The 57,671-nt window shown below is 47.4% G+C and carries 40 protein-coding genes and 2 pseudogenes (2 of these 42 only partly in view); 11 read left to right on the plus strand and 31 right to left on the minus strand.

Features of this window, described 5'->3' with window-relative positions:
• The 7 genes from KJW29_RS23475 to KJW29_RS23505 form a co-directional block, all read right to left on the minus strand.
• Positions 1-139 carry the 5' portion of a glycoside hydrolase family 78 protein gene (locus KJW29_RS23475; RefSeq protein ID WP_214626443.1) on the minus strand. The gene continues 2,528 nt to the left of window position 1, outside the view, so only the first 139 of its 2,667 coding nucleotides appear in the window; its start codon is at positions 137-139; its stop codon lies off the left edge, out of view.
• Positions 140-173: 34 nt separating this feature from the next.
• Positions 174-1,016: a carbohydrate ABC transporter permease gene (locus KJW29_RS23480; protein WP_214626444.1), complete on the minus strand. Its 843-nt coding sequence runs from the start codon at positions 1,014-1,016 to the stop codon at positions 174-176.
• A complete protein-coding gene (locus KJW29_RS23485; protein ID WP_214626445.1) occupies positions 1,016-1,897 on the minus strand; it encodes a carbohydrate ABC transporter permease in 882 nt (293 codons plus the stop codon). The genes KJW29_RS23480 and KJW29_RS23485 overlap by 1 nt, the downstream gene beginning before the upstream one ends.
• Positions 1,898-1,963: 66 nt before the next feature.
• Positions 1,964-3,277 (minus strand): ABC transporter substrate-binding protein, encoded by a 1,314-nt coding sequence (locus KJW29_RS23490; protein WP_214626446.1) that lies wholly within the window; start codon positions 3,275-3,277, stop codon positions 1,964-1,966.
• A gap of 131 nt (positions 3,278-3,408) precedes the next feature.
• The gene (locus tag KJW29_RS23495; RefSeq protein WP_214626447.1) at positions 3,409-4,950 is read right to left on the minus strand and encodes a response regulator; all 1,542 of its coding nucleotides are present in this window, start codon (positions 4,948-4,950) and stop codon (positions 3,409-3,411) included.
• Positions 4,947-6,662: a sensor histidine kinase gene (locus KJW29_RS23500; protein ID WP_214626448.1), complete on the minus strand. Its 1,716-nt coding sequence runs from the start codon at positions 6,660-6,662 to the stop codon at positions 4,947-4,949. Before KJW29_RS23500 ends, KJW29_RS23495 begins: the two co-directional genes overlap by 4 nt.
• 190 nt (positions 6,663-6,852) lie before the next feature.
• Positions 6,853-10,005, minus strand: a complete 3,153-nt coding sequence (locus KJW29_RS23505) for an apiosidase-like domain-containing protein (RefSeq protein ID WP_343222636.1) — start codon at positions 10,003-10,005, stop codon at positions 6,853-6,855.
• A 134-nt stretch (positions 10,006-10,139) separates the two neighbouring features.
• On the opposite strand from KJW29_RS23505, the gene KJW29_RS23510 reads away from it, so the two are divergent.
• Positions 10,140-11,075 (plus strand): AraC family transcriptional regulator, encoded by a 936-nt coding sequence (locus KJW29_RS23510; RefSeq protein ID WP_214626450.1) that lies wholly within the window; start codon positions 10,140-10,142, stop codon positions 11,073-11,075.
• 103 nt (positions 11,076-11,178) lie between these two features.
• Positions 11,179-12,318: a glycosyltransferase WbsX family protein gene (locus tag KJW29_RS23515; RefSeq protein ID WP_214626451.1), complete on the plus strand. Its 1,140-nt coding sequence runs from the start codon at positions 11,179-11,181 to the stop codon at positions 12,316-12,318.
• A 42-nt stretch (positions 12,319-12,360) separates the two neighbouring features.
• On the opposite strand, the gene KJW29_RS23520 is transcribed toward KJW29_RS23515, so the two are convergent.
• The 5 genes from KJW29_RS23520 to KJW29_RS23540 all read right to left on the minus strand — a co-directional run bounded on the left by KJW29_RS23520 (position 12,361) and on the right by KJW29_RS23540 (position 19,261).
• Positions 12,361-13,926, minus strand: coding sequence for a response regulator transcription factor (locus KJW29_RS23520; protein WP_214626452.1), 1,566 nt, complete (start codon positions 13,924-13,926; stop codon positions 12,361-12,363).
• Positions 13,923-15,590, minus strand: a complete 1,668-nt coding sequence (locus tag KJW29_RS23525) for a sensor histidine kinase (RefSeq protein ID WP_214626453.1) — start codon at positions 15,588-15,590, stop codon at positions 13,923-13,925. The genes KJW29_RS23520 and KJW29_RS23525 overlap by 4 nt, the downstream gene beginning before the upstream one ends.
• Positions 15,591-15,833: 243 nt before the next feature.
• The gene (locus KJW29_RS23530; protein WP_214626454.1) at positions 15,834-16,721 is read right to left on the minus strand and encodes a carbohydrate ABC transporter permease; all 888 of its coding nucleotides are present in this window, start codon (positions 16,719-16,721) and stop codon (positions 15,834-15,836) included.
• 16 nt (positions 16,722-16,737) lie between these two features.
• Positions 16,738-17,673, minus strand: a complete 936-nt coding sequence (locus KJW29_RS23535) for an ABC transporter permease (protein WP_246608350.1) — start codon at positions 17,671-17,673, stop codon at positions 16,738-16,740.
• A 37-nt stretch (positions 17,674-17,710) separates the two neighbouring features.
• A complete protein-coding gene (locus tag KJW29_RS23540; RefSeq protein WP_214626455.1) occupies positions 17,711-19,261 on the minus strand; it encodes an ABC transporter substrate-binding protein in 1,551 nt (516 codons plus the stop codon).
• Between the two features lie 207 nt (positions 19,262-19,468).
• Between KJW29_RS23540 and KJW29_RS23545 the strand changes: the two genes are divergently transcribed.
• A complete protein-coding gene (locus KJW29_RS23545; protein ID WP_214626456.1) occupies positions 19,469-20,221 on the plus strand; it encodes a sugar phosphate isomerase/epimerase family protein in 753 nt (250 codons plus the stop codon).
• Positions 20,222-20,331: 110 nt separating this feature from the next.
• On the opposite strand, the gene KJW29_RS23550 is transcribed toward KJW29_RS23545, so the two are convergent.
• The 8 genes from KJW29_RS23550 to KJW29_RS23585 all read right to left on the minus strand — a co-directional run bounded on the left by KJW29_RS23550 (position 20,332) and on the right by KJW29_RS23585 (position 33,555).
• Positions 20,332-21,582: a Gfo/Idh/MocA family protein gene (locus tag KJW29_RS23550; protein ID WP_214626457.1), complete on the minus strand. Its 1,251-nt coding sequence runs from the start codon at positions 21,580-21,582 to the stop codon at positions 20,332-20,334.
• On the minus strand, positions 21,579-22,313 hold the full coding sequence (locus tag KJW29_RS23555) for a 6-phosphogluconolactonase (protein ID WP_214626458.1): 735 nt from the start codon (positions 22,311-22,313) through the stop codon (positions 21,579-21,581). The genes KJW29_RS23550 and KJW29_RS23555 overlap by 4 nt, the downstream gene beginning before the upstream one ends.
• A 38-nt stretch (positions 22,314-22,351) precedes the next feature.
• On the minus strand, positions 22,352-23,548 hold the full coding sequence (locus KJW29_RS23560; RefSeq protein ID WP_214626459.1) for a Gfo/Idh/MocA family protein: 1,197 nt from the start codon (positions 23,546-23,548) through the stop codon (positions 22,352-22,354).
• A 30-nt stretch (positions 23,549-23,578) separates the two neighbouring features.
• Positions 23,579-27,682, minus strand: a complete 4,104-nt coding sequence (locus tag KJW29_RS23565; RefSeq protein WP_214626460.1) for a carbohydrate binding domain-containing protein — start codon at positions 27,680-27,682, stop codon at positions 23,579-23,581.
• Between the two features lie 16 nt (positions 27,683-27,698).
• Complete coding sequence (locus KJW29_RS23570; RefSeq protein ID WP_214626461.1) at positions 27,699-30,020, minus strand: family 78 glycoside hydrolase catalytic domain; 2,322 nt, start codon at positions 30,018-30,020, stop codon at positions 27,699-27,701.
• 26 nt (positions 30,021-30,046) lie between these two features.
• On the minus strand, positions 30,047-31,654 hold the full coding sequence (locus KJW29_RS23575; RefSeq protein ID WP_214626462.1) for an extracellular solute-binding protein: 1,608 nt from the start codon (positions 31,652-31,654) through the stop codon (positions 30,047-30,049).
• Positions 31,655-31,726: 72 nt separating this feature from the next.
• A complete protein-coding gene (locus KJW29_RS23580; RefSeq protein WP_214626463.1) occupies positions 31,727-32,596 on the minus strand; it encodes a carbohydrate ABC transporter permease in 870 nt (289 codons plus the stop codon).
• Positions 32,596-33,555 (minus strand): ABC transporter permease, encoded by a 960-nt coding sequence (locus tag KJW29_RS23585; protein ID WP_214626464.1) that lies wholly within the window; start codon positions 33,553-33,555, stop codon positions 32,596-32,598. Before KJW29_RS23585 ends, KJW29_RS23580 begins: the two co-directional genes overlap by 1 nt.
• Before the next feature lie 227 nt (positions 33,556-33,782).
• Here KJW29_RS23585 and KJW29_RS23590 point away from each other — a divergent pair, with 227 nt between their 5' ends.
• Together KJW29_RS23590 and KJW29_RS23595 are read left to right on the plus strand one after the other, a co-directional pair.
• Complete coding sequence (locus KJW29_RS23590; RefSeq protein WP_214626465.1) at positions 33,783-35,549, plus strand: sensor histidine kinase; 1,767 nt, start codon at positions 33,783-33,785, stop codon at positions 35,547-35,549.
• Positions 35,550-35,563: 14 nt separating this feature from the next.
• A complete protein-coding gene (locus KJW29_RS23595; protein WP_214626466.1) occupies positions 35,564-36,367 on the plus strand; it encodes a response regulator transcription factor in 804 nt (267 codons plus the stop codon).
• Between the two features lie 68 nt (positions 36,368-36,435).
• Here KJW29_RS23595 and KJW29_RS23600 read toward each other — a convergent pair whose 3' ends face one another.
• The 3 genes and pseudogenes from KJW29_RS23600 to KJW29_RS23610 all read right to left on the minus strand — a co-directional run bounded on the left by KJW29_RS23600 (position 36,436) and on the right by KJW29_RS23610 (position 39,752).
• On the minus strand, positions 36,436-37,722 hold the full coding sequence (locus tag KJW29_RS23600) for a uracil/xanthine transporter (protein WP_214626467.1): 1,287 nt from the start codon (positions 37,720-37,722) through the stop codon (positions 36,436-36,438).
• 368 nt (positions 37,723-38,090) lie between these two features.
• Positions 38,091-38,273: pseudogene (locus tag KJW29_RS23605) on the minus strand (MFS transporter); the annotation flags it as partial.
• A gap of 87 nt (positions 38,274-38,360) precedes the next feature.
• Entirely contained in the window at positions 38,361-39,752 is a 1,392-nt protein-coding gene (locus KJW29_RS23610; protein ID WP_214626469.1) for an MFS transporter, read from the minus strand.
• Positions 39,753-40,012: 260 nt separating this feature from the next.
• Here KJW29_RS23610 and KJW29_RS36675 point away from each other — a divergent pair.
• Together KJW29_RS36675 and KJW29_RS23615 are read left to right on the plus strand one after the other, a co-directional pair.
• Positions 40,013-40,197 (plus strand): annotated as a pseudogene (locus tag KJW29_RS36675) (MarR family winged helix-turn-helix transcriptional regulator); the annotation flags it as partial.
• A gap of 74 nt (positions 40,198-40,271) precedes the next feature.
• Positions 40,272-40,457 (plus strand): hypothetical protein, encoded by a 186-nt coding sequence (locus tag KJW29_RS23615; protein ID WP_281426286.1) that lies wholly within the window; start codon positions 40,272-40,274, stop codon positions 40,455-40,457.
• Here the strand turns inward: KJW29_RS23615 and KJW29_RS23620 are convergent.
• The 3 genes from KJW29_RS23620 to ribF form a co-directional block, all read right to left on the minus strand.
• The gene (locus KJW29_RS23620) at positions 40,406-43,687 is read right to left on the minus strand and encodes an Ig-like domain-containing protein (RefSeq protein ID WP_214626470.1); all 3,282 of its coding nucleotides are present in this window, start codon (positions 43,685-43,687) and stop codon (positions 40,406-40,408) included. The two genes, KJW29_RS23615 and KJW29_RS23620, sit on opposite strands and share 52 nt — an antisense overlap.
• Positions 43,688-44,167: 480 nt before the next feature.
• Positions 44,168-45,013 (minus strand): pirin family protein, encoded by an 846-nt coding sequence (locus tag KJW29_RS23625; protein ID WP_214626471.1) that lies wholly within the window; start codon positions 45,011-45,013, stop codon positions 44,168-44,170.
• 31 nt (positions 45,014-45,044) lie between these two features.
• Positions 45,045-46,019 carry a riboflavin biosynthesis protein RibF gene (ribF, locus tag KJW29_RS23630; RefSeq protein WP_214626472.1) on the minus strand — a complete coding sequence of 325 codons (975 nt, stop codon included), beginning with the start codon at positions 46,017-46,019 and terminating at the stop codon, positions 45,045-45,047.
• 100 nt (positions 46,020-46,119) lie between these two features.
• On the opposite strand from ribF, the gene KJW29_RS23635 reads away from it, so the two are divergent.
• Complete coding sequence (locus KJW29_RS23635) at positions 46,120-47,118, plus strand: NAD(P)/FAD-dependent oxidoreductase (protein ID WP_281426287.1); 999 nt, start codon at positions 46,120-46,122, stop codon at positions 47,116-47,118.
• A gap of 28 nt (positions 47,119-47,146) precedes the next feature.
• Here the strand turns inward: KJW29_RS23635 and KJW29_RS23640 are convergent, their stop codons facing one another.
• The gene (locus KJW29_RS23640) at positions 47,147-47,800 is read right to left on the minus strand and encodes a helix-turn-helix transcriptional regulator (RefSeq protein ID WP_214626474.1); all 654 of its coding nucleotides are present in this window, start codon (positions 47,798-47,800) and stop codon (positions 47,147-47,149) included.
• A gap of 198 nt (positions 47,801-47,998) precedes the next feature.
• Here KJW29_RS23640 and KJW29_RS23645 point away from each other — a divergent pair, with 198 nt between their 5' ends.
• From KJW29_RS23645 to KJW29_RS23655, 3 genes are all read left to right on the plus strand, one after another.
• The gene (locus KJW29_RS23645) at positions 47,999-48,355 is read left to right on the plus strand and encodes a HesB/IscA family protein (RefSeq protein WP_214626475.1); all 357 of its coding nucleotides are present in this window, start codon (positions 47,999-48,001) and stop codon (positions 48,353-48,355) included.
• A 116-nt stretch (positions 48,356-48,471) separates the two neighbouring features.
• Positions 48,472-49,089 carry a superoxide dismutase gene (locus tag KJW29_RS23650; RefSeq protein WP_214626476.1) on the plus strand — a complete coding sequence of 206 codons (618 nt, stop codon included), beginning with the start codon at positions 48,472-48,474 and terminating at the stop codon, positions 49,087-49,089.
• 5 nt (positions 49,090-49,094) lie between these two features.
• The gene (locus KJW29_RS23655; RefSeq protein ID WP_087567506.1) at positions 49,095-49,331 is read left to right on the plus strand and encodes a DUF362 domain-containing protein; all 237 of its coding nucleotides are present in this window, start codon (positions 49,095-49,097) and stop codon (positions 49,329-49,331) included.
• A gap of 89 nt (positions 49,332-49,420) precedes the next feature.
• On the opposite strand, the gene KJW29_RS23660 is transcribed toward KJW29_RS23655, so the two are convergent.
• The 4 genes in view from KJW29_RS23660 to KJW29_RS23675 are tightly spaced (at most 29 nt apart) and all read right to left on the minus strand, a layout consistent with a single transcriptional unit that may run on beyond the window.
• Positions 49,421-51,388, minus strand: coding sequence for a beta-L-arabinofuranosidase domain-containing protein (locus tag KJW29_RS23660; RefSeq protein WP_214626477.1), 1,968 nt, complete (start codon positions 51,386-51,388; stop codon positions 49,421-49,423).
• Positions 51,389-51,411: 23 nt separating this feature from the next.
• Positions 51,412-52,509, minus strand: coding sequence for an SGNH/GDSL hydrolase family protein (locus KJW29_RS23665; RefSeq protein WP_214626478.1), 1,098 nt, complete (start codon positions 52,507-52,509; stop codon positions 51,412-51,414).
• Between the two features lie 25 nt (positions 52,510-52,534).
• Positions 52,535-56,845, minus strand: coding sequence for a discoidin domain-containing protein (locus KJW29_RS23670; RefSeq protein WP_214626479.1), 4,311 nt, complete (start codon positions 56,843-56,845; stop codon positions 52,535-52,537).
• A 29-nt stretch (positions 56,846-56,874) separates the two neighbouring features.
• On the minus strand, positions 56,875-57,671 hold the 3' portion of the coding sequence (locus KJW29_RS23675; RefSeq protein WP_214626480.1) for a glycoside hydrolase family 99-like domain-containing protein. 286 nt of this gene lie beyond the right edge of the window; only the last 797 of its 1,083 coding nucleotides appear in the window; the start codon falls outside the window, past its right edge; its stop codon occupies positions 56,875-56,877.

The raw sequence follows: 57,671 nt of genomic DNA on the forward strand, positions 1-57,671 counted from the left end.
CTTGGAGATGATATCCTTTTTGTCGAATTGCCCTCCCCATGCCGAAAAGCTTCCAACTAAACCGGGGGATGCGTACGCCAATCCCGATCGGATTTCCCCTGTATTCGACGCGAAGGTCTCCAATACCGAAACCATGCATTTCCGACCTCTGAGTTTTAGCGGTGAAAACGGGATCAGCCTTTGATTGCACCGGCGACGAGTCCTTTCATCATATATTTTTGTGTAAAGATAAATAAAACGATCAGCGGCAAAGTCGCCATCACGCACAGCGCAAAAATCGGACCATAATCGATGGATTGGTGATTGGCCTTAAATTGCACGATTTGAGACATTAGAGTCATCTTTGAGGGATCTTTTAAATAAAGAAGCGGACCGAAAAGATCGTTCCAGATCCCGTATATATTTAACATAATAAGAGTCCCTGTAGCCGGAAGCATAAGAGGAAAAATAATCAACCAGAACGCACGGAACTTTCCATACCCGTCAATGGCAGCCGATTCTTCGATTTCCCTTGGAATGGATTTCGTAAAACCCGAGTACATGAATATCGCCATGGGTAGCGCTCCTGCCGCGTATAACAGGATCATGAAAGTGCGCGTATCAATCAGATGCAAGGCAACTCCCATTTTAAAAATGGGGATCATGCCTGTTTGTAACGGAATGACCATGCCCGAGATAAAGAAAAAAAAGAGAAACTGAAAGAACCTGCGCGGAATACGCGCTATAACATAACCTGCCATAGAAGAGATAATGACCAACAGTCCGATTGATCCAACGCTAATGACGGACGTATTAAACAGACCTAGCAACACGTTTACTTTTTCAATCGCTTTTTCATAATGGCCCCAATATAAAGAGTCGGGCATTGCTAAAGGTTGATTGATTTGAGCTGGAGATTTAAAACTTGTCAGAAGGAGATAAAATATCGGATACAAAAACAGGAAAGCAGCAATGATTAATATAATCTCCAACGTTATGCCCGTAGGGTTTTTCCGCTTGGCGGAGCGCTTATTCATTACATCTCCACCTCTTTCCGTCGCATGATCTTCAACTGGATCAGCGTAACGATCATGATAAAGATCATCAAGACAATCCCGCCCGAAATGGCATAGCCGTACGTATTTTCCCGGAATGCGGCATTATAAATAGCAAGCGTCAGGGTATAGGAAGCAGAACCGGGGCCCCCGCCCGTCATGATGTATGGAATATCGAACATTTTCAAGCCGCCGACGATGGTCATAAAAACGACGATCGTTGTCGCGGGCATAAGCATCGGAAGCGTGACATGTCTAAATCGGTTTAACGCCTTGGCGCCGTCCATTTTCGCAGCCTCGTACAAATCCTGGGGGATGGTTTGCAGTCCGGCTAAATAAATCACCGCGCAGTACCCGAGTCCTTGCCACTGCGTCAATGCAATAATGGTCGGAAATACGGACCGTGTGTCTCCCAGCCAATCGCGCACCCAGCTATACAGCCCCATTCGTTCCAGAAATCCGTTAAGCAAACCTTCATACTGCAAAATATGGCCCCACACGATAGAGGTGACCACAAGACTGACGACAACCGGTAAATAAAACGCGACTCTGAGCAAAATTTTCGTACGGAAAGAACGGTTCAACAAGATCGCCAACAGTAAGGACAAGGGATTTTGGACGACAATTCCGAAGATGGTGATCAAGATCGTGTTTTTGGCCGCCTGAAGCATTTTGGAGTCTTCAAGCAAAAACGCATAGTTGTCCCAACCAATAAACTTGGCAGGACGAATGGAGTCCCATTCTGTAAACGAATAGTAGATGCTTGAAACAAAAGGGTAAAATACAAATGCCGAAAATAATACCGTTGCCGGAAGAATGAACCAAAAACCAGCCCACCACTCCCGGGTGCTTGCTTTCATCATAACATCACCTGTTTAGTATTCGACCGGCCGCTCGAAGAGGGCCGGTCGAATGGATATGGTCTTCGATTACTCTGCGGGGAGAATGACAGTTCCGATGTCCTTCTCCAACTTTTTCTGGGCTTCCGTCAAATCCTTTACATCAAGTTTGATGCCCGAGGCTACCTTCGTAAAAGTCTCCGTCAGCGACGTCATAGCCGAAGCAGGCAAATAAGCTTCGTATCCGATACCGGATTCCGTCTCGTCAACAACTTTCAACAAATCGTTTAACGCGGCATTCGGGTATTCGAGCTGCATGCCCTGGATTCCAGGCACGGTTCCGCTACCCACATTAAACGGCCCATAGACCTCTGGACTCGCGATAACGGCTACCAAATCCTTTGCTTGCTGAAGGAGCTTTGTTTTGGCGTTCACCGAGAGCGATTGGTCAATACCTAGCGACAGCTTGGCATACCCTTTTTCTGTTCGGAACGGGAGGTATCCGAGTTCGAATGCCGTATGGCCTTTCGTTTGGAAGTTTTCCTGAGCTGTGCCTGGCATCCAGGGACCTTGAGCGATCATGGCCGCCTTGCCCGAAGTGAACAGATCCGCGGATTGCGGCCAATCAATGCTAAGCGCGTTTTTGTTCAAGTAACCCTTCTCGACCATTTCTTGCAGATGCATCATGACCGCTTGTACTTCCGGTCCGTCCAGTCGTTTCTTGCCTTCGTAAAGATCCTTGCCATACGTTGGACTGCTCTCGTAGCCATGAGGCTGCATCCACAGATTAAATGTCATGCTTGCCGTCCAAGCGTCTTTAAAACCTGCAGCCACAGGTGTAATCTCTGCCGACTGTATTTTTTCGAAAGCGCTTTCCATTTCCGCCCATGACTTCGGCACTTCGATCCCTAGGTCGGCGAATATATTCTTGTTGTACCAAATTCCGCTCGAGGCGATGCCCATAGGCAGTGCGTATACCATGTCCTTGTACGAATAAGCGCTCTTCGTTCCCGGATTCAGCTTAGCCCCCCATGCCTCTCCGGACAAATCCGCCAAATACCCTACTTCTCCGAATACGGCCGTCTTACCTTGGTGGAAAAACACGTCCGGCGCCGTATCCGAGGCCAGCTCCGCCTTCAGCTTATCTGCGTACGCATCCCCGAGTGTAATATCCCATTGGATGGTAGCATTAGGATATTTCTCTTTGTAAGACTTCTCAACATTCGTCTTGAACTCTTGCATGAAGGGCCGATCGTCAATAAACCAGGTCCCGATTCGAATCGTAAAAGAATCGTCTGTTGCATTCGCATTTTTGGGTTCGTTCGATTGATTTGCTCCGCATGCCGAAATCAGCGCAACTAGCAATAGGCTTGCCAGTACGAGAAGCGTTCTTTTTCTTTTCATAGATTTGACCTCCATATTGAAGTGATTAGGATTGGCACCGTCCGTCGACTAGCCTCCATATCCATAAGTTTATCGTTTCGAAACAAGAATCGACATATGTCCATTTGTCTTGAACTGTTCTGTATTTTTCCTTACCCTTTATACTCGCTGGGGGTTTTTCCAGTCATTTTTTTAAACAATTGGCTAAAATGGGCTGCATCCTTGAACCCTACGGCATAGGCTACTTCATAATGCTTCATGCTTGTCGTCGACAGCTTCTCCTTAGCGATGTTGATACGGTGTTCCCACAATACATCGCTAAAATTCCGTCCAGTTTCTTTCTTTATCAACCTGCTTAAATACGAATAATTGACGAAAAGCTCTTCTGCCAACATTTGCAGCGTGATGTCTTCCATATAACGTCGTTCGATGAAATTCATCGTGGCATCGATATAATGGATGGGCGTATTCTGTCTGACAGCACTAATCTGAGATGCCGTATTTTTTAAAAACGACTCCATAAATGCCATTAAATCCGAAAGGATGGTATAAGACAGTACGTCTTTGCGGACAGCAATCGTTTCCTCCGGACTTGGCTGGATACCAAACGAATGCAGAATTTGGCCCGCCGTCTCCACCATCTCCATGCAGGCTTCCTGGATACGCGTTTTGCTTATGCCTTCCATCATGAACGTTCTGCTCTTGGATCTTAAATAATCGGAGAGCGGCTCCTGTTCTCCTCTGCGCAAGAGGTCAGACAGCTCGGAACGATTCATCTCCGACTGCTCTCGTTTCTGCTCCTGCATTAAGAGCATAGCGGAATAAGCAACGATCGAATTCCGTCCTATCAACATCCGGTATTCCAAACATTTCTTGGCTTCTTCACGTCCCCTGCGAAGCTCCGTCACAGATGGCAGCAAATCGCTAATGCCGATCGAAATACTAAAGCCGCATGACTCGCCAATAGCTCCCAGGATCTTCCGGGCTACCTCCATCGCTTCATGTACGGATTGTTCCTTCGTGGCAGAGGGGGACATGAACAAAACTAAATATAGGCCGCCGTGCGCCAGGGCCGACCAGTAAGTATGAGGAAACGATGTCATAACGTCGGCGATGAATTCTCGTAAAGTAAGGTTGGTAAACGGTTTACCCAAATCGTCCAATAAACCTGAATTGTCGATTTCAATAAAAAAGAAAATGACCGGTTGATTCAACGTTGTGGGCAAGTCAAGCGATCCGGGCATCTCCCGTTGCGGCATTGTCAAAAGCGACTGTATCCATGCCTCTTGTTGGACCCAATCCGGTCTCCGGCGATCCAATCTATGGTCTCTGATCCATTGAACTCTATCTACGAGTTCATTTTCATGAAACGGTTTCGTTATAAAATCGACAACGCCTAGCTTTACGGCCTGCTTGGCATATTCGTATTCCCCATGTGCCGTCAGAAATATCACTTTCATATCAGGACAGACGTCGAGAATACGACGAGTTAATTCAATGCCGTCCATGGAGGGCATGCGAATGTCCGTGATTAACACATCCGGCTTCTTCTCTTTTGCCCTGCATATTGTTTCGTAAGCTTCCCACCCGTCAGCCGCTTGTCCGACAATCGTACAACCAAGACGATGCCAAGCGGGTAAAGAGACAATATAATCCCTAACCGCCTTTTCGTCATCGACGATAAATAGTTTCATGGCGCTGCAATCTCCTTTTCAGTTGGGACATCCGTTGGTTCTTTCATGATGATAGGCATAAGAAGCTTTACGACCATTCCTTGTTCGCCTTGCAGTTTCTCAATGCCATAACGATTCCCAAAATGCAGCCGAATACGGGATTCTATGCCCTTTAAGCCTGATCCCATTCCTTTTGATTCGCGAGGGCGGGGTTGTGCAGAACCGCCGTTGTCCTCAATCTCGATGACGAGGTTGAATTGACTTTCGTAAGCTCTAATGTCGATTCGGCCTTTCCCGCGAATATGGTCGATGCCATGAATGAACGCATTTTCAATAATAGGTTGAAGAATTAATTTCGGAACTTCGACCTGCTTCAAGTGATCCGGCAGATCGATATGATACTCGAATCGGTTTTCGAATCGATATTGATGAATTTGCATATAGATTTTCGCAAATTTCATTTCGACGTCCAAAGAAACGAAGGTTTCCCCCGGCGAAATGGAAAAACGAATGATGCTGGACAGACTTTTCACGACGTAGGGGATCCGATCGATCTTGTCCTTGGATTTGGCCAGAATGCTGACGTATTCCAAGGTGTTGTGCAAAAAGTGGGGATTGAAATACGTTCGGATCGCCGCCAACTGGGCCTCCTTCTGCTCGAGTTCCGCTTTATATACTTTTTGGATTAATTCTTTTGTTTCCATTATCATCCGGTTAAAACTATGACAAAGTTGGGCAATCTCATCATGGGAACCGAAATTTTCGATGAGCTGGTAGTTTTCCTTCTGCGCTTTGCGCATGAGATTGCTTAAAGTAGCCAAAGGACTTGTTATTTTTCTCAGTACGTAATAGGTAATGACGATTACCGCCACCCAAGATGCGAGCGCTACCACGACCGAGAAAACTGCCAACTTTCGGATGCCAGCACTTGCTTCGGATACCGGAATGCGGCTTACGTACTTAAATCCCGTCGATTTGGATTTTAGTTCCGTCGCGATCGTATCCCCCATAGCTTGCGTGGGAATGAGTTGGCCGATTCTATTTGGATTGTCGGTGGACATCACAATATTACTGGCGTTCGTAATAAAAAACGAACCGCTTTCATAAGAGTCGTATAAAGCAGTAACTTTGATGGGGTCTAACAAGACAACCAAACTACCCAGTACGGTACCAGTTGCCGAATCAACGAGCTGCAAGTTGCAGATGAGCCGACGATTATCGATAAAAAACGCCCACTCCGGAATGCCTTGTTTTTCGAACGGCATAATGACAATCGCATCGTAATACTGAATTCCAGATTCGGCACCCGCAAAATATTGTTTGCCTTGAACGTCAAAAATGTGAATGGAATCGGCGAAATCGCCAATGTTTTTGCTCATATTGCCCAACTCAATCCACAGCATTGCTTCCACTCGTTCCGTCAAAGCCGCTCGTTCGGCTGGCGATAGTGGATATTGATCAGGATTCCAAGCGTTGCGTAGCAGCGTGTACACGAACAAATTGTCGCCGATGTCAGAAGCTTCGTTAGCAAACGCCTTAAAAACGCCATCGATTTTATCCGATGTTTCGGACATGGTTTGTTTAAATGATTGATCAACATTATGTTCAAGAATTCCTTTCGACGTTACATAGAAGGTTGCACTCACAATGATCAGAGGAACTAGCGTTAATAGAGAGTAGATTAAAATCATTTTGTAATGTAATTTCGATCGGATGAAACGAACGATTTTCACTTGCGAACCTCTCCTTGTCATTGATTGGCATCGAATTCGTGTCCATATCCAATCTCTATTCTCACGGAAGGCACCGTTGTCAGTCAATGATGCGTTGAACCTGTTCGGATTGTATTTGATAACGGCAAGAGCTCCTTTCCGTTATATCCGGAAGGAGCCCGATCCTCATGTCTTCGTTCAAGCGCAACCCTCAGTAGATTGCAATTTCGTATACAATAGGTTGCATGGTTCCGGAGGTAAAGTAGAGTCGCGCTTGGCTTCCGGTTACTGCGGGGAAAGTTACGGTCCTTGGCGTGTTTACATCACCAATCGTCGTTCCCGTGTATGCCGTTGCCCATGCGGAACCGTTCCAATATTCAACTTTGTAGCCTGTCGTGCGGTTTCCGTACTCGGTTATTACCGCCTTGCTGAAAGTAACCGATTGACCGAAGTCAACCGAAAGCCATTGCCCCGAAAAAAGATTGTTGGCAGCCTGCCAGTTTGTTAAAGATGAACCGTCAAACGCCTTATCGGCGGATTGATTATCGTCGTACCGCGAAGAGCTGGTGTAATTGGACACTGGTTTATTTAATGCATGATTTCGATTTAAGAGTTCAAACTCGTAAACGATGGGTTGAAAACCAGTACCGCCAATAAAAAACAGCCGTGCTTTACTTGCGGTTACGCTTGGAAAAGTTACAGTCAAAGGAGAACCATAATCGCCAATGGTTGTTCCCGTATAAGCCGTAGACCACCCGGAACCATTCCAGTATTCGACGCGGAATCCCGTTGTACGATTTCCATATTCGCTAATTACGGCGGAGTTAAATGTTACATTGCTGCCAAAGTCGACTTGCAGCCATTCATTTGCATATTTACCCGATGCCGCCTGCCAGTTGGAAGCAGTACCATCGAACGCCTTTGCGGCAGTTTGACTCGCATCGTATTGGGAGGAACTGCTGTAAGTCCGGTTAAAAGCAACATTTTGCGTCAACAGCTTATAATATTCAATCGATTGAGGACTAGTTGTCATTCCCGATTTAACAGCTATAGCTTTTATAACGATCGTTTCGGTTGAAGGAGACGTAATTAGCAAAGGAGCTGTGTAAACAGGACTTGCCGTCGTCGGAGTCGTCCCATCGGTAGTGTAATGAATGGTTGCGCCACTAGTCGTCGTAGTCATCGCCACGCCCAACATGGAGTCATACGTTCCTCCCCCGGTGCTCATAATTGGAGGACTCACCCTATTGGTTATTTTAGTAACCCATAATGTCCAATCCTCCGTAGAAGGCTGGGAGGGAATACTCCACTGCCCCGATGCGTTCGGCAGAAAATTTGGGGTTATCGTCGTATATTTTCCGGTACGTGGATTTAACCATCTTGCCATATAGGTATCCGAAATATTTAATCCATTCAGAATTCCGCTATATGTTGTTGTCGTTGACGGTAAATAAGCAACAATCGATGATCGATCCGAGTTTGTTTTTGCAGCCGGGCTTTGTGTTCCCGAAGGAGCTCCGCTCCAAGAGATAACAGAATGATTTGGCTCCAGCGTCCACCAATTCGCAGCTTCGAATAAGTCTTTCATATAGCGCATTTGTTCTCCGGCAGGCTTATCTATGGCATTGTACCAAGGAGTCGGAATGCCTCCCCAAACTTGCCAAGTGTCATGACTATCCCAAGTGGCTTGCCATAAGCCTTCGGCGCCATATGAGAACCCGGCACTGCCAGCCATATTCGCATTCCATGCTGTTTCCCTCGTATAATAAGAAGGTATGCCGTTGATATTCTCGTAATTGGCTTCGCCTTCAATGACAACCTTGGTCGGCGTTTCATTGTAATGATTCAACCAGTAGCTTTTGTCCAGTAATGCGCCATGACCTCCCTGCAGAAAATCGAAATGATAAGCATCGTCATTTCGAAACGCTATCGTATTCGTGTAATCATTGTGAAGAGTATTGGCCCGTTTGTATGCATCGATAGCGTAGGTATAATCGAGTACATTTTTCCAGCTGGCCGCACTCCCCTGACCATATTCCCCGCCGCCTGTCCACACCGTTGGATAAGCGCCATACCTGGCTACCATATACCTGGCCATTCTTTTGTAATCCGCTTCGTTACCGCTCTCCAACAACCTTCCCCAGTCGATGCCCAATGCAACGACGAGCCCTTTTTCGACCGCATATTGAATGCGAAGATCGCTGTTTTGCCAGAACCCGGGATTTAGATCAGACGCGAATCCACTCCAATTCATTAGAGAATTTGCAGCATTAAATAACTTGAATTCCCGAATGGAAGGAGTGCTGCCTCCTGTTGCTCCCGTTATCGTAATCCTGACGTACCTAACCGTAGCCGATACGGGATCGGAGAAGGTATCGCCCGAAACTCCCGATGTGCGGTCTACCAAAGTTGTATAAGCGACATTATCGGTCGAACCTTCAATTTTGTATCTCCAAGTGTCATTCTCTCCAAATAAGGTTTCGACTTTACTAAGCGTCGTATTTGCTTTTAGATCCATAGAAAACCATTGAGGATAAACATTCGATGCAGCCTTCCACATTGTCCCTTCTCGATTGTCTAGAGCTTTAGTTGGGTGAGCCACATAACTATCGTATGTGGTGCTAGAGGTAATAAAACTCGATGCATCCGCATCATACCGATCGTAATTCCAAACATGACCGCCCTCATTGTAGGTTCCGGTTGCATCCACATCACCTTGCTCGAAAGCGAAAAAGTTCATCTGATAAACCGAAAATCCTTGTTTGACGCGCTTATCCACCATACCTTTATACTGCGACGACCATCTCGAATCGTTAGAAGACCCCCATCTTTCCCGATAAGAAAGTCCCATCCAATGGGTATCCGCCAACCAGTAGAAAGGCGTTCCATCGTTGTAGGTTAAGTAGCGGTTCGAAGAATCCGCTTTTACGAATCCATGTTTATAAATATTCAGGGATCCCGAATAAGGTTGACTCATTACGGTACCGGTTTGTCCATGCAACCCCGTATCCGTCGGATCCGAAGCAGCCGTTGTATACGACCAGGTGCCTGTAGCCGTAGGAGCAAACCGAAACTTCCATGTATTCCCGCCATCCCAAAACCCCGGTATTGTCAAGGTTATACCTCCGGGCCCAGTAAATGTGGCACTGATTTCTACATCCGTAAAAGGATTGGAATAGCTCTTTGAACTATGCATAGCGATGTCGACCGCTTTCCACATTTCCGTGGTATACGCGGCATGAAAGTTCTGAACCGAAATTGATAACTGACCTGCAGCAAGTGAAGTAAACATGACAAGAAATGCGATGACTAACGATACTCGTCTTTTCATTAATCTTTCACCCTCCCTGGTAAGCGGTTTCATATATAGAGTAAGGGAACTGCTCTATCATTCACATGTTTGTATTTTGCATTACCTATTCTATATTTTAGAGGATGGACGGACTCTCTGCTCCTATGATACTATTTAGCCAACAATGGGGGGCGGGGAGGATTCATATGGAGCGAAATGCGACGTCGGTGCGAACGATCAGCCTGCTAGAGCTGGCGCCCTATGTTCGCTTGGTGCAGCACATCCAAAGCAACGACAGATACCGCCTTCCTCCGCGCATCATCTACGATTACGAGTTGAAGTTTGTCGTAGCGGGCAGCTGCGAGTACACGATCGACCAAAAGCTTTATAAAGCCGGACCGGGAGATATGATATTCCTCTCTCCCATGGTCAGGCATTCATGCATCGTTCCTAAGGACAATATGTTTCACTACTACGCAGTCCATTTCGATCTTCTCTATATGGGAGAAGCATTCGATTTTTCCGTCGAGGATGTCTATCTCAACTGGAATTACCTGCAAGAAGCTTTTATACCCGTTGAGCCCGAGCTAACGGATCGCCCAATCGTCCGTCTATCCGATATCGAGCTGCCGTACGTTTTTTCAATCTCCGATCGTCATGGTTGCGAATCGTTGCTGCGCTCGATGTATGCTGCTTTTGCGGAAAGAGAATTCGGAGCGGAACTTCTGCTTAGAGGCGAATTGCTTAACTTGCTCGCGCTGATCGTCCGTGAACTGACTACGACGGGTGGCAAAAGTCTATATCATCCCCGTAGCGAACGGGTCGGACAAGCCATCCGGTGGATGGAGACCCATTATCGGACGCCGATACAACTTCATGACATCGCGTCATCCGTTCATCTGTCCCCGAGCCGCTTTCGCGAGCTGTTTAAGGAAGAGACGGGCAAGTCGCCTATAGAGATGCTTGTTGCTATCCGGATGAAACGGGCAAAAGATCTGCTTCTTCATTCTTCGCTGTCGGTTGGACAAATTGCCGAAGAGGTCGGTTACCCCGACATTCATTATTTCAGCCGATTGTTCAAGCGCGTTGAAGGCTTGTCGCCACTCCATTACGCCCAATCCCTCCGTTCCAAATTCCGGTGAATATTGCAACAAAGCCGTCGATTTGTCCAAATACGCTCACTCCCCCTTTCGTTACACTTAAAGTGCGTACTAGAACTAGAATTCAAAGGACGAAGGTGGATGCATGAGCAGCAAATACGAAGTCGCCGTCTATTACTTTCCGAATTATCATGTCGATCCGCGCAACGAAGCCGTTCATGGCGAAGGCTGGACAGAATGGGATCTTGTCCGCCGGGCGACGCCTCGCTTCCCGGGTCATGAGCAACCCAAGGTGCCGCTGTGGGGATATCTGGATGAATCCAAGCCCGAGACTGCCGAGAAGCAGATCGCCCATGCAGCGGATTATGGGATCGACACCTTTATTTACGATTGGTATTGGTACGAGGACGGTCCGTTTCTAAATCGGGCACTGGAGGAAGGATTCCTTAAAGCGAGCAACAACGATCGGCTCAAATTCTCCCTCATGTGGGCTAACCACGATTGGATTAACATCTTTCCATACAAACGGGGAATGGACCATACCCTGCTGCATAGTGGCCAAGTGTCGCTGTCGGCGTTCGAAGCAGCCTGCGACTATATGATCGAACGTTACTTCTGCCACCCCTCTTACTGGCGGGTAAATGGAGGCTTGTATTTCTCCGTATACGAGTTAATGAGCCTGATCCAGAGCCTCGGCGGTCTCTCTCAGACAAAGGAGGCGCTGGCTGCCTTTCGAGACAAAGTGCGGGCGGCGGGTCTTGGAGAGTTGCATCTCAACGCGGTCGTCTGGGGCATTCAGAATTTGCCCGGCGAACGAACACTGGAGAATCCCGGTGAACGCGTGCAAGACCTGGGCTTCGATAGCGTCACTTCCTATGTATGGGTTCATAATGTACCTATGGACACTTATCCAACGGTCGATTATCCGGCTTATGCCAAACTAGCCGAAGCCGGTTGGGAGAGCTATCGCCAGGATTTCAACAAGTACGGAATACCTTATTTCCCTAACGTATCGATGGGCTGGGATAGCAGTCCCCGTACCGTTCAATCGGATATCCACGCCAATCTTGGCTACCCGTTTACACCAATTCTGGTCGACAATACACCCGAGCAATTTCGCAAGTCGCTCGCCGCGGTAAAGGAGTTCCTGGTCCGCAGCGGAACCCTCCCGCCAATCGTTACGATCAACTCTTGGAACGAATGGACCGAGGGTAGTTACATTGAGCCGGACACCGTACACGGCCTAGGTTATCTCGAGGCTATTCGCTCCGTGTTTGGAGGATAAATCCCGCCGCCCGTAGAGAGTAACGGATTGGATATAAATCCGTTACTCTTGTTCCTTCCGTTGCCGGTATTCCAACGGCGCCAGGCCGCAATATTTTTTAAATACTTGCGAGAAGTAGGAGAAGTTGGAGTAGCCCACTTTGGATGCGATGAGATTGACCGGTATGTTCGTATTCGTCAATAGCGACTTGGCGATTTCCGTCTTCTTCATCGTAATATAATCATTAAGCGCTATCCCCTTTACTTTCTTAAACAACCGCGACAAGTACTCTGGATTCATGTAAATCGCTTCGGCAATTTCCGCACGGCTGCAGCTCTTCTCAATATTTTTATCAATGTAGGCTATAACTCGCTCAATTGGATCCGGGATTAGGTTCGCATCCGTGGTATGCCCTTCCACATAGTCCAATACAAAGTTGATTAGATCCAGCATTTTATTAAGCGACGCGTAGGCCTGAATGTATTCGGAGTAAGGGTAGCGATTAAAGAAAACTTCGCTCGCATCCAGCTTCATCTGTTTGGCGACGGCAAAAAAAAGCTGAATGAAATCCTGATGGAAGCGCGCAAGAAATTCGGCGTGAATCATGCCTTTCCCTTTCTGCTGCTCCATGTAATTATGGATTTCGCCGCGCACCTTCCGGCTGCCGCCATTGGCTATGAGCATCGCCCATTCCTGCATATCCGGCACTCCGTATGAGCCTTCCTTAAGGTAGTTCATATCTTGTCTCGTAAATACTTTACTGTACAAAGCAACATTGTGCTGACGCATCTGGCAGAGCGTCTGATAATGCTGCTTAAGCATGTCGGCCAGCCCAATATCCGAGAAATAGCAAATGATCGAGCAGGAATGTTTCTTTTGAACATTCACGATCAATTGTTTAAGCAAGCTTTCAACAGGAGCGTCGAACGAACCTTCCGTATATAAAATGGCCATGTAATTCGCATCATCCAACTGAGCGAACAGTACTTTTAAGTTATACGGCTCCATCAGCTGAACCACTTCGCGCTTCAACTCGTCTTTGCCTGCCTGCTCGCCCGGTTTTGCATATTGAATGAGCACCGACCGAAAAGAGGTTTGGGTAGTAAGGCGTATGTTCAGATTGTTCAAGTCGCGCTGGAGCTGCTGATAGGAGTGGCCTGAGTTAAGCAGAAAGCTGCGAAGATAATTCTCCAGTAAAAATGGTTCATTTTCCCGCCAATAGGCCCCATATTCATAAAGCTCCCGCCGCTCCGAGTTCGCCTCAATTTGCAGGATTGCGCGTTCGATCGACGCTTGCACGTCTTCGTAGCTGGCCGGCTGAACAATGTAGTCAAAGCTGCCAAGCTGAATGGCTTCTTTTGCGTACTCGAATTCAGAATGGGCAGAAAGAAAAATACACTGCAAGTCCGGATAATCTTCTTTCACCCGCTTGAACAATTCCAACCCATTCTCCCTGGGCATCTCGATGTCGCAGAGCAGTACTTGTATCTCCTTTTCATGGAGCAGCCTCCTCGCTTCATCCGCGCTATAGGCTTGATAGACATGAGTAATGCCAAGCTTCCGCCAATCCACGCCTGTCAAGACGCCTTGCACAACATCATATTGGTCATCCACGACTAGTACATTCATTCTGTCCCATCCTCCCGTTGCAGTCTGGACCTAAGCGGCAAAATCATTTCGGCTGCTGCTCCGTTTTCCGTATTAAAGAAAACCAGCCATGCCTTGTCACCATACAGCAAAGATATACGATGACGCAGATTACTTATTCCAACATGAACATCGGTATAGACCGTGGAATCACCTTCATTCAGCTCTTCCAGAATCGAAGGTTCAAATCCATCGCCGTTGTCTTGAATCGTAATGTCTACATAGCTGCCTTCATCAGTTTCCAGTAAAACGGCTTTCACATGAATATGCAGTTGCTCTTCCGGCCTCGTTGCGTATTTCACGCTATTCTCTACGAAAGTTTGAATAGACAGCGGGGGCAAGGAAAAATCCATCAGAGCCGTATCGACCTGCCATTCGCACACAGGCGGAATGTGATGAGCGATATGCTGAATACGGATATAGTTTTGTACATGCTCCTTCTCTTGAGCAAGAGATACCAGCTGCAAATTATCTTTAAAGTTGTAGCGCAAGTGATTGGATATGGCTAGAATCATTTGCTGCATCCGCCCAAAGCTTTGCTGCTGCGCCATGCCGTACAAGCTTTTTAAGCAGTTGAGATAGAAATGAGGGCGGATCTGAAGCTGCAAATGCTGCATTTCTGCCTTCTGCCGCCTTATTTCCTCCTCATAAGCCGAAATTTTTAATTGCTGAATTTCATTCGACATATGCGTAAAGGCAGCATCTACCTGCTTGAATTCTTCAATCCGATATTCCTCGCGCCGCTCGGGAGCAGACCCCTTTCCAATACTATTAACCAGCCGCAGCCACGGCAGCAACAAGGAGCGGTTCAACATGACAAGGCGAATAAAGACGAGTACAACCACAACCAGCGACAAGGAGAATAGAATGGCGAACCCGCCCTTAAATGCATTAGGTTTGGGAACGGCAAACATCAATTGAATTTCACTGTTCTCGATCGGGGCGCTGACGATCACATAATTGTCATTGTTCCAGGGATCTTCTTCTTCCACAAACTTCCGATTTGTCAGGGCAACCCGATCCATTGTCGCGTGAATGACCTCGATACCGTCATGCACCAGATCCGTTGAATAGATGCGCCCAAGATCCACCATGACGGCTGCATAAGTTCCTTCCTTGCCGAGCAGTCGGAACAAATAGTTTTTACCTTGAACTTCATAGGCTAACCAGCCTTTATAATAAAAGTTATCGCTGGTTTGGGTCAACGCATGCATCTGCTCCCGGATCGCTTCTTTTAAGGAATAAGGATAATCGGATGCAAAAATATCGCGATAGGTTTGACTGACATCGCTGTATGCAAAAAATGCGTCTGCCATCTTGTAGGTACTGAGCGCCGATTTAAACTGAATCATCAATTCATGCGCCGCCACATGGGCTTGAATTTTATCGGTAGGATGACTAAACAAGCGAAAGGTATGATCCATCATCGTCACATGAGTCAATAGCGTGTCCAGCGCATTCAGATCAATCTGCATATTCCGCGCGTATAACGCGAGCGACTGTTGATTGGATTCTACGAATTTGGCGTTAAACGTGTAGTAAGAGTAGAAATTATAGACCGACAGTAAGCCAATCAATGGAAGCGTAATCAACAATAAGTTGCGCAACACATTCATTTGGAATGATGCACTGACCCTTTTTTTCATGAAATGATCTCCTAGGGCGTGTCTGAATACTCCGAGGGTAGCAGATTTTGCCGAATTTTCGTTCCATGCAAGGAACTTTTGTGAAGTCGTACCGGGAGTACGTCAAGCAAAAGTGACGAAGCAGGGGGCGGAAAGGCGGTGAAAGATGCCCCAGAGCGGGTTTTCAGACACGCCCTAGCTGCTCAAATTATAGCAAGAGGCCACCATGGGGAAGATTCTCCACGGCGGCCTTTTCGTCTAACGTCAACCTTTGACTGCTCCGACTGTAATTCCTTTGACAAAATATTTCTGAAAAAATGGATATACAATCAAAATAGGAACTGCGCCTACTACCGCAATTGCCATCTTGATCCCGACGCTTGGCATGGTGGCCGCAATTTCTCCGGCGTTCCCGCCGGCTCCGCCGCTGGCAAGGAATTGAACATCCTGAAGCATCGTATTAAGCATGTTTTGAATACTGAACAGACTCGAATCCGTCAGATAATAAAAACCGTTCCGCCAATCATTCCAATAGCCGAGCCCTATTAACAGGGATAATGTAGCGACCATTGGCACCGACATCGGCAGTACCACGCGAGCCAAAATCCGCAACTCTCCCGCGCCGTCGATTCGCCCTGCCTCAATAACCTCTTCCGGGATGCTGGTCATAAAATACGTACGCATCATTATGACATAAAAGGCATTCAGTAGCAACGCAGGGACGATGAGCGCCCAAATCGTATTATCGATATTCAAATACCGGGTCCACATAATGTAAGTAGGTACAAGCCCGCCGTTAAACAGCATGGTAAAAAAGACCAGAAACGCAAAGGTGTTGCGATGCGGCAAATCTCTTCTCGACAACGGATAGGAGAGCAGCACCGTAAGCATCATGCTAATCAGCGTACCTGATACCGTGACGACGATCGTTACGAGGTAAGCTCGCGCAATGGTTTCTATCTTCTTAAACATATAGGCATAACTATCCAAGCCTAGTTTAGCCGGGAATAAAGAATATCCGTTGCGAATGAGCGTGCTCTCATCTGTAAATGAGGAAACAACAAGCAGTACAAACGGAAATAAACAAAAGATGGTCAATGCTAGCATAATGATGTTTGCAAAAACCTGAAAACCTTTTCCATTCTCAACCATGTCGATTCTCCTTTACTTAGAATAGAGCATTCTCTTTGCTAAACCTGGTTACGAGCCGGTTCGCAATATAAACAAGCGTAAAACCTACGAGGGACTGATATACGCCTGCCGCAGAGGACATTCCCACATCGTTGAGCTTAATCAGACCGCGGTATACATACGTGTCAATGGTATTCGTTACATCATATAGCGGGCCCGAATCCATTGGCACTTGATAGAACAAACCGAAGTCGGAGTAGAAAATGGTACCGACCTGCAACAGGACGAGCGTAATGACTGTCGGCTTAAGCGCGGGCAACGTAATGTTCACAATCTGTTGCCACCGGTTCGCTCCGTCAATAACCGCCGCTTCATAGTAGCCCCTGTCAATACCAACCAACGTTGCATAGTAGATAATACAGCTATAACCAAACACTTTCCAGATATGCACAATAGTCAAAATAAAAGGCCAATATTTAGGTTCGGTGTACCAGGTCAAACCGTCCAAACCTAATGGCTCCAAAATGCTGTTGTTCACAAATCCGGATTCTGAACTGAGCATAGCGAACACCAAGTAGCTGACAATAACCATAGAGATCAAATACGGCAGCAGAATGACCGTCTGGTAACTCTTTTTCCAAAACTTCGACCGAATTTCATTCAGCAGGATGGCAACTCCAATGGAAATGACCGTCCCCAAAACAATAAACAGTACATTATAACCAAGCGTATTGCGAGTAATCACCCAGGCTTCTTTCGTTTTAAACAGGTATTCGAAATTGCTTAGTCCTGCAAACGGACTGCCCAGAATGCCCAAGTTCCAGTTGATGTGCTTGAATGCAATGATGATTCCGGCCATAGGCACGTAGTTGTTGATCAGCAAGTAAAGCAGACCCGGAACCATCATTAAATACAGGGGTATAAACCGTTTATATTTGTGCTTCCGTTTGTTCGTCCCAAGCGCAGCGTTCATTGATGTTCACCTTCCCCATTACCGCAAGACGACCGAATTACTTGTTCTGAGCCGCAGCCCACTTATCCAGTTGAGCTTGCTTCTCTGCAACAATATCCTTGATCCCCGCAGATTCTAATTCCTTCAAGAACACTGGCAATGCTTTCTCAGGGTCTAGCATGCCTGTCATTAATGCATCGTGGTATTTCGCCACAACATTAGAGCTTGCCGTCATTTGATTACGTACTTTGCTTGAGTCGAATGTAAAGCCATATGCTGCGGATACAGTGGCTGTGTTGTTGAAATTCGTTTGTTCTTCCCAATAGTTAGCCGCATTGCCTGCCCATACATGACCAATCGTTTGGTTCGGCCACAACCAGCCGCCGCTCGGTCTGTAGCCTGTAGTCGTAGCATCCATGCCTTCTGGATAATCAATGATCGATTGACCGTTTGATGCCTCGCCAATCGCAACGTAGTGCTTGTCCTTAATACCATTGATCAGCAGATTCGACAATTCTGGATCCGAGTACATCAAGTTCAACAGCTTCATGGCTGCTTCCGGATGTTTAGATCCGTTGCTGATTGCCCAAGTAGCCATTTGCACATCCGATGTTGTTTTGTATGCTGGTATAATTTCCGACACAACAATTTCAGTTCCATAGTTTCTTGTTTCCTGTACATCAAATCCAGGCTTCAAGTTCATGAATCCTCCGAACGCGCTGCCTGCTTTCATCATCGTGCCTACATTTTCCGTATTGTTGATCGCATCTTTCATGATGAGACCGTTGTTGTACCACTTGTGCATACGGGTAATAAACTCTTTATAAAATTCGGTTTCGTACAGATTGACTACATTTAATTCCTTGCCGTAATCCATCAATACGCCAAGGTTCGTCATGTCATCGCCTAGCGTATCCCAGCCCCAGTTACGTACGAGCTCGCCGTTGGAAGGAATAACAGGGATGACGTCCGGCTCATTAGCGCGGATGATCATTAAAGCTTCTTCCAATTGATCCAGTGTCTTGATATTGGCATAATCGATATTGTACTTGTCCGCCAAGTCTTTTCTCATTTCAAAGCCATAGGCTTTGGCCAAATCACGACCCGTTGTAATGCCGTAGATGTCTTCGCCGATGCGGCCCGCTTCAACATACTCCTCGCCAATCGCTTTCACCATCTCTTGACCGTACTTGTCGATCAGCTTGGTCAGCGGGACGATTTGTCCGTTGTTCGCCATCGTTGCCAGCGGCGTCATGTAGATCGGCAGCAGGTCAACACCTTTGCCGGATGACAGCATCATCGTCGTTTGCTGCACATAGTTGCCGTAAGAGATAAAGGTTAATTCAACTTCAATATTTAATTTCTCTCTAGTTATTTTGTTGACTTCTTCCACAACTAAATCTTTGTCTTCCTTGTCGTTCGACATCATGACGACATTAAGCTTAACAAGCTCTTTTTCCCGCAAATCATTTCCTTCTTGGGAAGCGCCGTTCGTTGCATTTTGTCCTTGTTCTCCGTTCGTGCTATTGTTGTTATTCGAGTTTCCGCAAGCTGCAATCAAACTCATAGTCAAAACAAGGAGAAGAACATTTGAAAGTAAACGTTTCATTAAAAAGACACCCCTCTTAGTTATAGAATGAAATTAGTTTAGCAGATTAAAGTGTTTTATCTCTGTCAAAATTATGTCCTATATAATCAAAATAATGACTTGTTAGTAAATGAGACCGCTAAAACAACCTAGTAGTCGCTATAATGGGATAAGTTTCATTGAAACATATACGGTTCATCAACTAATAAAAGTGAGGGGTAATCAGCTATGACCCATTTAAAGGTAGCCTTACAACTGTTCACGTTGCGCGATTACGATAAGGGAGATTTTGCAGCAAAATTAAAAAAAGTCCGCGAGGCCGGCTATGACGGCGTAGAGTTCGCAGGTTACGACGATATTCCTGCGGAAGAGATGAAGGCGATATTGGATCGTCTGCAGCTTACTTCCATGGGAAGCCATGTACGAATCGAAGAATTGCTAAACAATCTCGATGAAGTCATTGCTTACAACCAGACGATCGGTTCCTCCTACATTGTCCTTCCTTATTATGAGATGACATCCGAGGAGCATGTGCAGACTTTGATCGGTATTGTCAAGGAAATAGCTCCCAAGATTAAAGCTGCGGGCATGGATTTGCTATACCACAACCATTATCATGAGTTCATTAACGATTTCGGCGACAAGCCTATCCTGGAGACTTTAAAGGAAGCAACGACCGAAGATGAGTTGAACTTCGAGATTGACATGTTTTGGACTACGCATGCTGGCCGCAAGCCGGTTGAAGTGATGGAACAATTCGGTTCGCGCTGCAAGACCGTCCATCTAAAGGATATGGTAAGCAGGGAAGGCAAAGAAATGACCGAGCTCGGAACAGGCATTCTGGATCTGAGCGGCATTCTTGCCAAAGCTCAAGCCTCGAACTATAAATGGGTCGTTGTAGAGCAGGATCGAATGACAATCGACGGATATGTCAGTATCAAACAGTCGCTGGATCATGTAAGGACGTTGCTCTTGAACTAAAATCGAGCGGGGCTGTCCCATTAGGTCAATTTATTAACCTAATGGGACAGCCCCGCTGTTATTTGGAGTGGAGACAAGGAATTTGCCGCCCTCTATTTATGAAGAGCCCCCTAGTTTGATTCAAAAGCCGCAGACATTCCCCCATAGGAGTCCTCTAACAGCAACTCTCTGATCGCAACCAACCGTTTCTCTTCAATAGACAGGTTGGCAGCCGCGCCTATAATCAGCGACATCGCGCCTGCTCTGGAGCCTGCCCGCTGCCCAAGCGGATCCGCCACATTGTCGGTAAATATCATTTTGCGCAAAATAGGGTCTCCGCCGCCATGGCCGCCCGATGCTTTCCGACTGTGCAAGGTCACACGTTCCCCCTCGCTGTTATAAAGGCGAATTTCGTTCATCTCTCCCTTTTCGAAGCCGCTTTGATAATCCTCTGCTTCGAGCCGGCCTTTCGTACCGACGAATGTTGCCTTCCAGCCCTCGTAAGGGCTATACGCTTGCAGCGAATAGGTCAACAATGTCCCTTTTGCATATTTGACGTTGACCGACATCGTATCGTAAATGTCAATATCGTCCCCGAATACGCACTGGTCCCGGTAATATCCGTCCGCCTGCTCTGCTTGCTGATACATCGATCTTGTAAAGTCGCTTTCCGAAATATCATAATGAAATTCGCAAGTCGATTGATGGCGGCATGTCCAACATCTCTCCCCGCGCTCGGCTCTCGTCGGTCCATAGAACAGCAGATCGGCATTGGCGAACACGCTCTCCGGCTCATCCTCCAGCCACCAGTTGATCATATCAAAATGATGCGTCGATTTATGAATCAATAATCCGCCGCTGTTGTCCATTTGCCGATGCCAACGCCGAAAGTAGTCCGCTCCATGACTTTTGTCCAGCGACCACTCGAGCGCAACGCTGTGAATTTGGCCGATCGCTCCTTCCTTAAGCAGCTCTTTTACCCTAACCACATAGGGCATAAAGCGGCAATTGAAGGTCACCGTTACCTTCTTGCCCGTCCTTCGTTCCGCCTCCAATATCGCCCTGCATTTATCCGCCGTCGTGGTCATCGGTTTCTCGGAAATGACATCGCACCCCGCTTCGAGAGCGCGGATAATGTAATAATCATGCAAGCTGTCCGGAGTCGTCACAATAACCGCATCCGGCTTGGCCTCCCGAATCATTTGGTCGAAATCGTCAAACACGGCCATGCCGTTGGCGGCGGAGCTTAACAATTGGGCACGGACCGGATTGACATCATACACGCCGACAAGCTCCACATCCGTCTTTAGCTCGGCAGTCAGCGGAACGGCGAACATTTGCATCGCTCTGCCGCCTGCGCCGACGATTGCAATCTTTTTCATGCACTCAGCTCCGAGGCCGATTCCCGATCCAGGAATAGACGCCAATCCTTATGTGTTTTCAAAATGGATGCCGGTACCTGCTCGGTTATCTCCTCTCTCAGAGCCAGCATGATCGCGTTCGCTTTTACTTGAAAAGGTACGCAGGAAATAATCGTTTCACTGTCGAGAATTTGCCGCACCGTCATCGTAATAGCCTGCTTTGGCACCTCGTCAATTGAAGCAAACCAGCCCTCGCGCACCTGCTGGCTCTTGCACGCTTCATCCAATTCAACGACTTTATACGCAGCCGTCGTGTCAAAATCGGCAGGCGGATCATTGAAAGCGATATGAGCATTCTCCCCTATTCCGATCAACGACAAGTCGATCGGCGCACGGCGAATCTCCCGAGTCAGCTCCGCGATATGCGCGTCAACATCCTCCGCCTCTCCGTTAACGAGATAGGCTTTGGCGTGGACGGCATAAGAAAGAAATCGCTCCTGCAAATATTTACGGAAGCTGGCCGGATGCGTCACCGGCAGTCCCACGTACTCATCGAGGTGAAACATCTCGACTTTGCTCCAATCGACTTTGCACAATGCAAGCGCTTCTAAGAACGTAAATTGCGATGCGCCGGTCGACAACACGATTCTCGCCAATCCGCGCCGTTCAATACAATCGTTAATAATCGCCGCAGCCTGCTCTGCCGCAGCAACTCCAAGCTTTCCGGCTGTCTCTGCTACTTTTGGTTTCATACTACCGTTTACCTCCATATTCGCGATAGGCGTTCCTTCTACCTGACTGTTTGTTCGCTTAGCCATTTATTGGATGGGATCAAGACGGGAAGCCCCGTCTCTTCCGATTCCGCAGCTGCAATCGCAATGGCGGCGCTGTCCCGCGCTCCTTGAATGCCCGGCATAGCTGGCAACCCTTGATGGATCAATTCTACGAAGGAGTTGACGATTTTCGTATCTCCCCCGCCATGCGATCCGGCCCTGCGCTCCGGATAATAAATGTGTTCGCCGCCATTATGCCGCTTCGTAACCGTAATTTTGAAATCCTGCTCATTATTATAGAAGCCCGTGATCTTCCCCTTGGTTCCGATAAACATAAATTCACGCGTATACTCGGGGGTGAAATGACATTCCAGATAGGAGATTCGCGCGCCATTATCATAGTCGATCAGAACAAGAGAATTATCATGCGTATCGCATTCTTCCGAATAAACGCATAAATCATCCTTCATTCGAACATTCCCGTAGTCCATTTCCAGTCCCAGCTGGTTGTCGACATAGTAATTGCAGTCAGCCGCCTCCCCGCAGTTCCGGCAGCGTTTCTCCTTTGGCGCCGTTCCCCCGAACACATCGAGCCCCCCGGAGCCATACACTCTTACCGGCGAGGCATTGATCAGCCAATTGGCCAAGTCCAGCGAGTGCGTCCCTTTCTCCAAAATCAGGCTTTTCACATATTCCTTGCGTCTCCGCGGACCATGGTAATAATAATCGCCGCCAACCGATACATTGTCCGTGACGGTGCCGATCTTGATCTCTCCAATTTCACCGGAAGAGATGATGCGCTTCATGTCCTCCATCAACGAACAGTAGCGCAGTTCAAGACCAATCATGAATACGCGCCCCAGCCCCGCAGCCGCTTCGATCATCCGATCACAGTCTTCAATCGTTTGCGCCATTGGCTTCTCCAAGTAAACATGCTTGCCCGCCGCAATGGAAGCAAGGGTATGCTCGGTGTGCGCATGATCGTTACTGCAAATAATGACAGCGTCCAGCCCGGGAAATTGCAGGAATTCCTCAAGCGAGGTCGTAATCGGTATGTCCCCTAGCAGTTCCCTCGCCTCCAGCAGATTCTCCATTCTTATATCGCAAAGTCCCACCAGCTCGCAATCGGGATGATTGCCGAAATATTTACCTCCGAAGTACACGCCGCGCTTTCCCGTGCCTAATATGCCTATTCCAATTTTGTTTGGTTTCATGATCCTTGCCGCTTATGACGGCTCCTCCTCTCAAGGCAGTATGATTTCTTCCACATACCAGTCGTCAAACCATGCCGTACCGTCCGTGAGCTGATTCGCTTGGAAATACACTTGCAAATAATGAGCGTTCGCTCCAGGCGTGATCTCCAGCTCATAATACGTCCAATCGGTATCGGAGCTTACCTCTTGCCAGTTGTAGGTCAGAGTGGATGTCCGGTTCTCCCTGATCTGTCTGAACCCAAACTTGACCTCCCCCGTTGTGGAATCGTTTTTCACCCAGCCGCTAAGTACGTATTTCGCTCCTGCCTGAACGGGAATAAAACCTAATGAATTAACGACGTTATACACGTTTTGACTGTCCGGCAGCAATGCAATCGCATATTGTCCACTATGCACGGTATTCTGGACCCAGCTTCCCTGACGCATAAGCCAGCCATCGGGCGCCGTGCCTGCACCTGTGCCTTGTTCAAAACCCGGGTTGTGCAGCATATTATAATTAACATTAATCTGCAGCGGCACAGTCTGTACGGTGTTTCCATCCGATACAAGGATCGTCGCCAAGTATTGGCCCTCCGGCACTTCGGCCGGCAGGTATACTGACCCGGTAACGGTCATCTGTCCATTGCCGGCCAAAGTGAATACGCCAGGCAACTGCAGCGTCATCCCCGCAGGCAGCAGCCCCGGACTTAACGCAATCTGCTTATCCTCCGAATCGGTATTCGTCACGCTGATTGCAAACGAATAGGTGCCGCCCTTGTTTGTTGTAATCGACGCGGGAACAGCTTCCACTTGAACCCGGTCTATAAATTCCTCTACATAGAAATCATCAAACCATGCGGTCCCGTTCGCAGCGTTGCCCGATTCCAGGTAAACCTGCACGTAACTTGCCTGGGAAGCAGCTCTAAGCTCCAGCTCATAGTACGTCCAGTCGGAATCGTCATCGACAGTTTTCCACGTATAGCCGATTGTAGACGTTTGGTTTTCTCTAATCTGCCTGAGGCCGATTCTGACCTCTCCCGTTGTGGAATCGTTCTTCACCCAGCCGCTCAGCTTATACCGGGCTCCCGGCGTTACAGGCATCAACCCCGAAGAATTAATGACATTGTAATTACTGTTAGGGTCGGGATTCAAAGCAACGGCATACTGTCCGCTGTGTACCGCATCCTGGACCCAGCTTCCCTGACGCATAATCCACCCTTCCGGCGACGAGCCTACTTCAGTCGCTTGCTCAAAGCCCGGATTATGCAGCAAATTGTAATCGACAACGATCGTAAGCGGCACCTCTTGAACGGTATACCCACCTGTCTGGATCCCTATGGATGTTTCGTATACCCCTTCGGTTATCTCCATTGGCAAGTACACCGAACCGGTGACTGTCGCTTGCTCTTGTGCAGGCAAGGTAAAAGGTTGCGGCAGTTGCATCGTTATTCCCGAAGGTAGTGGACCGTTATTCAACGTGATTGGTAAATTCCTTGAAGCGTTGCTCGTCATATCCAATGCAAACGAATAAGCGCCGCCCTTATTGGTGGATATGACCGCCGGTTCCGCCGCTGCTCGCAGCAAGTCCGTATACGAATAGGCAATCGACTTCATTATAGTGACTGGGGCTCCCTTATATTCAAACTCGATCTCCAACCGAATCGGGTAACGGCCGCGTTCGATCGATGAGGCGATCTGAAAGCTGAATGCCATAGAATCGGACAATCCGCTGCCGATCTGCTGCAGCGACTGGCTTATCGGAGCCACATTAAAAGCTTCCGGCAGCAGCAAGTTGACATTTATATTTTCCGCGGAGCTTGGTGCTTGATTCGTCAAGCTTACCTGCAGTTCATTCAACTCACCTTGACCGAATATATGATTCTCGCCCAGTTCAAGATCGGCGAGTGCATAAGTGCCGGCTATAGGTCCCAGCAGCTTCTTCATTTGGTCAAGCGCATTCAGCATTTCCTGTTTCTCCGGATTCACTGCCGATGCATGAACCCAATCATTCAGATCACCCAGAATTCGCAAAGCCTTGAGCGTGTCCTTCGCTGCATCCGTCAAGCTTGGACTCACTTCTTCCAGTTCATCTTCAATCGAGGTCAATCGGGAATCCAATGCACTCATCTTGGCAATCCAATGGGAATGCGAAGATAACGCGGATGCTGCATTCCCCGCAACGATCGCTTGATCGACGGATGTCTGGAAAGGAACGATCCGATAGAGAAGCGCCTGCTCCGGCTCCATCGTCAAGATTAATTCATCGTCAAATTCATCGATCGACGGGCGGGAATCTCCGAACAACAGCTCCGCATGATAGCCGGTCACGCCAAGCGGAACGGTTGCTTGCTGCGTTTCATCGCTGACATTGACAACCATCACATATCGTTCGTCGCCATCTTCCCACATCGACCACTGAACGTCCCCGCTCTGCCCCTCACTAATCCTGTCCGCATCGACGACAAGACGGCCTATGACATCCAGCTCTTCCTTGAAATCCATTAGGCCAAGCCACAATGGCGAGTATCGCAACTGCCATCCTGCCTCATTAATGGAATAATAAGCGATTCCTTGCGACCCGTTGATAAAGGACTGATAGGCCATGTTTCTAACTTCCTCAATGGTTGGTAAATAAGGCCGTGTCGGCGGATTATACATCGCTTGCAGTACCGTCCACACCGGTTTATTCTCCCCGGCCATCTGCTTGGCTAACGCGGTATGCTCTCCTACCAGCGAGATAGGTTGATCCGGAAGCGGATAGTAATCCGTTGCGAATATATCCGTTGATTTCGCAGTAATATCATAGGTCGCATAAGGGGCCTCGACCATATATACGGGATGTTTTTTGTCAATCGATCTTATCGTTAGATAGGCATTAATAAGCTCTTCCGAGGTTTTGCCATTATAAATGGGCTCATCCATAATCATCCATGCCAGAACGGCCGGATGGTCTTTGAATCTCGTTACAAACTCGGTGGTCATGGCCTCGTTTTCACCGACCTGCATGTTGTAATATAACGGGACCATGACCTTCAAGCCGTTAAGATCGGCGTCATCGAGCACATCTTCCAGCACATCGGCATTATTCGTCACTCTGCCCTGAACGGTGTTTACCCCTACCTCGGCCACATAGGGATAATCCGTCTGAAACACATGATAGGCGGCAATCGGAAAGAACGGCTCTTCATCCACGAGAAGCGTTCCATCCTCGCGCAGCATCTCTGGCGGATCATGACGGTAGATGGTCGATTGGGCCGTTTCAAGCACCGTATTCAAGCTGTCCAGCAGCTTGACTTCTACCCGGTAGGGCTCGTCCTTGGCCATCTGCGAAGGATTGAAGCCGAAATTCAACGGCTGCCCGGCGCTCGCCTGCGAATACGTAGCGATAGTGACGCCAGTCGATTGCCGATAGATGCGGGCTTCCGCATGCAGGTCCTCCAAAGGCTCTTCTGCCGAGAAGAACGATGCCCTGACCTGACCTTCCGTCACATGAGAATAGTAGAAATATTGATCGGTCGCCAGCTCGATCATCGGTCTGTGCTTCAGCAGTTCGAAGGCCGCGTTGTCAAAGTAGACGGTGCCGGTGCCGTATAGCCGCAAATAGACTTTGACGAGCCCCGCCTCCAGCGGCGCCACGTCCTGAATGCTGATCCGCTGCCAATCGCCGGTAACGGAATCGCTCAGTATCGAGTGGATCGTATCGTATTCGAGCAGATGATTTTCGCTAATAATCTCATTACCCTTGTAATATTCCAGCTTGAAGCCTACCCCTGCCCCTTGCACCGAGACCCCTTTCAGCCAAGCCGAAATTTCATACGTCGCACCGGCTTCGTAGGGGATCGTTTGAACAATCCAAGGTTTCGTATTCTGCTGTGTTTGAATGGCCACGCTGTTCAATCCGGCATAGACCTCGCTGGTGGACAATGTTATCTCCGGATTTCCCCAGCCGGCCATCGCATCCCAATTAAGGGGATTACCCAAGCCAAGCTGCTCGAACCCCCCATTGCTCATTACATTGTCTCCGATATTTTGCGCCTGTGCGCGAGATGCTCCGATCAGATTCCCTATAACGAGCACTACCAACAATCCCGTAAGGATCGAGATATCCCGGAAGCTGCCGACAATCGTTTTTCTCTTCACCGTAGTGCCAGTCACAATGAATCACTCCCACTTAAGAATAGTATGTTTCTTGCGGGTGAATCACATTGCACATTAAACCTTCGGATGACTGCGACCACTTCACATGGATGTCCCCATAGGGTGTTGGTATGGTGCCGGAGGCTTGATGGAATATCCCCTGAATTGGCTCTACTCTAAACCGCTTAAAACCCGGTTCCAGCGGTCGAATCCCCAGTATATACGCATAATAGAAGTAAATCGGGATGGCCGACCAACCATGACACAAGCTGCCCGCCAATCCGAAATCGGCTGCGCCGCCTTTCGTTTCCCAGAAACTAGTTGCGCCTCGATACAGCATGCCGCCCCAATCCTCAGCAATGCTGCCAAACACAACAGTCCCGTATTGGTCCGGCTCATCCAGCAAAGCCTTGTACTTAAAGTAAGAATAGCTGAGCGTAACCGGTATGAACCCGTTGTCGGGAGCCGCCAGCTTTGCCCTCAACCGCTCTGCCGTCCCTTCGGGGCAAGCCCCGGCGCATAATGCCAAGGCTTGCGTCAATTCCGCATAATGATCCTCGCTGTCTCCGCCCAGATAGGTACGATATGCAAGCCTCTCGGCATCCCAGAACCGTTCGTGGAACGCTTTCTTCACCTGCTTGGCGATATGCAGATAATACTGCGACCGCTCTGCGCTTCCACAGTGCCTCTCCATGATCCCTGCCGCATCCAACGCCATTGCAAAAAATAAATTAAGAGGTGCGTCGCACCGAATATTCCCTTTGCTGTCGACAGCGGACTGCTTCCAATTGTGCATGCCCGGGGCCCAATCATAGAAGTTCCAGTACGCAGGATCCTCCGGCGTAACAAGCAATTGCTCCCGCATGCGATAGATATGCAGCTTCAGCATTTGATGAACATAGCCCAGCATTTGCTTTGCCTGATCCGTATTTCCGCTGTATAACAGATGCTCCTCCAATGCAACGACCCAGAGAAAGCTGAACGACGGAATGGCAATCGGCACGACCGAGGGGGCCGTTAACGTCAGGAAACCATCCTCCTTCAACCCTTCTGCCAATAGCCGGAAGGAAGCAGCCGGGAACTCGTATTCGCCGAAGCTGTAATACCCGCATAAAGCTTGATTCCGGGAGTCCATCGCATACAACGCTTGCTCGCGCCAAGGCGTATCCTCGTAATGCTCGTGCATGCATAGATGGAGAGTGCGGACGGCAATCTTCTCGATCTGCCGGTGCAGGCTGTCCGGACAATCGAATTTCCCTTTCGCTTCAACCGGATATTCAGCCGGCCTCAATCCGGCGTAATAGAGCACCAGCTTCTCCTTCACGCCGCTGATATGAAGCTGCAAATACCGGCCAGCCATTCTCTTAAAATAGTAGGTGAACATTTGCCGGCCATCCCCACACCGATATCGGACAGCAAAGTTTTTGCCGCGCGCATGGGATCGGACCCGAAGATCGTCCAGATGTTCGCCATATGCGATATCAATCGTTGTCCCAACCTCCGCCTCCAACTCCAGCTCCAGATAACCGCACTCTTCCCTCCCCAGATCCAGCAGCAGGTACAGTCCGCCATCCGCACGGAATAATTCAGGGCTTATGGCGCAACCTTCGGGCCGCGGCAGCGGAGACGGCTCCTTCTGTCCAACAATGACCTCCGGCAATCGATAGGACAAATAATCTTGTTGCATCAGCTCAGCAACCGTTGCGCCTTGAACCTCTTGACGCACATACAAGCCTTGGGACACGATATGCGCGGTGCATCGATTGTTTAGCTCAAGCTTGCGGATGGGTCTGGGGTATAACGCGGGACTCATCTCGGTCGTCCGATGCTCTGGATCATATCGCTTCCAATCCGCTTCCCGCTCATATTCAACGTCCCGCCATAAGGAGTGCTTGGCTGCATCATATTCAAACGTAAATCCCAACTGATTCGTAATCTTGGGAACCGGCCCGCTCACATACGTCGGAGACACTCGATAATACGTGTCCTTCCCGCTGACAACCGTCGCACCCTCTGTTTCCAGCGCGTAGATTAACCCTGGATTTCCCTTTATATATTGAAAGCTGTCTTCTCCCTGATAGTGGGCGAGTATCGATATGACGTTATTCCCACGCCGCAGCAAATGGCCGATCGCCAAACAATCATAGGCCTTATGGTCCGGATAATCGTCGTATTGCCCGGCATCTGCGAACGTCCCATTGATCCAAAGGACGTAATCCGAATCGACGGAAATGTAGAATCCGGCATCTGTCATTGCTTGGTCAAGCACAAACTCATGACGAAATTCAACATACTGATTGACCTCATCCGGGCCGCCTTCATTCCAGATCCATACCGCGTGTTTGAAAGGTTCCATTGTTGCGGAGTTCCCCTTTTCCAACCTTATTTAACTTTTGCGTACCATTGACGTACACGATCTGTCACGACTTGTCCGCCGCTTTGATGCCATTCTTCCACAAACTTGTCGAATCTTTCGATAGGTTCATCGCCAATAATAATTTTGGTCATGACTTCCTGATATAACGTATGGTTCTGAATATCGGCGTATCCTTCGTATACACTGGACGGCACGCCTTCACCCGCTATTATCTTGGCATATGGCTGGTTGTCGATCAGAATTTGCTCTCTCTGCTGGAACAGGCTCGCGCGCTGTTCATCGACAGCCCCCCGCTCAAGCTCAAGCTGATAGAGCAGGTCTTCCAGACGAAAGATGAAATTATTGATAACCTTTGCCGAATTTTTCTCGAAGTCTTGTGGAAGAATGATTTTTTGTCCGTTTTCCACCTTATGATCAATTCCTTCAATCCCGAATATGACATCTTCCCTATTCGCAGGATCGTGGAACCAATCCAATATTTTCAATGCATTAATAATGGTTTCTTCCCCTTTATTCGCGATAACAAATTCCGGGCGGTTAATACGCGTTTGTGTCGTAAAGCCTTCGTAGCCCTCCACTTTCGGAACCGGCAACGCCGTTAACTGAACGTCCGGATTAACCTGGTAAATACTTTCTATATTCGCGTGGGTGTTCTTATTAATATGGAACCAGGAACCTACCCGGTCGGCATTAATCTTGCCCGTCCAGTCCGCTGCCTTGTTCAAGAAGGTTTCATTGTCCAGGAAACCCTTCTCGTACATCTCTCTCAAATTGACAATGGCCGCCCTCATATTCGAACTGACTCCTGAATAAGTAATTTCTCCTTCATAAAGGTCCCACATTGGAAACCCTTCCCACATGGCTACTCCGTACATGCCGAACAGAACGTCCATCCACCGTCCGAACTCTCTCCCCGAGATTGGAATTTCATCGTTGGGATCTCCGTTGCCATTGGCGTCCTGGTCAAGGAACGCCTGGAATACAGTCTCAAGTTCTTCCTTGGTTTGAGGCACTTTCATGTCAACGCGATCCAGCCAGTCCTGGCGAATGAAGGCTCCGTATCCCTCATAAAGCTCTACTCTTGGGATATAATAGATTTTCCCTTCACCCGTCGGATCGGAGGTGCGCACAACGTTCCAGATATCCTCTGGAATTTGACTCCAGATGTTAGGTGCGTACTCAGGCAAGTATTCAGTCAGATCCGCCAAAGCGCCTTGATTAATCAACGTACCTTCAATACCGCCCCAAGGCAGGAACACATCAGGAAGATCATTGCTTGCAATCCGCGTATTCAAACGTTGAATGTATGAAGCGCCACCTTCCCAAGGAACCAAAGGCGAAGTATAGCCTACTCCAGTCTTCTCCACCATCCACTTCGAATAAGGAGAATCCTTTTCGATCGCATTTTTGAAATTCCCATGGTTCCCCCATACTTCGATGTACGGGGTTTCTTTCTGCGTCTCCCCTTGCGAAGAGTTTGCCGTGCCTGCCGGTGTGGCCGCGTTGTTTGTTTCATTGCCATTCGGCCCGTTAGAACACCCTGCAATAAATAGAACCAGTACCATCATGAACATCGCCATACGGTTGATTTTGTTTCTCTTTTCATCTTGCATAAAACGTAAACTCCTCCCCTAAATCTCGATTATGGTAAACAGTTAATAATCAACTGAACAACCCGGTTCGAATTACTTGACAGAACCTAACATGGCGCCTTTCACGAAATACTTCTGTAGGAACGGGTACACGAGCAAAATAGGAATGGTTGCAAAAATAATCGTTGCAGATCGCAGCGTTTCGTTGCTGTAAGGGAGAATCTTTCCGAACCCGCCTGCCTCCATATCGACATTCACGATATATTCTCTTAGTTTCAGCTGAAGTGGATACAAGGATTGATCCTCGATAAACAATAATGGGATCATAAATTGATTCCATATCCCAACCGCATAGAAAATACCTAAGGTAGCGATTACAGCTTTCGAGGACGGCAGAACGATTCGGAATAGAAGCCGGAAATATCCGCAACCTTCCATCTGCGCAGCTTCTTCCAGCTCTTTCGGGAGCCCCTTGAAGAAGGTTCGCATAATGATCAAATTAAAAGCCGTAACTGTATAGGGAATAATTAATACCCATATCGAGTTGTATAAGCCATACGAACGAAGCGACAGGAAGTACGGAATGATCGGATAGCGGAAGATCATCGTAATGACAATCATAAACATTAAGATTTTTGTTAATTTGAACTCATTCTTTGAGAGCGGATAGGCGAATAAGGCGGTAATTAGCAGACTAAGGAACGTTCCTGTAACCGTCGCCAATACGGTAATGAAGAACGAACTCCATAGCGGCTCCAGACCGAGAATGTACTTCCAGGAAGCCCACGTGAATTGCACCGGCCAAAGATATACTTGCCCTGCCCCTACTGCATGAGGTCCGCTGAAACTCGTGGCCAAAACTTTCATAAACGGTATGAGCATGACGATAGATAACAATCCCAGAATGGTAGCGTTCGTATATCGAAATATCAAATCACCTCTGGATTCTCGCGACGAGATCATTACCACAGCCCTCCATCTTCTTGATATCTTTTGGCCAATCGATTGAATATGACAACCAGAACGAGTCCGATTACCGATTGGAAGACGCCAATCGCAGTCGTAGAGCTGTATTGTCCCTGAACAATTCCAACCCGATACACATAAGTATCAATAACATCTCCGACCGGAAAGGTCATTGGTGTCAGCAAGTTATAAATTTGTTCAAAACTCAAATCCAGGAAATTCCCAATATTTAATAGAAAAAGAATGACTACGGTTGGCATAATTAACGGTAATGTGATATTTAACATTTGTCTGATTCGATTCGCTCCGTCCACCATGGCAGCCTCATACATTTCGGGGTTGATGCTGCTTATGGCGGCAAGCAATACGATGGTTCCCCAGCCGGCGTCTCTCCATATACTGGTTAACACCGTAATTATCCGAAAGTATGATTCATCTTGCATGAACAGGATTGTATCCAGGCCGAACCATCCACGAACGGAATTGACAACTCCCGATGAAGACAGAAAATCAAACGTGAGCCCTGCAATAATGACCCAAGAGAAAAAATGAGGGATATAATAAATCGTTTGCAGCGATCTTTTGAATATGATATTTCGAATTTCATTAAACATCAGCGCCAGAACGACCGGAACGGGAAAGACGAACACGATGTTATATAAGCCTATAATGGCTGTGTTCTTCAACACTCTCCAGAACTGAGGGTAATCAAAGAGAGCCTGGAAATGCTTGAATCCGACAAACGGACTATCCATAATTCCTTTAAAAATCATATAATCCTGGAAGGCGATGACAATACCGGCGAGCGGAATGTACCGAAACATAATTAAGAACACGACGCCCGGCAGAACCATCACATAAAGCGGCCAATATTTTCGAATATTTCTCGTGCCCCCTCCTTTCTTTATCCTTTCACTTGAAATCGCTTTCTTAGTTTCGTGCAATCTGTTTGCCATTTGCATCGTTTCTCACTCATTTCCAACTCAGACTTCTCAACGGTGTACACCATTAATTGATTGATTTCAATTGTAGCTTCCGACATTCGCAATAGAAATACGACATTCTTTATGATTTAGTACGTCATCCTTTAGATAGCGCTTTCAAACAGCCCGTACAGCCTTGTCACTCCCTACTAAATCTTCTATACTGATGCTACGCTTCAGTCCGAATGGAGAGAGTATGCATGATGCTATATGTTTGGGAGAAATTTCAATCTATCAGCTTCTTCAAGAAGTTACTCTTATACTTTCTCGTCTTGTGTATCATTCCAATTCTGATTATTACTCAAACCTTATATTCGCAAGGGAAAAAGACCATTCAAACCTCTACTACGGATTTCATTCAGTTGTATGTTTCACAACTGAATACAACCTTAAACAACTATATTCTTCAAATCGATTACACCTCGAGAAGCATATTCAGCGATTACAAAATGATCGCCTATTTGCAAGGAGAGTCCGTTTATTCTACTGGAGAGCGTATTGAAAATAATCTGTTGATTTCCCGTCAGCTCCTCAGATTTTATGACCAGCTTCCCTACGTGGAATCGGTTCAAATCATAAGTAAAGAGGGCAAACCATACTCGACTGGCAATATTAATGCGCCTACAGATTATAAATTGTTGTTGGAGCAAAAATGGTTTCAGGAGATTCTGAAGGCAAATGGCGAGCTCGTTATCACGCCCTATTATGGCAAGACAACGCTTAAGGAGAAGGAGTTCGATGTGTTTACTGCAGGGCGGCTAATCAAGGATCAACAAGGAAAGATGGCTGGCGTTATCCTGTTTGAACTCTCCTCCGCCAGTCTGATTACGATGGATAACCGTTTATTCGATATCCGCGATCAATATCAATCCCAAATTTTGGTTTACAATAAATATGACGAGCTTCTGTTCGATATAAGCCCCGAATACGGCGCATCAGATCAGTCCATTATCAAGCGGCCCGCTGAGCTGGATAACTCGATACTAAGCATTACGGATCGTTCCTCGGCAACAGGCATTAATGTTGCCGTATTTGTCCCCGTTAAAAATTTATATAAACAACTGGAACATTATAAGCGCCTATCCATTTTGATTACATTATTAGTATTGGTTATTACCATTCCCGCTTCGATCTGGATCAGCTATCAAATTACAAAGCCGATTCAAAGACTCATCTATAGTATGAAACATGTCGAGCAGGGCTATTATCGTCCGATACTGGGGTCCCAGCATTCGGACGAGCTCGGTACATTAACGAAGCACTATAATCAAATGATTGTGCAGATCAAACATCTCATTGAAGATGTGTTGGCATCCAAAATCAAACATAACGAGGCCCGTTTCCTCGCTCTGCAAAATCAGATCAATCCGCATTGGCTTAACAACACGTTAGAGTCCATTCGAATGGAGGCGCAGTTGAACAAGGCCCCTACCGTAGCCAAGATGATTCAGACACTCGGCAAGCTTTTCCAGATTGCTCTAAACAAATCGAACCGCAAAAATCAAATTCGCCATGAAATGGAATATATAGATACCTATATTGCCCTGCAAAACATTCGATTCGACAACCGTTTTCATCTGCATGTAGAGCTTGATGAACAACTGCTCGATATACAGATTCCTAGAATTATCTTTCAGCCTTTGATTGAAAACAGTATTATTCATGGATTTCTGAGGCATGACCGTCATTATCATATTTATATTAATGGGAGTATCGGCGTTGATAGCTGTACGATCTCCATCAGAGACGATGGCGAGGGGATGACGGAGGAGGAACTGGCGTTCATTCGAACTAGTGTGCATAATCGAAGCACCGAAGAGGAATCTACCCATTCTTTAGGCTTAAAAAACGTTGTCGAACGTCTGCAATTGCATTACGGCGAAGCATTGGCCTTTCATATCGATTCATCTCCAGGCATAGGCACAAATATAATGATCTCCTTTCCTGTCAACCCGATCCGAATGTAAAAGGAGCCCTGACTATGTACAAGGTACTATTGGTTGATGACGAAAATAGAATCACGCGCGGCTTGCAACACATCATTCCTTGGGAGCAACTTCGTTGTATCGTAGCAGGTACCGCATACAATGGGGAAGCAGGCTTGAAGTTGGCCGAGGAAACGAAGCCCGATATCATCATTACGGATATCAATATGCCTTACATGAACGGTCTGGAGATGATTGCCGCGCTTAAGCAAAATAAACATCCGATTAAATTCATTATTCTAAGCGGATATTCCGATTTTCAATATGCCCAAAAAGGAATTCAATTCGGCGTTTTAAATTACGTGCTTAAACCAGTGGATGAACATGAATTAGAGAGGAGCATTAGACAAGCCATTGCTGAAATTGAAGACGAACGCCTTAAAAATGATCAAATTGCAAGCTTGCAAGCTCAATATGGCAAATTTAATCCAGAGCACACACATCTTGATGCCGCTGAGCCAGATGGACACCGGCAAAAGGGAATGATCCAGGACATTAAAAATTATATAAATGAACATTATGCAGAGAATCTTTCGCTTGTAACTTTAGCTGATCGTTTTTTCATTAATCCCAGTTACTTAAGCCAGCTGTTCATGAAAAAAACGAATACTACCTTTCTCAATTATTTGACCTCCGTTCGAATAAACAAAGCTCAACACCTGTTAAAGGATACAGACCTTAAAGTGTACGAAATCAGCAATCAGATTGGATACAAAGACACCAAATATTTCAGTAAAATATTCGAGAGAACTACCGGCTTAAAACCTGTCGAATACAGGAATCGGCAGGGTAAGATTTAGAACGGATACAAAGGTTAAAAATTCTAACAGACACCAGCGACGCTATTTGTCCGATAGACAGTGAGTAATTATGGGCCGACTTTATCCCAATTGATGAGCTTTTCAAGCAATATCGATAATAAAACGCCCATAATAAATCCATTCGTAAGCAAAGGCTGCAAGAGAGCGGGCATTCCGCTAAACAAAGTCGCGTCAACATTCATAATGCAGACCCCTACCAGAAGAGGGAGCGCCAAACGATGAATCGTAACGGAATTGAAATCATAACCTTTAATGCCTTTTAAGGATGTCCCCAATAATTGCAAATACGCGGCAAACAATACCGCATTCCCCACCGTTATGGGCAAGGTTGCCAGAATCCCCCCGAGAAAAGGGATGACTCCCAGCAACGACATCAACCCTCCGCCAATAAGAAAGGGCTTGCGATCGAAGTTTCTTGTACTTTCCAAAAAACCGATGCTAGAGGCAAATGTAGCATATGAAACCAGTCCCAGAACGGACGCCGGAATAGAAAACAGGCCTGTTAGCACATACGAACGTCTCAATTGGCTTTCCGTTGCTTTTTGCTGCAATAAATTAGAAACGGCTCGGACGGATGCAATCGTATTGCTTAAATTCACGAAGCTGGCCAGAAATGAAACAGCGATAATGCTGACATTTAAATTTGGCTTTCCAAACGGGAATATCGGGAAGCTTAGTGAAGACTCAACGTTAACGGCCTGTCCTGATGGAAAAACAAGCACATACAAAATCCAGCCTACGACCATTCCAATAAGGATGGAAAAGTTCCCGATCGCCGGTTTCCCTTTTATTTTGAGCAAAATGACGAATATGGCAATGCCTATGGAAAACAAACTTACGGGCATGTCCAATACCCCATCTGCCGAGGTCTTCAGCATGCCCTTGAAAAAGATTAAAATCAATTGAAACGTTAATAAAAATAAAAAAACATTCATGACCATCGGCGTAAAGATTTTTTGAATAAAGCCAAGGAGATTTAATGCCCCTAACGTCGCAACAACGAATCCGGCAAGCAACATCCCGGTGGCAATGCCTCCGCCAATCGATGTCAAGCTCATGCCCATGGAAGAGGCGGATGCGCTTAAAGTTAACGTTAACCCCCACATGACTCCGGAATGTCCTTCCAGAAGCGGATATCGGTGGCCGATAAACCCCTGCAGCATGCAAGCAATTCCCGTAAAGATCAAAGAGCTTCGCAAAATTCCGGCTATATCATGTGTCGGCAGATCGAAGGCTGAACCCACAGATAGAGGAACGACGACCGTATTGGCAAAAATAAAAAACAACCATTGTACAGAAGCAAGCGGTAATGTCCATGATGTATGTTTTAGCATGTTTTCATTATCCTATGTTTTGTTTAATTGTCAACATGAGCATCGATTCAACTGATAAAGGAATTTACATTCAAATATCCAACTTGCTCAGTAATTCATCGTACTTGTCTGGCCGTCTCATTAAGCCGACGTTTGCCCTCTGTTATCCGTACATCATTTACGTAATCGATTAAAATAATACCTGTTTTTTTTCTTGAAATACGTTGAAATATATCCACTCTATTGTTTTTGGTAGATTGGAGCAAGTTCCACAGTTGGCCTGTCCCTAGAGAAATGATCGCTCGCTTGCAAATTGCTTGCCCTACGTATCCCGACAACGCAAAAAAGACACCTGATAAGGTGTCTCTCTGATAGTTTATTCTTAATCCCTATTCCTTTGGAGGTTGCGATCGTTTCGTAAAGAGCGCCACGGCAAGCGCAAGAAGGGCGAAAATAAAGCCGAACAGAAATGCATTTTGCACGCCCGAAACCATTGCCTCCGTTAGTTCGACCGGAGCGGTCGGATCGGACGATTTCTCCAGATAACTGCGTTGTCCTGCAGTCATGATGCTGGATTAAGGAGATTAAGATCGGAAGTCTCTTTACATTCCCAAGCTTCAGAGAATTAGGAGCAGCGGTCGAAGTTGGAGCGTTCATCATTAACCCCTCTTCATTTGTTTCCTATTTTTGTTCAACCCGGGAACACCCGCGGGAAACAGAAAACGATACAGCACGACTACGGCAATGATCACCAGGGACATGACAATAAATATGTTGCTGTACACATAGGCAGCTTCATTTGTAATCAAGGGATTGAACTGCGTGGAAGCGGAGCCCTTGTCGAGCATTTTCCCGACTACGCTCATGGCCATCGCGCCAGAGATGAAATTAATCATGGAGAGCAGTCCCATGCCTACGCCTGTTTCCTCTTTGGACAGCGTCCTCGAAATCGTATTGGACATCGCGATCTGCATGAAAGTCTGACCCACGTTTCCCAGTATCAGAATAATCGCGATGACATATGCGGATAACCCGATAAAAGTAGATAAGAAGAAGAAGGCTAAAAATAACAACACCGAAGCGGCGAATACGAGCGCGAAATTGCCTCGGTCGTCGGCCAGCCTGCCGCCCTTGCGTCCCATGATGGCCGAGGCAATTGCAGCTGGAACTAACACGAAACCAATATTAGCAGGGGACAAACCGTTTACCGCCGCTAAAAATTGGGGAGTCATAAATGTCATGCTAAAGCTCATTGCCGTCGTCAAAAAAGCAAGCAGCAACCCGATCGAATAGGTTTTGTTGCGGAACAGCCCCGGTTTAATAAAGGGCTCCCCGGCTTTCCGAATCCGAATGATAAATAAGGCCAGCATGACAAGCCCTCCGAGGAACAACCAAACTTGCATCTGCGTAATCGCAAGCAAGAAGACTGCGACAGCAACAGCAAGCAAACCGCCGCCAAGGACATCGATACTTCCCGCTTTCCCTTTCGCATTATCCAAATACTTCCGAAAGAAAGGAAGCGTAAGCAGCGGAAGCAAGGAAAGGACGAACATGAGTCTCCAGCTTCCAAAGCTGGTAATCACTCCCGCAGCGACCGGGCCCAAAGCATTGCCAAGCGCCAGTCCAATCGCGGAAGTGCCGAGCGCCCGCCCTCTTTTCTCGGGAGCAAAATATCGGATGGGAATGATCATCGCCGTTGCAGGAAGAACAGAAGCACCCGCTGCCTGGATCACGCGCCCCAATATGATAAGCCAAAACTCATTGGCAAGCAGACCGATCAAAGAACCGATAGCGAAAATTAACAGTCCGTACGTCAACAAATCCTTCAGCCGATATTTATCCGCCAATTTCCCCATCACGATGGACCCTACCGCGTATACGACCATATAACTGGTCATAATCCAACTGACTTGCGAAGGAACGAGACTGAACTCCTTGCCTATCTCGGGTAAAGCGACATTGAACATCGTACCGTTCATAACCGAGAATATTAACGTGACAACAAGAATCTTTAGCAGCTTGTCCGCGTTTTGCGATGATGCGTCCGTCATAATCCGAACCTCTTTTCTATTCCTAGTAAATGATTCACATAACTTAAACTAGGTGTTCTCATAATGAGTATCCTCTGCATCGTTTAATACTGAGGATACTCATTATTATCTTGCATGTCAAGTTATATTCCAACTTACTTCGAACGTACTAAGAATACAAAACGTCTTTAAAAAAGGTCTGTCATTGCGGAAAAATGGAGACTTGCGAGAACCAGAGTTAAAATCATGAGCATTGCCGCCGGAATCATTTTACCAACGGGATAACCGATTTTGTTGATGCGCTCGAACAGGATAAGCTCCTCGTTCGCATTCCCGTCCAACCGACCGACGTGCCACGCTGATCCAGCTTACGGAACTCGCGCAGTCCAATATTGAAAAAGTTCTTGCTGTCCAGGATACAATTGTGGACAACGTGCTGGAAAATCTTTCGTCAGAGCAGCAGAAATAGTTTTTTGACCTTTTATCGCAACTAATCACATTCCGAGTAGGATTTAAGCGGCAAAATGACAGGTTATTTTATTGCATCTCTTGCAGGCCGGGACGAACCGATTCAACGAGCTCAAGCGGAATATGCCCGGCATTACGGAGTCTCTACCCCTGATATATGAAAAAAGCCGCCTGGACTTGCATCCGGGCGGCTCTGCAAAACGGTGTTATTTGCCTTTCACCTGCTTCAGCTCAATCGCGTTGCCGTCTCCGGCATAGTTGTAAACGTTGAAGTAACCTTCGGCAGCGATCGGGTTGCTCGGGTCGGAATCCAATTCGTTCAGGATGACACGAGAGCCCGATTTCAAAATGTAGCGTTCTCCGCCTGCGGAGCGGAGCACGCCAATCTCAATCTCATACTCGCCTCCGGCTTTGAACTCGTCATTCGGGATGATCCTGACCATTTTATGCCCCGGCTTCCATGTCTGAAACTCGATTTGGTCTTCCTTGATGACAAGCAGGTAACCTTTGTTTCCTCCCACCCAGGTCGGATCACCGGTTCGGTCGGAGCGCAGGGCAAAGCCGTACCAACCTCCGTCGAACGCTCCGAACTTCGTCTTGAACCGGAGCAACTTGCTGCCGAACTTCTGTCCTTCGTAGCCGAATACGCCTTCCCCGTCGATCCGGACATTTCCTTTATGGAACTCGACCGCATCGGAATCCGTCCAGCGTTTCTTGTCTTTCAACGCTTTATTCAACGATTGAGTAGAGTATTTGGGCCAGGACTTAACGGTTACGGTTGCTTCAGCCTTCAATTGTTCATTTTCGTCAGATACGGCCGTAATGACTGCTGATCCGGACTTATGTGCTATGACTAAACCCGTATTGTCTACGCTTGCGACCGCAGGGTTACTGGATACCCAGTCGACCTTCCGATTAGACGCTTCCTGCGGCAATACATTGGCGTTTAGCTGCCTTCTCTCGCCCATTTCGAGCGACACCTTGCTCTGATCCAACTCAATTCCCGTTACCGGTTCTTTGACGAGCGAGATCTCTTTCGTCTTAAAGGAAAAGACTCCTTCTGAATTCCATGTATTATCGATAAATCGCGAACTTCCTTGGGCTTCTACCTTCCAATAGTAGGTTGTCTTTTCAGATAGATCTTCCAGGATAATACTCGTGTTATTAACCGTTTCATGATGAACAACTTGCTCAAAACCATGATCTAGAGCAAGTACAAAACGATAAGCGGAGGCAGATTGGGAATGCTCCCAAGTAAATTCTACTTTCGTTGGTTCTACTTCTTCCGATCCGTGTATGGGCGAGCTGAGGTTAAAGGATCCTGTTGATGGCATACGGATACGTTTGTCGTTTTGATATAAACCGATATTATCAAATGGGATATCCTCAAAACCCTCTACTTGGTCGAATACGATAGATTCTGGTTTAAGGCTAAAATTCATGTTATCGGCATCGACAAACCCTGGATCCTGACCTGCATCTAAAGTTAAATTATTTTCAACCACGCCATACTCCTTGACAATATCGGCAATCTGCATTTCTCCAGAGTTAATCATTACATTTTTCCGTACGGAGTTACCTGCTGGAATGCCCGGGTTATCATCAAGAATACTCGCTAATTCCGGATAGCGTGAACTCCAGGGCTCCTCTTGGAAAGGTACTGCATATAAACTCGTGTACAGGGGTCCGTCCGGATCCATACTGTGTTTGAACCAATCCGGCAAACTATATGCGCGATCATCTATGAAAATGGACTGTACGCCATCTATGATGAGGTTATTCTCGATAGAATGATCACGTCCCCCGCCTATAACAACAGCGCGATACAAATCATAAAATACGTTCCCATATGTGGCGGCACTGCTCATGGCATCATCTAAATAGATAGCGTTGACACCGACTCTTCCGCCGAGACCTCCAATATCATGGAAAAAGTTATATCGAATAACATTCCCTCTTTCCGTCCAATTCCTTCCTGCATAAACGGCCCCCGCATCATCTGACTCTGTTACGACATTAAAAAACTCGTTATATTCTATAAGATGATCGTTTCCGTATAACACCAGAGCAGTATGAGGTCCACCATGAATAAGGTTATGGGATGCCGAATTTCCTACACCCTCAATTAGAATGGCTGGAGTGTATGTTCTTACAATTCGTGAAAAGTTATAGATGTGATTGTTATCTGCCACATTCTCGCCAGGTGTTAATGTCATTCGGTCACCGCCGCTAAGGGTAATTCCCCCAGCACCTGTGTCAAATATATCATTGTTTATAATTTGTAACTTTTTACTATTTTCGGTTATGATCGCTCTATTGCCTAGTTGTGCTAAAGTCATGTCATTAATTATGATATGAGATGAATCTTCAATATAAAAAGCATTCTTTCGACTCGTCCCCATATACATGCCTTCAAAAGAAATATGGGATGCATTCGAAATATGGATTAAATCTTCTTCTAAGACGGAGAGCTGAACACTGGCTTCTTCTAATTGCCCCTTTGGATATAAATATAAGCTGCCGCTTTCTCGATCCAAGTAATACTCGCCGGGCATATCAATTTCCTCTAAGAGATTATATACGTAATAACGTTGACCTTCCAAGATTCCGAAGGCGCTTGGTTGTACTGACTTTATTTGCTTCTTATCGGTATCAATCCAATCCACTTGCAGAGATTGATCGGACCAATCCCATCTCCAATAACCATACATCCATATGTCATTGGCTTCTGTCCATCGACTAGGTCGATCTCCATCGTACTCTATAACAAATCCTTCCCAAGGACCGACATCATCTGCAGGCGGCGGATAAATTTCGTGTGTCGTTCCTCCATCGATGACCTTCTTCACCGTAGCAAAGTCGTTGTTTGGCCACCGTGCCAAAGTTTGACTTTCCCCATTAATAAATAATTCTGGGGCTGAATATTGTGAAATTCCCTCTGGAAAGTAGTTCATACTATGCCCGTATCTCACTAATTCTCCGTATTCCGTAATTCCTTGCTGTGCCAAATCAACTTTAACTACTTTACCACGCGCACTTTCAACTAATCTGTTTAAAATATTTTCATCTGTTACCGTTTTAAATTTTGAAGCATCTATGGTAGCCCCACCCATAATTTTAACTTCTTCATTGTTATAGGCTTTATAGATAATCGGATTATCTTCTGTTCCTGAATCCTCCTCCGTTAGCTCAAAAGATTTTCCAAGACGATATTCTCCTCCTCGCAAATAGACCGTAATTCCGCCGTCAGGAAGACCTGAATCCGCTCTCAATTCTCGTATGGCATCACGAGCTTTCTCTAAGGTGGCAAAAGGGGCGCTTATCGTTCCTATACCACTTTCATTATCGCCATTTGGCGCTACAAAAAGGGTATGGCCCAGGTTCTCTGCGGATACTTCTGTAGAAAAGCTGAATCTAGGAAACAAACTTCCTAATAACACAAATGCCATGAAAACAACCATAAATTTTCCCTTTGCATTGTTCATCATGATCGCTCACCTCTTCTTATTTGAATAACTACAACGTTAACAAGTAATAAAACGCTTACAACGATAATTCTTAACTCTTCTACTTTGGTCGATCATACCCGTACTTAAATATCCCCTCCCTCAGAATCATTACCACTACCGCCTGTTCATCACATCACGCCTTCCTGCGATTTTATGTCTGCTTGCAATATTTATTTTGACAAACTTTCATCCGCATCATCAATCCCAAAACGAAGTCAACGTACCAATTCCGATAACAGGATTTGTATTTTGTATCAAATTTGATAGATTGGTCCAGCTGCTATTGCGCATAATAATCGGTGTAAGTTCAATTGGCCCCATAGATTCCCTGATCCTCGGATGTCGATTTCGCCAATGCTTCTACCGTTTCTGCAAGCTGACTGGCCCAAGGAAGATCTGATGGATCCGAAATATCACCTGATTCTGCACGCTACATTTGCCTGCATTTTCAAATTCTGTTTAATAAAACGTTCCGTTACGGTAATCTCTGTACGCTTGGGCAATCTCCTCTTCCGAGTTCATAACGAACGGACCGCGAGCAACAACCGGCTCTCTGAGCGGCTCTCCTGCAAATAGAACAAGCCGCAGCTCTTCGTTTGCCGTGACCTGTATACTGCTCATGCCCGCCTCATCGGCAGAATCCAGCCACAACGCTTGCCCTTTCCTCGCTTCGGCCTTATTCTCTCCGAACGTGCCGCTTCCTTCCAAAATATAAATAAAACCGTTATAGCTGCCCGGGAGGTCTTGCATCACGGAAGCTCCGCCGTCTACGACCATCTCCACGAAAGTGACTGGGGCATAATTCAGCGTGCTGGAAACGACTTCGCCCGACGAGCCCGAATAAACCCGGATCAAAGCCCCATTTTCCTCGCGGACGGGCATATCATTTGCATGCATGTTCTGGTAGCGAGGCTCCGTCATCTTGTATTTGCGCGGCAGGTTGATCCAAAGCTGGAGCATATGCACCCTTTCCCCGTCAGCCGGAGTCTCGTTATGGACGACCCCTCTACCGGCGGTCATAAACTGCAAATCACCCTTCTGAAGTTTCCCGCCATCGCCTGTTGCGCTGTCATAATGATTGATGTTGCCATCGATGATAAAGGAGATCGTCTCGATTCCTCGATGCGGATGGACATCGAACGCCCCTTTCTCGAACCTGTCTTCCATCATCACAAGAAACGGATCGAAGTCCGTCCAGCGCCCGGGCTCAAGAACCGGAGCAGCGCTATGAATAGGGCTTACTTGCTTCTCCGTGATTTTCCATACTTTTTTGATGCCGCGCGGTTTCATCTTGTTCGTATCCATTAATTCGCACCATCCTTCTTAGCCGATAAATTTAGAACTTGCTAATATTGCTTATTGCTTGCTCCGTATGATGCATCTGGAAATACGCTCTAGCCTGAAGCTCGTCAAGCTTCATCTGTTTGACGAGCTCTTCCAGATTGTTAAATTTAAGTTCTTCGCGGAGATAACTATAGAAGGACAAGTTTACCTTCTTGCCATATACATCGCCCGAAAAATCAAGCAAATTGGCCTCGATCAAATAATCGCCCCCATCGACAGTAGGCCGATAGCCGGCGCTAATAAGCGCATGACGATGCTCGCTTTCATTAGGACTATGGCAAATCTCCGCGCTGCCTGCGTATACACCTGCTTTAGGAGGAGCATATTGCTCGGCACCATGCCCTAGATTAATGGTCGGAAATCCAAGCTCTCTGCCCAGGGCATTTCCATGAATGACCTCTCCAGCAACAACGTAATGACGCCCCAATAGCTTCCCGGCAGCATCAATGCGGCCTTCCTTAATATGCGACCGGATTGTCGCGCTGCTTATTTTTTCATCGTTGTCCTTTAGTAACGGAATGACCGAAACGGCTATATTTATTTCTTTGCAATAACCAATCAAGTCGTTCGTATCCGATTCTCTCCCCTTTCCCAAATAAAAGCCCTCACCGACGACAAGGCGCTTGATATTTAGCCTGCTTAAATAATGGATGACAAAATCTCTAGCCGGTATTTGCGCGTATTTTTGGGTGAAATGAATGTTGTAAAACCTCTCTGCGCCGAGATTTTGCAGCAGCGCAATTTTTTGCATGAGCGGCGTGAGCGACCTTTTATATTCGATATTGTTCCTTAAGATCCAGTTGGGATGGTCCGAAAAGCTCATGACCGCCAGCATGCCGTCCCGATAATCCAATGCCTTCTGCAACAGCATGACGTGTCCTCTATGAACGCCGTCGAATTTCCCTATAACCAAAGTTATAGGCTGTGAGTCCTCGGGCGGCTTGGATGTAACCTCGATATACTCCATACGATCCCTCTCTGTTGTTGAAATAATAAAATCGATGCGTTAATATATTTAATATACATTAAACTATAATATATTTCAAAATATGAAGGAGCGAACGGTTTTGGAACTTGAACATACAGATGCATTTACAGACATCACGATTATTGGAGGCGGACCTGCCGGCATGTTTGCGGCGTTTTATGCCGGAATGCGCCAAGCAAGCGTTAAAATTATCGATAGTATGCCCCAACTGGGCGGACAGCCAATCGCCCTGTACCCGGAGAAGAATATTTATGATATCGCCGGATTTCCTAAGGTGACCGGCGCGCAGCTTGTCAAAAATCTGGAGGATCAAATGAGCCTGTTCCCCGTCGATGTTCGTTTGGAGGAAAAGGTTCAGCAGGTTATAAAGAGGGACGAGCGCCATTTTGAAATTATCACCGATAAAGCGGTCCATTACAGCAAAGCAGTCATCATTACCGGAGGCATCGGAGCTTTTGAGCCTCGAAGGCTAGAGCTCGCGGAAGCTGGACGTTACGAAGACGCAAACCTCCATTATTTCGTAAAAGACCTTAGCCTATATGCCGGCAAAAGTGTCGTCATCAACGGAGGAGGCGATTCGGCCGTCGACTGGGCGCTGATGCTGGAGCCGATTGCGAAAGATGTGACGCTCATCCATCGGCGGGACAAGTTCCGCGCGCATGAGCATAGCGTAGACAATCTAATGAAATCGAAGGTCAACGTCATCACGCCTGCGGAAGTAACGGGGCTCCATGGAGATGGGCAAATCGAGCGCATTACGGTTACATTCCCTAAATCCGGCGAGACCAAAGAGCTCCCATGCGATGCGCTTATTGTCAGCTTTGGATTTGTATCCTCGCTCGGCCCGATCTCCGACTGGGGCCTGGATGTCCAAAACGGTTCCATTGCGGTTGATACCCGCATGCAGACGAACATTCCGGGCATATTCGCGGCTGGCGATATTACGACCTATCCGGGAAAATTAAAGCTGATCGCGGTCGGCTTCGGCGAGGCGCCCACAGCCATTAACAACGCGAAGGTGTATATCGATCCTACGGCGAAGCTGTCGCCAGGCCATAGCAGCAATATGAAGCTATGAAAAAAACAGTGAGACCGTCAGCGACGTCTCACTGTTTTTTTTCTTTTTTCTTTTTGATGGAGTAGGTGCATCGCTGTCCGCCCTTGGCCAGACACTCCGTCCGCGACACATCCGCATCCCCCAGCAGAGATTTAAAGAGCTGAAGCTCGCATTGGCATGCATGCTGATACTTGGAAGCCACCTGCTCGATCGGACAGTTGTGCTCCTTCAGCAAATATTCATCGTCGTTAAGCTTTTCCCACTCGACCATATAACCGTTCTCATTCTGAATTTCCGCAAGCTTGGAAACGCGATCGGATATATCTTTGCCTTGCATGCTCTGATCGTATTTTTTCAACATTTTGTCTTTGCGGCCATCAAAGAGCTGATCAACCGCTTTTTCGCCAAAATGGTCCTCCAATTCATTGAGCAGCTCCAACGTTAACGTATGGTATTTTCGGGGAAAGAATCCCTCCGCTTGCCCGGTTAAAGTATACACCGCCGTCGGTCTGCCCATCGACTGCCTTATCGTTTTGGAAGCGATAAGATTGTCCCGCTCCAACGATTGAATATGGCGCCTTACAGCCATAACCGTGATGCCGAGCTCCTCCGTCAAATCCTTCGTGCTGAGCGCGCCTCGCGTCTTCAGGAGCTGAAGGATATATTCTCTTGTCGAAAGCTGGCCTTGCTCTATATTCGTCATTCGTTATCACCGTCCACTAACTATTCTGTTCCTATCGTATACCGTATCTTCTAATAAGATACTACCATCATACCATTTCCTTCGTCGATATGTGTCTGCCAGCGATTTATTTGACCTTTTATATACTATTATGTATAATATGTTTAATAAATCAATTCATACCGTGTAACCAAATTTTATAAACGAGGTGATTGCGCCATGATCGAAATTAGCGATAAAGCCAAATCGATGATTAGCGAAATGATTTTGGAAAACGGCATTGAAAGCTTGTTCCTTCGGGTTGGGATCGACGATGGAGGCTGCAGCGGCTTATCTTATAACATTAAATTGGACGATTCCTTGACGGAGCATGACCGCTCTATGCAAAATGAGGGCTTTAAAGTCGTTTGGGACCAACGGACCGAGGAATATTTGGAAGGCATGAAAATCGACTACCTGCACCAAGGCATGACAGGCGGGTTTACCATCGACAACCCGAATGCTAAAGCTACGTGCGGCTGCGGAGCCAGCTTTAGAACGGCAAACTTTAAAGGGACCCGGAAAAAATGCGATTAAATGAGGCTAAGAGGCCCCCACATTTTATATTAATTATACATTTATGTTGAATAAGTTTTGGGAATGCGGTATTATAGCCGTATAACAAATCCATTTAAATTTTGGGAGGAATGAAAATGTCTCATCAATTACCTGCATTGCCTTATGCAAACAACGCGCTTGAGCCCCATATTGACGAACAAACGATGATGATTCATCATGATCGCCACCACAACACTTACGTAACGAATCTAAATGCAGCACTTGAGTCTGCCCCTGAATTGAAAAATAAATCCGTTGAGCAATTAATCGCAGATCTTGCCGGCGTTCCGGAGGAAATCCGTACGGCTGTGCGCAACAATGGCGGCGGCCACGCGAACCATAGCTTGTTCTGGGAAACGATTGGCCCTGATGCTGGAGGCGCGCCAACGGGCGCATTAGCGGCAGCCATCGACAGCGAGCTGGGCGGCTTCGAGGATTTTAAAGCCGGCTTTGCCAAAGCGGCAACAACCAGATTCGGCAGCGGCTGGGCTTTCCTCTCCGTTGCTGGCGGCAAATTGAAAGTATCCAGCTTGCCTAACCAAGACAGCCCGATTATGGAAGGAGAAACTCCACTGCTCGGCCTGGACGTGTGGGAGCATGCCTACTATCTCAAATACCAAAACAAACGCCCGGACTACATTGCGGCATTTTGGAACATCGTCAATTGGGCGGAAGTCGGCAGACGTTACGAAGCCGCAATTCAAGAGGGGTAAAGCAGATGGCCTTTGTCATAACAGAAGCTTGCATCACCGAAAAAGCCGCCGATTGCGTGGATGTCTGCCCTGTCGACTGTATCGAGCTTGGCGAAGACCAATATTTTATTGACGGCGATATTTGCATCGACTGCGGAGGTTGCGAAGCCGCATGCCCTGTCGGCGCCATTTACTACGAGGAAGACCTCACGCCGGAGCGCCAGATCTATTTGGATAAAGCTATACGGTTTTTTAACAATTAACGATATTAAACAACGCACGCCTCCCGGAACAGGAGGCGTGCGTTGTGCTTAACGGCGACATCACATTCTTGCTGAAAGCAGTTCTAAGACTACAAACTCAAAAATCCCGTTTGTTTCAATTCTCGCGTTCCGTCGGGAATCTCTGGCCGATCCTCGGAATGTACGAGAATATGCCAAGTCCCTTTCGGAAACGCTTGTTCCATAAATAAGGGCTGGGGCAGCCAAACCCGGAATAGATTTGATTCACTGAACTCATTGCCCGCGGATGCATAATCGCACATAACCAGCTTGCTTTCTTTATGTCCGACGAAATGAGTTGGCCTGATAAGAAAAGGTACCTCAAATGCCATCCATACCCCCTCGGGTTTTGATGCAACAGGCACAAGATCAATGTAGGTTTCTTGATCGGAGCAGTTATCCAGGAGAACATAATCAATGTTCCAGTCCCGGTTGTGCTTTCGCTCCATCTGTTGATGATCGAGCCAAAGACTGACATGCTTCTCCGCGTCGGAAAACCGGCTGTCTAACGCAAGTGCAATCGGTCCCACCATAATGGCCTTATGGTTTATATTCCCCGGCGCCGTAATCACGCGTCCCCTTAAATCCAGCTTCAGGTGAATTTCATCCCCCGATTTCCATTCTCTGTGGATTTCCGTATACGTCCCGGGTATGCAGGCAATCCGCTCGCCGTTTACTAGAAGCTCGTTTTGTCGGCTCCATGCAGGAATACGAAGCTTTATCGTATAAGAACAGCTTTTACTCTGCTTTACCTTGATTCTAATATTATCCGGTTCGGGATAGGCCGTCTCCATCTCAAAGCCAACTTCGTCCCCATTGTTTACTCTCCCGCTCCAATTGCCTTGATAATACAAATTTATGGCTATACCGGAATCATCGTTCATGACCGCCCACCCAGGCGCGGTAAGGAGTCCGCGCGGACCGTTGGCCGAACAGCAACTGCACTGTACGAGTGGAACCTGCATATGACTAGGCACGCGTTCCCCAGCCAATGGCGAAAAATAGGCCCACCAGTTGCCGCTCGGAACCATTGCGCTGAGCAATGCATTGTATAGCGTCGTTTCCATTTCATCTGCCCATTTCGGATCGCCCGTAAGGCGCAGCAATTGGAAGCAATATTTGATCCAGGTTGTCGTGACACAGGTCTCCATAGGCTGTTCCAGCAGTTCAGTCTGCCTTTTAGCCCCGTCGCACCACAATTCGCCGCTGGAGCCGGAACCTACGATCATACTTTCCTTTTCTCTTACCAAGTTCGCAAATTTGATTGCCGCTTCAAGGTACTCGTGTTTTCCTGTTGCCCGGTACAATTCGCACAGGCCTTCATAACAGGACATCATCTCGTAACCTTTAGGTGATGCAATTTTCAGAGGTTCGATTCCCGCTATGGCATCCTCGATCAGTCGGATTCCGTTCGGATTGTAAGCGCTCGGTTCGCTCCAAAGCGAAACGAGGTACTCGGCGAAATCCAGGTACTTCTGATCATTTGTTCGCTGAAACAACAATACGACAGGCTCCAGGATGGAGCACGACGATAGTGCTTCCAAGAGCGAGAGCCCCGTTTCCGTCAGTTTTTTTTGGCCGGGACCGGATATCCGGATAAGCTCGTCCGTAGCTAAAACAGCCGCTTGCAATGCCTCCTGTTTTCCGGTCAAATCATAGTAGGCGATCAGTCCAAGCAAGGCATACTTTCTTCCCCAGATGTCCCAGTCCCCAAAATCGTTTTCATAGCTGCTGATGCGGCCATTTTCCGACTGCGTATCTATCAAACCCTGAACCGCGTCAGCCAAAATCGCTCCGTGACGTTCAGTTGGTTCGATCTGATAGGCCAGTACGGCGGAGGTAAACCACTTGCCCCAAAATTCCCCTCCCCAACTACCGCCTTCATCCGTTTTATCCCGAAACGGGATCTGAAATAATGCATGATTGGCGGCCATGACGCCGTTGTGAATGCAGGAGGCCATTCTTTGCCCCAGATATCCTTTAATACGTACGCTTCCGTCGCTGGATGGCGTTAAACGATCCGTTGCCTTCAATTTCATCTACCAACACTCCTTAAAGCACTTTATAAATTCCTTATAACGCCGATAAAACCAAGCCGGAAATTCGTCCCCTTGCAATTAGGGGTATTTCCATGCACCACTTCCAACTCAAACCGATGATCGCCTTCTTGCAACGAGTCCGAAACAAGAAAGAGAGAAAACAGCCCGTCATCTGACAGCCACTCCGGCCTTGCGCGGTCTGAGAAAACCCAATCCGAATCATCAATCCGGTAGTTGAATTCAGCCATCTTCCAACCGAAATCCAGACCTAATGCCAGACCTTTCCCATAAAAGGAGAACGAAAGCTTCGCTCCCACTGCCGAAGTTTCAAGTACTTGATCGATCCATACGTGATGCAGCCACCTTTTGAGCACCCAGGGACCTTCAACAGACGCGGCTTTCAGAGGAAGAAGAGATACGGAATGCCATAATCCATCAAACATGGGTGCCGGCAATGATGTGGGAGCAGCTTTCGATTCCGCTTGGATGGACCTTGCACGCTCCTCCTCAAGAAATGCAATCACACCTTGAGCATAGCTCAAACTTCCCCGAGTCGATGGATGGAGTCCGTCAGGCAGCCATTCTTCCCAACTGAATCTCCCTTTTTTGAGTTCGTTCAAAGCGTGGAGTCCCACCCACACGGACCCGATTCCATAATGCTCCGCCAGTTGTTCGAATTCCGCTACGGATGCCGGCATTTCTGCTTGCATCATGGTTGTATACATATCCTGATGGTAGGTGTATACAAGAATGACATCGCAATTCCCATTGGCAAGGATAGACCTGATCAGCGTTTCCCTTGTTTTATTTCTCTGCTCGGATCCGACAAATAGATCATTAACCGCATATTCGATAAATACCAAATCACATCCACGGTCAATGATATCCCGTTGCGCTCTAAACACCGCTAAATCGCTGCCGGTAGCCCCGATAGCCGCGTTCTCAATGCCTATTTTGGCGGAAGGAAATTGTTCGCCAAACCATGCGGCAACCGGTTCGGGCCAGTTGTTGCGGGGCCTCCCGTCCGTTATGGAGCCGCCCATAAAGCCGATCGTTATTTCCCCTTCATTTAACGAACGCCAAACATGCGACAATACATTTCTATTTGTAAATTCATTCAACCCTAAACACCCCGCGTTCAGCCTCTTAATCGATAAATTGCAAATATTGAAGCATCCGCTTCAGTATGGTGACAGCTTGAGCTCGTGTCGCTTCTTCCTTTGGAGAAAATGCGGAATCTGACAAACCTTGCATAATACTTGCATTTCGGGTGATAGCTGCCGATTCTAACGCCCAATCGGAAATGTCTCCCTGATCTGCGAACGGGTCAAGAACGGATTTCGCCGGATTGACCGTTTTACCGGTAAACTCTATCGCTCGCGCAATCATCACAGCCATCTGCTCGCGCGTGATGGTGTCGTGCGGTCGGAAAGAACCGTCTTCATAACCAAGGATTACCCCTGCCTTACTGGCTGCTCCGACCGAACCGGAGTACCAAGTCCCTTCTCCAACATCCGAGAATTTCAAATCCGTTACGGCAGTGGACAAACCAAGGGATCGTACGAGCAGCGCTGCGAACTGCGCTCTTGTCATACTTGCATCAGGCACAAATTCCTTATTGGTCATCCCATTGACAATAAGTTTGTTTGCCAGCAATGCGACATCCTCTGCAGCCCAGTGTCCAACAAGATCGTTAAAGGATCTCTCCGATTCGATTACCGTGTAAATCCCGTTATGAGGGGAATATATCGTGATCTCAAAACGATCATCTTTACGGGAAAGGACCGAAGGCATAAAATGCAAGCCGTTATCGTCATCCACCCATACGGCCGTCACTTTCGAAATATCCGAAGCGGCAGCAAACGAAAGTGTTCGACTGATATAGTTGCCGCTGAACTCCGAGACTTCTTTGCCATCGTATTCGACTCTGAAATCTACGGGACTTGCCAACATCTGCATGGATCCCATTTTTGCAACTCGGCTTTTAATGGCATCCGCCGTTTCTTGGGCTAATTTTGTAATCGTAATGGTGATCTTCGTATCCCTGGGAACATTCTTAGCTATCTTTGCAGGAAGTAGATAGCTGGCGCCAGCCGCCTTGATCAGCAAGCCTGCATCAGGCCATTTCTCTGCCGCATCGAGAAGAGCCGCAGCCGGAATATCAACCTTGACCACTGGATCGGTGTTCTTTACCTCGAGTACGAGCGCAGATTGTTTGCTCAAGGAGAAAGCTTGCGCCAGGACGTCCGCAGCCACCGCCAATCTGACGACTGTTTGATTGTTGTCATTATTTTCTCTAGTCACAGGAACTTGCAGATTGTTGTTGCCTAACTTAACATCGGTATAATTTGTCGGGGTACCGGGAACGCCAACAGGCCTTTCTCCTTCAGTTGGCGGCAAAGCCTCTCCCCATACCTTAAACTCTCTACTACTCGGCCAAGCGTTGGCATCGGTGAGCGTCATTCGTACATAGCGGTAGATTCCTGCCACTTCTTCGGTAATCATTGGACCCTGCACGCCATCATTCGTTCGATCAACAAGGATCTCCCAATCCGAACCGTTCGCCGAACCTTCGATCTTGTATTTATAGGTCTTGCTATCCGCGTCCGCAAACCATTGGAAGACATGAGTCAGGGCATACTTCTCGCCGAGATCGACTTCAATCCATGATGGATATTTCACGCCATCCACCAGCCATCTTGTCTCCGGATTTCCGTCTACGGCAAGATCCGGGGAAAACACCGCATCTCCTCCGTAATTGGTGTATTCCGAAGCGGTTGCCTGTTTTTTGTAAGCGAGATTCACTTTCTGCCCGGTAATATGGACCGGAACGGTACCCTTTACTCCCGAACCGTCTCCAGCCTCCGCACGAACGCGAACCGTTCCGTTTTTATTGGGATAGAGCAGACCGTTGTCATTTATAAATGCCGCATCCGTCGGCGATTGGCCGTCTTCCGCCCAGACAGACCAGGCAACGGCTTTGTTAGTTGCATTTGCAGGCAGAACATCGGCAATCATCTGTAAACTCTGCCCGTTTAACGCGATTTCATTTGTTCCTCCCTCGCCCGAAACTTCAATGGCGGCTACGGGGATATTTTCCGGGATGACTTCGCCGGTACTGCCATAGATTTCAAACTCCTTGCTGGACGGCCAGGCATTGGCTTGAAGAAACGTCATTTTTACATACCGATAGCTCCCATTGACCGCTTCCGTGATCTTATCCCCGGTGACACCCACTATACTGCGGTCTACCATCAACACCCAGTTTTCACCGTCTAATGAACCCTCTATTTTAAATTTATAGGTTTGGGGTACTGCCGCGTACTGAATGATTGTACCGAGAGCTTTAGGCTCTCCCAGATCAACCTGTAACCAAGATGGATATTGCACGCCATCTACAAGCCACCAGCTATCCATATTGCCGTCGACTGCGTTGGATGGATAATAGATTCCCGCTTCGCCATAATCGGCATAGGTAGAGGCGGTTACCGTTTTACCCCGCGCAAGGTTCTCAGGCTGATTGCTGATTGTAATTATTTTTTCGCCCTTTATTTCCGGCTGACCGTTGTCCGTCACTACCACTTTCACCTGACCGTTCGACTTCGCCGTTAGCAGACCGTCGCCGGCTATGGAAGCCTTAGTTGTGGGCGTGACTCCATCCATCTCGTAAACTTCCCATTTGACGGACATAAAACCGTCATCATCCAGCGGCTCTGCCTGATAGCCCATTTGCAATGTTCCATAAGGCTGTGTAATGGTGTCTGCTCCATTTGCAGTTGTTACAGTCAAACTTGTAGCATGTTTAATGGTAAGCAACTGCGGAATGTGATTTTTGTTTGGGAGCAGATTGTCCGGTTCGGTTGTCGCGTTGGAGAAAACTCTTCTAACTGCATTGAGATAATCGAACCCATACTTTTCTGTTGGGGCGATATAATGGCCCTCGGCATACTCGTTCCAGTTGTCGAGAAATAGCAATTTGCCGCTCAAATTTCCATCTGATTTAGCATTCATTCTGGTTTTCGCTTCGTCCAAAAGTCCTTCATACAAATTCGGGGGGATCTCCCAGACGGGTGCAGACGTGCCCCACGGCCGTGCATCCCAGCCGCTTGATAAAGTCATAATATAGGGAACTTCGCTGTTAGAATCGAAATTATTCCACGACTCGATGTGAGACTGGACATAGCTCTCGGACGTGATGTTCGCGTCAGTTGGATAAGTATCCATAAAGGTCGGGATGTGATAGGAATAAATATAATCGATTCCGATCTCTTTAGCGGCAGCGAAACTTTGTGTTGTATTCGTGTTCTCGGCTGTCATCAGGATAACGCCTGGATAGCTGGCAACCGCCACTGCCTGGCGGAATTGAGTAATGGCATTTTTGGCATTCTCTTCGCCACCGACATCGCTTATGAATTTGGACAAGCTGTAGATCGATACGATTGGCTTGCCTTCAACTTTCAGATAATTGGATTTGGAGAAATAGTCCTCTATCCAGAAAGGGACCACATTGTCCAGGAAATCATTGATGTCCGAGACACCGTCGGCCGAATCATTGGAATTTTCCCATTGTATGGCCCATTTCAAATACTCTCTATGTTGAGCGCTGTTGGCCAAGGAGTGCGTCAAGCCATCAAAGGAGGACATAACCGGGGCTTTGCCCTTATTTCCTTTTTGTCTAAACCAGCATGAAAACAAACCGTCTATGCCGTTCTCGACAGCCATCTTGATCTGCCAATCTGTCGACACGTCGTAATTCTCGTCATAATACCCCATGAGTGGAGTCCGCTCCGGATAAAGAACGGGGTTCGTGCTTTCCCAAAAATATCTGCTTCCCCATAAGTTGCACGACTGCGCCACTACGATTTTGTCACCGGTATCGACTGGAACGGGGGTCGGAACCAGATCCCGCGGCTGAACATAGGATTCGCCTCTGACTTCAAACTCCATGCTGCTTGCCGGGCTCCCGTCTCCGGAACCGGTAATCACAAGTTTGACAAATCTGTATCTTCCCTGAACCGTTTCTTCTATTGTGCTGCCGCTAACACCGGTTTGGGTACGGTCGGCCAGAACGGACCAGGACCAGTTGTTGGGCGTATTTTGATTGGAGCCTTCAATACGGTAGTACCAAGTGGTATCTGTCTGAAAATGCTGTTTCACTGCCCCCAGCGTAGTGATCGCATCCAAATCAAGGATAATGGTTTGAGGAAATGCTGCATTTGCCGCAACCCATCCTGTGTTAAGATCGCCGTCTACTGCTTTAACTGCGGTATGGATCCCCAGATGAGAGGACGAGTCGGCCCGGCTTCCCGGAGCTATATTGGCATACCCGTCCTCATCATTTGTCGTTTCCGATGCTTCAACTTTATTTTCTTCCAGACCGATATTGCCCAAACACGGCAAGAAAATTGAAAGGATTAACATACAAATTGCGATTTTGTTCATTCGTTTCCGATACAAAAATCCCATCCCCTTCCGCATATTCGCTTCTAAACTGTCTTGAATGCTTCACGTACAGCTTCCAAATAGGAAAATCCATATTTTTCGGTTGGAAAGATATAATGCCCTTCTCCGTATTCATTCCAGTTATCCAGCAAAATTATCGTACTTTCCAACCCGCCGCCGTGCCGGGTATCAAGCTCCTGTCTAGCCGTTTCGCATACTCTTTGAAAATCGCGGGGTTCGAGACGCCACGTTTGGTCTGTGCAAGAATAACCCCACGGTTCCGAATCCCATCCCATGGAACACGTCACGATATTAGGAACAGCCCCCAGGGACTGCTCTTCCCAGCATTTCTTCTGCGCGAGAATAATGGAATCGGGATTGCCGCCGAAAAATTCCGATCCGGGATGGGTAGAGCCATCCGCAAACGTAGGCCAGTGATACGAGAAGCTGTAATCCAGACCGATATCTTTCATAAGCTGATTCCGCTCTGTTACCGGCCCCCAGCAATATTGGCCGAAAAGGATCAAACCTTTAAATCCAGCCTCTATACAGCGCTTACGCATATTCTCGATCGCTCTTGCAGCAGGAAGACTTCCGCCAAGTTGCTCAACAAGCAGACCGATATTGTAAATCGAGAGAACCGGCTTTCCATCCAGAACAAGGTAATTGGATTTAGAAAAGTACTTTTCCATCCAATATGGCAGCAGATTTTCAATGAGATCGCTTTCAGAACCCACTCCGGAAGCGATGTCGTTGGCGTTCTCCCACATGATCATAAATTTCATTTGATCCCCGTACCTGCTGTGTTCCAGACCTCTTAGCCAATGATCGTATTCGGCCG

It is taken from the genome of Paenibacillus agaridevorans, assembly GCF_018604145.1.
Lineage (GTDB): Bacteria > Bacillota > Bacilli > Paenibacillales > Paenibacillaceae > Pristimantibacillus > Pristimantibacillus agaridevorans.

Excerpts from the sequence above, each read along its gene's own strand:
- KJW29_RS23585 (WP_214626464.1), bottom strand. The coding sequence starts at position 33,555 with ATGGCAAACAGATTGCACGAAACTAAGAAAGCGATTTCAAGTGAAAGG.
- KJW29_RS23590 (WP_214626465.1), top strand. The coding sequence starts at position 33,783 with ATGATGCTATATGTTTGGGAGAAATTTCAATCTATCAGCTTCTTCAAG.
- KJW29_RS23640 (WP_214626474.1), bottom strand. The coding sequence starts at position 47,800 with ATGACGAATATAGAGCAAGGCCAGCTTTCGACAAGAGAATATATCCTT.
- KJW29_RS23645 (WP_214626475.1), top strand. The coding sequence starts at position 47,999 with ATGATCGAAATTAGCGATAAAGCCAAATCGATGATTAGCGAAATGATT.
- KJW29_RS23600 (WP_214626467.1), bottom strand. The coding sequence starts at position 37,722 with ATGCTAAAACATACATCATGGACATTACCGCTTGCTTCTGTACAATGG.
- KJW29_RS23650 (WP_214626476.1), top strand. The coding sequence starts at position 48,472 with ATGTCTCATCAATTACCTGCATTGCCTTATGCAAACAACGCGCTTGAG.
- KJW29_RS23520 (WP_214626452.1), bottom strand. The coding sequence starts at position 13,926 with ATGAATGTACTAGTCGTGGATGACCAATATGATGTTGTGCAAGGCGTC.
- KJW29_RS23505 (WP_343222636.1), bottom strand. The coding sequence starts at position 10,005 with ATGAAACCGCTTACCAGGGAGGGTGAAAGATTAATGAAAAGACGAGTA.
- KJW29_RS23575 (WP_214626462.1), bottom strand. The coding sequence starts at position 31,654 with ATGCAAGATGAAAAGAGAAACAAAATCAACCGTATGGCGATGTTCATG.
- KJW29_RS23570 (WP_214626461.1), bottom strand. The coding sequence starts at position 30,020 with ATGGAACCTTTCAAACACGCGGTATGGATCTGGAATGAAGGCGGCCCG.
- KJW29_RS23510 (WP_214626450.1), top strand. The coding sequence starts at position 10,140 with ATGGAGCGAAATGCGACGTCGGTGCGAACGATCAGCCTGCTAGAGCTG.
- KJW29_RS23595 (WP_214626466.1), top strand. The coding sequence starts at position 35,564 with ATGTACAAGGTACTATTGGTTGATGACGAAAATAGAATCACGCGCGGC.
- KJW29_RS23560 (WP_214626459.1), bottom strand. The coding sequence starts at position 23,548 with ATGAAACCAAACAAAATTGGAATAGGCATATTAGGCACGGGAAAGCGC.
- KJW29_RS23655 (WP_087567506.1), top strand. The coding sequence starts at position 49,095 with ATGGCCTTTGTCATAACAGAAGCTTGCATCACCGAAAAAGCCGCCGAT.
- KJW29_RS23490 (WP_214626446.1), bottom strand. The coding sequence starts at position 3,277 with ATGAAAAGAAAAAGAACGCTTCTCGTACTGGCAAGCCTATTGCTAGTT.
- KJW29_RS23530 (WP_214626454.1), bottom strand. The coding sequence starts at position 16,721 with ATGGTTGAGAATGGAAAAGGTTTTCAGGTTTTTGCAAACATCATTATG.
- ribF (WP_214626472.1), bottom strand. The coding sequence starts at position 46,019 with ATGGAGTATATCGAGGTTACATCCAAGCCGCCCGAGGACTCACAGCCT.
- KJW29_RS23540 (WP_214626455.1), bottom strand. The coding sequence starts at position 19,261 with ATGAAACGTTTACTTTCAAATGTTCTTCTCCTTGTTTTGACTATGAGT.
- KJW29_RS23625 (WP_214626471.1), bottom strand. The coding sequence starts at position 45,013 with ATGGATACGAACAAGATGAAACCGCGCGGCATCAAAAAAGTATGGAAA.
- KJW29_RS23660 (WP_214626477.1), bottom strand. The coding sequence starts at position 51,388 with ATGAAATTGAAGGCAACGGATCGTTTAACGCCATCCAGCGACGGAAGC.
- KJW29_RS23555 (WP_214626458.1), bottom strand. The coding sequence starts at position 22,313 with ATGAAACCAAAAGTAGCAGAGACAGCCGGAAAGCTTGGAGTTGCTGCG.
- KJW29_RS23515 (WP_214626451.1), top strand. The coding sequence starts at position 11,179 with ATGAGCAGCAAATACGAAGTCGCCGTCTATTACTTTCCGAATTATCAT.
- KJW29_RS23545 (WP_214626456.1), top strand. The coding sequence starts at position 19,469 with ATGACCCATTTAAAGGTAGCCTTACAACTGTTCACGTTGCGCGATTAC.
- KJW29_RS23620 (WP_214626470.1), bottom strand. The coding sequence starts at position 43,687 with ATGATGAACAATGCAAAGGGAAAATTTATGGTTGTTTTCATGGCATTT.
- KJW29_RS23580 (WP_214626463.1), bottom strand. The coding sequence starts at position 32,596 with ATGATCTCGTCGCGAGAATCCAGAGGTGATTTGATATTTCGATATACG.
- KJW29_RS23535 (WP_246608350.1), bottom strand. The coding sequence starts at position 17,673 with ATGAACGCTGCGCTTGGGACGAACAAACGGAAGCACAAATATAAACGG.
- KJW29_RS23485 (WP_214626445.1), bottom strand. The coding sequence starts at position 1,897 with ATGATGAAAGCAAGCACCCGGGAGTGGTGGGCTGGTTTTTGGTTCATT.
- KJW29_RS23495 (WP_214626447.1), bottom strand. The coding sequence starts at position 4,950 with ATGAAACTATTTATCGTCGATGACGAAAAGGCGGTTAGGGATTATATT.
- KJW29_RS23480 (WP_214626444.1), bottom strand. The coding sequence starts at position 1,016 with ATGAATAAGCGCTCCGCCAAGCGGAAAAACCCTACGGGCATAACGTTG.
- KJW29_RS23610 (WP_214626469.1), bottom strand. The coding sequence starts at position 39,752 with ATGACGGACGCATCATCGCAAAACGCGGACAAGCTGCTAAAGATTCTT.
- KJW29_RS23550 (WP_214626457.1), bottom strand. The coding sequence starts at position 21,582 with ATGAAAAAGATTGCAATCGTCGGCGCAGGCGGCAGAGCGATGCAAATG.
- KJW29_RS23525 (WP_214626453.1), bottom strand. The coding sequence starts at position 15,590 with ATGAAAAAAAGGGTCAGTGCATCATTCCAAATGAATGTGTTGCGCAAC.